The sequence below is a fragment of the Streptomyces sp. NPDC015532 genome, from assembly GCF_043078065.1.
Classification (GTDB): domain Bacteria; phylum Actinomycetota; class Actinomycetes; order Streptomycetales; family Streptomycetaceae; genus Streptomyces.
In genome coordinates this window covers 112,370-167,424 of sequence record NZ_JBIBSY010000010.1, presented here as the reverse complement: position 1 = coordinate 167,424, position 55,055 = coordinate 112,370, and the positions used below count along the sequence as shown (strand labels likewise).

Sequence of the window (55,055 nt, the reverse complement as noted above, 5' to 3'; positions counted from 1 at the left end):
CCTCCCGCCCGGACGTGATCTTCTGCTCGTTCGGCGACATGCTGCGGGTGCCCGGCAGCGGACGCGACTTGTTCAAGGTCAAGAGCGAGGGCGCGGACGTACGCGTCGTGTACTCGCCGCTGGACGCGCTGAAGATCGCGCAGGAGAACCCCGACCGGCAGGTCGTGTTCTTCGGCATCGGCTTCGAGACCACCGCGCCCCCCAACGCGATGACCGTCTATCAGGCCAAGAAGCTGAACATCCCCAACTTCAGCCTGCTGGTCTCGCACGTCAAGGTGCCCCCGGCCATCGACGCGATCATGAACTCGCCCGACTGCCGCGTGCAGGCGTTCCTCGCCGCCGGGCATGTCTGCACGGTGATGGGCATGGCCGAGTATCCCGAACTCGCCGAACGGCACCGGGTGCCGATCGTCGTGACCGGTTTCGAGCCGCTGGACATCCTGGAGGGCATCCGCCGCGCGGTACGCCAGCTGGAGGCCGGCGAGCACACCGTGGAGAACGCCTATCCGCGCGCGGTGCAGCCCGAGGGGAGCCCCGCGGCCCGCGCCATGCTCTCCGACGTCTTCGAGGTGACCGACCGGGCCTGGCGCGGGATCGGCATGATTCCGCGGAGCGGCTGGCGGCTGTCGCCCAAGTACCGCGAGTTCGACGCCGAGCACCGGTTCGCGGTGACCGGCATCGAGACCGAGGAGTCGACCGTCTGCCGCAGCGGCGAGGTGCTCCAGGGACTGATCAAGCCGCACGAGTGCGCCGCGTTCGGCAAGGAGTGCACCCCGCGCAATCCGCTGGGCGCCACGATGGTCTCCAGCGAGGGCGCGTGCGCCGCCTACTACCTCTACCGGCGTCTCGGGACCCCGGACAAGGAGGCGAGTTCCGTTGGCTGACTCGGCATACGCACCGGTCGACTTCTCCTCCTGGACCTGCCCGGCGCCGCTGCGTGACCACGACAGGATCGTGATGGGGCACGGTGGTGGCGGCACACTCTCCGCCGAACTGGTGGAGCACCTGTTCGCGCCCGCCTTCGGCAGTGACGTGCTCGCCGAGCTCGGCGACTCCGCCCATCTCCTGTTGGGCGGGGCCCGGCTCGCCTTCTCCACCGACTCCTTCGTCGTACGGCCGCTGTTCTTCCCCGGCGGCAGCATCGGGGACCTCGCCGTCAACGGCACGGTCAACGACCTGGCCATGGCGGGGGCCGTACCGGCCTACCTCTCCTGCGGGTTCATCCTGGAGGAGGGCGTCGAACTCTCCGTCGTGGGACGCGTGGCCGAGGCGCTGGGCGAGGCCGCGCGGACGGCCGGGGTGGTGGTCGCGACCGGTGACACCAAGGTCGTCGACGCCGGTCACGGCGACGGCATCTTCATCAACACCGCCGGGATCGGGCTGATCCCGGACGGCGTCGACATCCGCCCGCAGCGCGCGGCCCCCGGTGACGTGGTGCTGGTCAGCGGACCGATCGGCGTGCACGGGGTGGCGATCATGAGCGTGCGGGAGGGGCTGGAGTTCGGTGTCGAGATCCAGAGCGACACCGCGTCGCTGGCCGGTCTGGTCGCGGACATGCTGGCCGTCTGCCCCGACCTGCACGTGCTGCGCGATCCGACCCGCGGCGGTCTGGCCACCTCGCTGAACGAGATCGCCGCGGCGGCCCGGGTCGGCATCACGCTCGACGAGCGGTCCCTGCCCGTCCCGGAGACCGTCGCCAACGCCTGCGCCTTCCTCGGTCTGGACCCGCTGTACGTGGCCAACGAGGGCAAGCTGGTGGCGTTCGTGGCGGCCGAGCACGCCGACGCCGTGCTCGCGGCGATGCGGGCCCACCCGCTGGGCAAGGAGTCCGTGGCGATCGGGCACTGCGTCCCCGACCATCCCGGCATGGTGGTCGCGGCCACCGGTCTGGGCGGCACCCGGGTGGTGGACATGCCGCTCGGCGAACAGCTTCCGCGCATCTGCTGACCCACCGCGTCCGCGCCCACGGCTGACGCCTCGTCCGCCGGCAGAGCGCTCCCGAGGCCGGTCCTCGGTGACAGACCCGCGTCACGCGGGCGTCACCGGGGGCCGGCCTCGTGCGTGTCCGGGGTGTGCAAGCGGGTGTGCCATGGGGTGTGCAACCCTCTCGCAACGTCCGGTCTGGTCGGCTGGTCCGCGACAGCCGTGAGACCCGAGGGGGAGAGCAGATGGACGTCGTCCCGCGCGTGGAGCTGACGCCCGCGGCCGCCGAGCTGCTGCGGCGACTGCGCACCCAGCACGGACCGCTGATGTTCCATCAGTCGGGCGGCTGCTGCGACGGCAGCGCGCCTATGTGCTACCCGGAGGGCGAGTTCCGCACCGGCGGTTCCGACGTCCTGCTGGCCGAGCTGGAGATCGAGGGCGTCGACGAGCCGGTGACGTTCTGGATCTCGAAGAGCCAGTACGCGCTATGGAGCCACACGCGCCTGATCGTGGACGTCGTGCCGGGCCGGGGCAGCGGCTTCTCCCTCGAAGCACCCGAAGGAGTGCGTTTTCTGATCCGTTCCCGCGTCGTCGGCGCCTAGCCCCCCGGCCCGGGTCCCTGCCTCTGGTGCAATTCCCCTGAGTCCTGGCACAGTTGACGAGACATCAGGGGGCACCGTGACGCGTCTTGGCGGACGGTTCAGAACGGCGCTGACGGTCTTCACGGCAACCGGAGCGCTGGCCGGTGCGGGCCTGACGGGGGCGGCACCGGCCGACGGCGCGGAGAGCGCGACCCGTATCGCGCCGGGCGTCGTGTACACGGAGCTGGACATCCCGGCGGCCAGGGGAGTGGCCCACGCTCATGTCCTGACCATCGACCTGCGTCATCCCCGAGTGCGCGTCGACCTCCTCCACCCCGGCACCGTGGCGTCCCGGGAGCCCGTGTCCGAACTGGCCGACTCCCGGGGCGCGGTCGCCGGGGTCAACGGCGACTTCTTCGACATCACGGAGACCCAGCATCCGGGCGTCGAGGCGACGGGCGCGACCGTGGGGCCGGAGATCGCGGGCGGCCGTGGGCTCAAGGCCGCGGTCCCCGACGGCCAGCGGTTCGGACCGGCGCTGCCGCCCGGCACGCACACCGAGGACGTGTTCGGTGTGGGCGTCGACCGCCGGGCCCGGCTGGACGACGTGGCCCTCGACGGATCCGTCCGCGGTGCCGACGGCACCTGGCCGCTCGACGGGTTCAACCAGTACGCGCTCCCGGTCGGCTCCGTCGGCGCGTTCACCGCGGACTGGGGCGGCGTCTCGCGGGTCCGCGCGACCTGCGGGACGGACACGGACCGGGCCGCGCCGTGCAGCGCCGACACCTACGAGGTGACGGTCCGCCGCGGTCGGGTCGTGTCCGCGGCCGACGCTCCCGGCAGCGGAGCCATCGCGCCCGGGACGACCGTGCTGGTCGGCCGCGAGGCGGGCGCCCAGGAGCTGCGGAAGCTGTCCGTGGGCGAGCGGGTCGGGGTCCGGCACCGACTGGTGGCGAAGTCCTCCCGGGTGCCGTACCGGTTCGCGGTCGGGGGCTACCCGATGATGACCGGCGGGGTACCGCTGCCCGGTCTGGACGACAGGACCTCCGCCGTACGGACCGCGGTCGGCTTCTCCGACCACGGGCACCGGATGCAGCTCCTGGCCCTGGACGGCGCCCCGGAGTTCCGCGGCGGGCTCACCATCGCCGAAGTGACGGCGGCCATGAAGCGGTTGGGTTCGCGGGACGCCTTCAGCCTCGACGGCGGCGGCTCCACCACGATGGTCGCCAGGCGGGCGGGGACGGACGCCGTCAGTGTCCTCAACCACCCGAGCGGCGGCGCCGAGCGGCCCGTGCCCAACGGTATCGGGGTGTTCACGGGCCCGTGACGCGGCGGCCGGGGCGGCAGGTCAGGGCACCCCGTCACGGCGCCAGGTCACGGGCCCGGATCACGGGCCCGGATCACGGGGTCAGACTGCCCACGATGTCGGCCGTCGCGGTGAGACCGCTGTGGATGGTCGGGGCCATGCTCGTGCTGGCCAGCAGGAACCCGAGCAGGGCGCAGACCAGGGCGTGGGAGATCTTCAGCCCTCCGTTGCGCAGGAAGATCACCGCCAGCACCAGGAGCAGCAGCACCACCGAGATGGAAATGGCCATGGTCAACCTCCTCCGCCACGTCCACTTCGCGGCGTTCGGCCGTAAGTGTGGCGTAGCGGAGGGATCGTCCGGGCGGCTGACGTGTCCCCCGAACGGGTGGTCTTCCGGCGTCGGTCGCGGGCGTCCGGGAACTCTTCGAGACCGCCCAGGTCATCGGTGTTGACGGGGTCGACGACGGCGGCGAGAAGTTCACGCCGGAGCGCCTCGCGTGTCGGGCCGCCGGCCCCCGATGCGGTGGACGCCCGGCCAGAGCCCGTCCCGGGTGCGGGGCGGGCTCTGGCCGGGACGGTGTCAGGGTGCTTGCAGGTCGACCAGGGCGGCCAGGGCCTCGCGGTGCGCGCCCGCCGTGCCGTAGGCGATCGAGTCGGCCTTGGCGCGCTTGAGGTAGAGGTGCGCCGGGTGCTCCCACGTCATGCCGATGCCGCCGTGCAACTGGAGCGCCTCCTCCGCGGCGTGTACGGCGACGGGTGCCGCGTAGGCCTGGGCGACGGCGACGGCCACGTCGCTGTCCGCGCTGCCGGTGGCGAGCGCGTCGGCGGCGTTGCGCGCGGCGGCGCGGGTGCCCACGACCTCCAGCCACACCTGGGCCAGCCGGTGCTTGAGCGCCTGGAATCCGCCGACCGGCCGGTTGAACTGCTTGCGTTCCTTGAGGTAGCGGACCGTCTCCGTCAGCGACCAGTCGGCGAGCCCGAGCTGCTCGGAGGCGAGCAGTCCGGCGCCGGCCCGCAGCGCACGCCGTACGGCCGTGGGCGCGTCCGAGGTGAGCGGCCGTGCGGGCGCGGAGTCGAAGGTGATCCGGGCGAGCGGCCGGGTCTGGTCGAGGCTGACCTGCGGGACGATCGTGACGGCGTCCGCGTCGACGGCGTACAGTCCGCCGTCCTCGGCCGGGACCAGCAGGACGTCGGCGGCGGCCGCGTCCGCGATGCCCGTCAACTCACCGTGCAGGGAGCCGTTCTCCAGCCGCACGGTTCGGTAGGCGCCGCCGGGTCCGACGTTCAGCGGGACGGTGAGGGCGCCCACCGTCCGGCCGGAGGCGAGCGCCGCGAGCAGTCCGGCCGCGACCGGTCCCTCGCAGGCCAGCAGTGCCTCGGTCGCGACCACGGCGCTCGTCAGGTACGGGACGGGGGCGACCGCGCGGCCCAACTCCTCCAGGACCACGGCGGCTTCGCGGTGCGTGGCGCCCTGGCCGCCCTGGTCCTCGGGCACCAGCAGGCCCGCGAGGCCCATGCCCTGCGAGAGGGCCTTCCACAGCTCGGGGTCGTGCGGAGCGCCCGACTCGCCGCGGGTGATGACGTCCGCCGCGGCGCAGCGGTCGGTGAGGAGGTCGCGGACGGCGGCGCGCAGCGCCTCCTCCTCCTCGGTGTAGAGCAGATCGGGCTCGGTGCTCACCTGGCTCATCGGGCGAGGTCCTTCCATGCGACGTCCTTGTCGGTGCGCGGCTCGGACGGCAGGCCGAGGACGCGTTCGGCGACGATGTTCAGCAGGACCTCGCTGGTCCCGCCCTCGATGCTGTTGCCCTTGGAGCGCAGGTAGCGGTATCCGGCGTCCCGGCCGGTGAAATCGACCAGTTCGGGCCGGCGCATCGTCCAGTCCTCGTACAACAGGCCTTCCTCGCCGAGGAGTTCGACCTCCAGGCCGCTGATCTCCTGGTTGAGCCGGGCGAAGCCGAGCTTCATGCCGGCGCCCTCGTGTCCTGGCTGGCCCTGGGCGAGCTGCTGGCGCAGGCGTTCGCCGGAGAGCCGGGCGACCTCGGACTCGACCCACAGCCTCAGCAGCCGCTGGTGCGTGTCGTGGGTGCGCAGTTCGGGCCGCTCGCGCCAGGTCTTCGAGACCGGGCCGATCATGCCGCCCTCGCGCGGGATGCGCATGCCGCCGATGGAGACGCGCTCGTTCATCAGGGTGGTCTGCGCGACCCGCCAGCCGTCGCCGACCTCACCGAGGCGGTGCGCGTCGGGGATGTGGACGTCGGTGAGGAAGACCTCGTTGAACTCGGCCTCGCCGGTGATCTGGCGCAGGGGCCGTACCTCGACGCCCGGGTCGGTCATGTCGCAGACGAAGTAGGTGATGCCCCGGTGCTTGGGCAGATCCGGGTCGGTGCGGGCGATGAGGATGGCCCAGCGGGCGACATGGGCGCTGGAGGTCCACACCTTCTGCCCGTTGATCACCCAGTCCCCGCCGCCCTCCGGCGTGTCACCGTCGGTGCGGACGGCACGGGTGCCGAGTGCGGCGAGGTCGGAGCCCGCGCCGGGCTCGCTGAAGAGCTGGCACCACACCTCCTCGCCGACCCACAGGGGCCGCAGGAAGCGCCGCTTCTGCTCGTCGGTGCCGAAACCGAGGATGGTCGGGGCGGCCATGCCGAGGCCGATGCCGATCCGCCGCGGGTCGTTGTCGGGTGCGCCCGCGGCCGCCAGTTCGGCGTCCACGACGGCCTGGAGGCGGCGCGGGGCACCGAGTCCGCCGAGGCCCTCGGGGTAGTGCACCCAGGCGAGGCCGGCGTCGAAGCGCGCCTTGAGGAAGTCCAGGCGATCGGTTTCGGCGGGCGGGTGCGCGGCCAGCAACTCCTGGGTGCGGCGGCGCAGTTCGGCTGCGTCGGTCATGCGGCGGCTCCGTTCTCCAGTGTGGGCACCACGGCGATCCGTCCGGTGGTGACTCCGTCGGCGACCCGCTGCACGGCTGCGGCGGCCCCGCTCAGCGGCACCCGCTCGCTCACCAGCGGCTTGATCGCGCCCCGTGCGGCCAGTTCGGTGAGCTGCTCGTGGCAGTGCAGGACGAGCTTCGGGTTCTTGGTGTTGTACAGGCCCCAGTGCAGGCCGAGGATCGCGTAGTTCTTGACGAGGGCGTGGTTCAGGGCGGGGCTCGGGATCGAACCGCTCGCGAACCCGACGACCACGATCCGGCCCTCGAAGGCGACGACCTTGGTGGACTGGGTGTAGGCCTCGCCGCCGACGGGGTCGTAGATCACGTCCGCACCGCGTCCGCCGGTCGCTTCCTTGACGGCGCCTATGACGTTCTCGGTGCGCCGGTCGATGACGACGTCGCAGCCCAGCTCGCGGGCCACGGCGGCCTTGTCGGCGCCGCCCACGACACCGATGACCCGCGCGCCCGCCGCCTTTCCGAGCTGCACGGCCGCGCTGCCGACCCCTCCGGCCGCCGCGTGGACGAGCAGCGTCTCGCCGGCCTCCAGGCGGGCCCGGCGGTGCAGGCCGAACCAGCCGGTCTGGTAGCCGATGTGCAGGGCCGCGGCCTCGGCGTCGTCGAGGGCGTCGGGCGCCGGCAGCAGGGCGGCGGCGTCCGCGACCGCGTACTCGGCGAAGCCGCCGTGCGGCAGCGCGGGGTTGGCGATCACCCGGCGGCCGTCCTCGGTCTCGCCACAGATCTCCACTCCCGGCGTGAACGGCAGCGGGGGCCTGACCTGGTACTGGCCGCGGCACATCAGCGCGTCCGGGAAGTTGATGTTCGCGGCGCGCACCTTGAGCAGGACCTGGCCGTCACCGGGCGTCGGCCGATCCACCTCCAGGAGGCGCATCGCCTCTGCGGGCTCGCCGTTCTGGTGCACTTGCCATGCCTGCATGCGGGGCCTCCAGGGGGCTGCGTCGGCTGACCGGGGTCCATCGCATACTAAGCGGTCGCTTGCCGCCCTGGGAACAGCGGGCGCCCCTCGTCTTCATCGACCGCCCGGGCGCCGGCGCCCGCCGCCCTCCCTCACAGCTCCTTGGACCGGGCCTTGGGCCGCGCCCGTACGTGCATCCGTTCCCCCTGCGGGCCGAACAGGCTCAGGAACTCCGCGGGGCCCTCCCCCGCCGACCCGAACCAGTGCGGCACACGGGTGTCGAACTCCGCCGCCTCCCCCGCCTCGAGCACGACGTCGTGCTCGCCGAGGACCACCCGCAGCCGCCCGGAGAGCACGTACAGCCATTCGTAGCCCTCGTGCGTGCGCGGATCGGGCTCCGTCGTCCGCTTCGGTTCGAGCACCTTGTAGGCCTGGAGTCCGCCGGGCTGGCGGGTCAGCGGCCAGTACGTGCGGCCATGGCGCACGATCGGCTCGGCGCGCACCCGGGGATCGCCGACCGGCGGGGCACCGACCAGTTCGTCCAGCGGAACCTGGTGGGCCCGCGCGATGGGCAGCAACAGCTCCAGGCTGGGCTTGCGCAGCCCCGACTCCAGCCGCGAGAGCGTGCTCACCGAGATACCGGTCGCCTCGGACAGCCCGGCCAGGGTCGCCCCGCGTTCCTTCCTGATCCGGCGCAGCCGCGGACCCACCTCGGCGAGCACCTCGTCCGTCGCCGCGTCGCCGGGCACTCCGCGCCCGCCACCGTCGCTCTCGCCCGCACGGGCCGCCTCGCTCATCCCTCTATTGCAGAATCGGCAAACGCGTTTGTCAATCCGGCGCCTACCGGGCGACCTTCTCCATGGAGGTGGTCACCATGACCGGGACAACGACAGGAACACCGGCCGGGACGTACGAAGCGGTCGTCGTGGGCGGCGGAACGGCGGGGCTCTCCGCGGCGCTCGTCCTCGGCCGGGCGCGGCGCCGGACGCTCGTCGTCGACGAGGGCGCGCCGCGCAACGCGCCCGCCGCGCACATGCACGGCTATCTGACCCGCGACGGCATGCCGCCCGCCGCGTTCCTCGCCGAGGGCCGGCGGGAGGTCGAGGGGTACGGCGTGGAGATCGTCCGGGGCCGGGCGGTGGACGTCGTCCGGGACGGCGCCGGCGAGTTCGACGTCACGCTCGGCTCCGGGGACACCGTCCACGCGCGCCGCCTGATCGTCACGACGGGACTGGCCGACGAGATGCCGTCGGTGCCCGGCGTCGCCGAACGCTTCGGGCGCGATGTGCTGCACTGCCCGTACTGCCACGGCTGGGAGGTCCGCGACGAGGCCTTCGGCGTGCTGGCCACGACGCCGATGAGCGTGCACCAGGCGCTCATGGTCGGCCAGTGGTCGAAGGACGTCACGCTGTTCCTGCACACGGTGGCCGAGGACGAGCTCGCGGACGAGGACCTGCGCCGGCTCGCCGCCGCCGGAGTCGCCGTGGTGCCCGGCGAGGTGGCGGAGCTGGTGGTCGCCGGGGACCGGCTCACCGGCGTACGGCTCACGGACGGGACCGCACACGACCGCTCGGTGCTGTTCGTGGCGCCGCGCCCGGTACCGCGGACCGGCCTGCTCGAACGGCTGGGCGCGGAGCTGCGGGAGACGCCGTTCGGCAGCTACCCGGTCGTCGACCCGACCGGGCTCACGAGCGTGCCCGGCGTCTGGGCGGCCGGCAACGCCGCCGGTTTCGCGGAGCAGGTGGTGAACGCGGCGAGCGGCGGATACCGCGCGGCGGCCACGCTCAACGGCGAACTCCTGTTCGCGGACCTCGACGCGGCGATCGCGCGCGGACAGGGCTGACAGGGCTGAAACCCGGCGGCCGGGGGCGCGTGCCGGATCCCGTACGGGTGTGAACCGGGCGCTCGCGTTGCACGATGGCTGCATGCTGCTGAGCAGGCTCGCCCATGTGTCCCAGGAGGTCGCCGCCACCTCGGCGCGGTCCCGGAAGACCGCTCTGCTCGCGGAGCTGTTCCGGGACGCCGAGGCGGACGACGCGCCGATCGTGATCCCGTATCTGGCGGGCCGGCTGCCGCAGGGCCGCCTCGGCGTCGGCTGGAAGGTGCTGAGCAGACGGGTCACCCCCGCCGCCGAACCCACCCTCACCGTGCGGGAGGTGGACGCCCGGCTCACCGCGCTCGGCCAGCTCTCCGGCACCGGTTCGCAGGCTGAACGGGCCCGCCTGGTGGGCGAGTTGATGGAGGCGGCCACAGAGGAGGAACAACGCTTCCTGTTCGGGCTGCTCACCGGCGAGGTGCGCCAGGGCGCGCTGGACGCGCTCGCGGTGGAGGGGCTCGCGGAGGCGACCGGCGCGCCCGCGGGGGACGTACGGCGGGCGGTGATGCTGGCGGGTTCCCTGCGGGCGGTGGCGCGGGCCCTGCTCGCGGACGGTCCCGGAGCCCTGGACGGCTTCCGGCTCACCGTCGGCCGCCCGGTGCTGCCGATGCTGGCGCACTCCGCCTCCTCCGTCTCCGAGGCGGTCGGCAAGCTCGGCGCCTGTGTGGTCGAGGAGAAGCTCGACGGCATCCGGGTGCAGCTGCACCGGGACGGCGGCGACGTCCGCGTCTACACCCGCACCCTCGACGACATCACCGACCGGCTGCCCGAACTCACCGCGGCCGCCCTGGAGTTGCGGGGCGAGCGGTTCATCCTGGACGGCGAGGTGATCGCGCTGGACGACCGGGGGCGGCCGCGTTCCTTCCAGGAGACGGCCGCGCGGGTGGGGTCCCGTGTGGACGTGGCGGCGGCCGCGCGGACCGTGCCCGTCTCCCCCGTCTTCTTCGACGCCCTGTCGGTCGACGGGCGGGACCTGCTGGATCTGCCGTTCACCGACCGGCACGCGGAGCTGGCACGGCTGGTTCCCGAGCCGATGCGGGTCCGGCGGACGCTCGTGCCGGGGCCCGCCGAGACCGCCGAGGCCGAGAGGTTCCTCGCCGACACGCTGGCCCGGGGGCACGAGGGCGTCGTGGTGAAGGCCCTCGACGCCCCCTACAGCGCGGGCCGGCGCGGTGCCGCCTGGCTCAAGGTCAAACCCGTGCACACCCTCGACCTGGTGGTCCTGGCGGCCGAATGGGGTCACGGGCGGCGCACCGGCAAGCTCTCGAACCTGCACCTGGGCGCCCGTACCGGCGACGGCTCGTTCGCCATGCTCGGCAAGACGTTCAAGGGCATGACCGACGCGATGCTCACCTGGCAGACCGACCGGTTCCAGGAGCTGGCCGTCTCGGACGACGGCCACGTGGTGACCGTACGGCCCGAGCTCGTCGTCGAGATCGCGTACGACGGTGTGCAGCGCTCCACCCGCTACCCGGCCGGCGTCACCCTCCGCTTCGCCCGGGTCGTGCGCTACCGCGAGGACAAGCGGGCGGCCGAGGCCGACACCGTGGACACCCTGCTGGCCGCCCACCCGGAGGTGACGCGATGAGCGCGGGACAGCACGGACGCAGGAGTGCGGGACTCCTGTTGTTCCGGCACACGGACCACGGCATGGAGGTCCTGGTCGGCCATATGGGCGGCCCGTACTTCGCGCGGCGCGACGCCGGGGCCTGGACCCTCCCCAAGGGCGAGTACGAGCCCGACGAGACGGCCTGGGACGCCGCCCGCCGCGAGTTCCGGGAGGAGCTCGGGCTGCCGCCGCCCGACGGCGAGGCGATCGCGCTCGGCGAGGTCACCCAGACGAACGGCAAGGTGGTCACGGCCTGGGCGATCGAGGCGGATCTCGACCCGGCGGCCATGGTCCCCGGCACGTTCACGATGGAGTGGCCGCCGAAGTCGGGGCGGCGGCAGGAGTTCCCCGAACTCGACCGGGTGGAGTGGATGAGCCCGGAGCGGGCCCGGACGCTGATGGTGACGGCGCAGACCGTGTTTCTCGACCGGCTGGCTGAGCACTCGCACTGAGAGCCGGCGTTCGGCCAAGAGCGTCGGCTCACCTCGGGACCCGCCCGCGTTGCGCCGCGCCCCACCGCGCGGGAGGGTCGGGGAACAGCCCGCTTTCAGGAGGTCGGCCATGCCCATCGCGACGGTGAACCCGGCGAACGGCGAGACGCTCAAGACGTACGACGCCCTCGGCGCCGAGGAGATCGAGCGCAGGCTCGCTGCCGCCGAGGCCACGTTCCGTACGTATCGCACCACCCCGTTCGCCGAGCGGGCGCGGCTCATGCACCGCGCGGCCGATCTCCTGGACGAGGACCTCCACGACATCGGCCGGGTGATGACCACGGAGATGGGCAAGCCGGTCAAGCAGGCCCGGGCCGAGGCCGCCAAGTGCGCCAAGGCGATGCGCTGGTACGCCGACCACGCCGAGGATCTGCTCGCCGACGAGCTGGCGGCCCCCGCCGACGCCTCGGACTCGGGGGCCTCCCGGGTCCTCGCGCGCTACCGGCCGATCGGCCCCGTGCTCGCGGTGATGCCCTGGAACTTCCCGCTCTGGCAGGTGGTCCGCTTCGCCGCGCCCGCGCTGATGGCGGGCAATGTGGGCCTGCTCAAACACGCCTCGAACGTTCCGCAGACGGCCCTGTACCTGGAGGACCTGTTCCGTCGCGCGGGCTTCCCCGAGGGCTGCTTCCAGACGCTGCTGATCGGGTCGGGGGCCGTCGAGGGCGTCCTGCGCGACCCGCGGGTCAAGGCGGCCACCCTCACCGGCAGCGAACCCGCCGGCCGGGCGGTCGCCTCGGTCGCCGGGGACGAGGTGAAGAAGACGGTGCTGGAGCTGGGCGGCAGCGACCCCTACGTCGTCATGCCGTCCGCCGATGTGGAGCGCGCCGCGAAGATCGCCGTGACGGCGCGTGCGCAGAACAACGGGCAGTCGTGCATCGCCGCCAAGCGGTTCATCGTGCACACCGACGTGTTCGACGCCTTCGCGGAGCGGTTCACGGCGGGTATGCGGGCTCTCACGGTCGGCGACCCGCTGGAGGAGGACACCGACATCGGGCCGCTGTCCACCGAACAGGGCCGTGCCGACCTGGAGGAACTGGTCGACGACGCGGTCGAGAACGGCGCGACGGTGCTGTGCGGCGGCGAACGCCCCGACGGCTTCGACGGCGGCTGGTACTACGCGCCGACCGTGCTCACCGACATCACGCCCGCGATGCGCATCCACCAGGAGGAGACGTTCGGGCCGGTCGCCACGCTGTACCGGGCCGCCGGTCTGGACGAGGCGGTGGCTCTCGCCAACGACACCCCGTTCGGGCTCAGCTCGAACGTATGGACCCGTGACGAGGCCGAGGTGCAGCGGTTCGTGCGCGATCTGGAGGCGGGCGGGGTGTTCGTCAACGGGATGACGGCCTCGCACCCGGCGTTCCCCTTCGGCGGGGAGAAGCGATCCGGCTACGGGCGTGAACTGTCGGGGCACGGAATCCGCGAGTTCTGCAACATCACCACGGTATGGCACGGAGCGTGAGCGTTCCGCAGCTACGATCCCTGGTGTGAACCGCGAAGTGACCCTCCCCCTGATCGTCGACGACCGCGGCACGTTGCAGGTGTCGGCCGCCGACGTCAGCAAGCTGCTGCGCACGGTGGGCGGCCGGTGGCTGCATCTGGTCGAGGCCGGCCAGGACGGCCTCGACGAGGACACGGTGGCCGCGCTCACGATCGAACTGGCCAAGCTGGCCGACCGGATCGACGTGGCCTGCATCGCGCACAGCAGCGGCCCGACCGGCCGCTGAGCGGGCCGGCGACGACGCCGGAACGGAGCGGCGGCCGGCGTTCCCTCGCCGAACGCCGCTCCCCGCCGGAGGCCGGGCTCCCCGCCGATCCCGCCGGAGACCGACGTCCTCCGCCGGCTGCGGGGCCGGGCAGCGCCCCTTGCCGCGGGCCGGTCCGGCCGAAGGTCCCCTTGCCGAAAGCCCCCCCGGGCGGGACCGGCGGGTGCCGCGCCCTCGGCCCGAGGTCCGGCCGGGGCCGGGTTCAGGCGACCCGCTGGTCCAGTTCCCACAGGGCGTGCCAGAACTTCTCCTCGTAGGCCTGGAGCAGCCGCCCGTGGCGCAGGACGTCGTCGAGTGAGATCCGTTCGGCGTCGAGTCCCGCCTGTACGGCGGCCAGAGCCTTGGTCTCCAGGTCGGGCGCGGGCACGGCGAAGAAGTCGAAGAAGCCGCAGACCTCGTCGTCGAAGCCGTAGTGGTGGCGCAGCGCCTCGGTGATGGTCTCGCAATAGCCGCCCCAGGCCGCGATGTTGGCGCCGAGCGCGAGGACCACGTCGGCCGGCTCCCCGTTCAGGGCGAGCCAGGCGACGTAGGCGGGATAGGCCTGGCAGTCGGCGAGGGGTTCGTACTCCGCCGCCCGCGCCTCGCCGGCTCCGACCGCGGCGGCGAACGCGGGGAGCCGGTCCCCGGCCACCACCTCGCCCTCGGCGAGCATCTCGAAGAACGCGGCGCTCGCCGCGTCGGCGGCCGAGGTTCCCGTACCGGCCGCCGAGCGCCGGGCCAGATGAACGAACGCGCGGTGATCCGCGGCGATCACATGGCGCTGTTCGAGGGCGAGGGCCGCGAGCGTGCCGAGCTGGGCGGCGCCCCGGGCGATCAGCGGCAGCAGCCGGTTGGCATGAGGATCCGGGGCGAGTTTCCCGGTGACGCTCTCCAGCAATTCCCTGGCCGTCCGCGTCATCACGCGCTCCTTCGGTCCGGCAGACTCCGACCCCCCGCGACCAGAGTGCACGCTCCCTCTCACATCCCGGCGCTCCGACGCGAATTCCCAGGTCCGGTGGGGTGACGGGTATCCCGGGCAGCCGACCTCGCGCGCGGGTGGACCGGTCGTCGTCATGGCGCGGCAGCCGCTCGCCCCTCGGCCGGCCCTGTTTCTCCACCGCTCGGGACCGGGGCCACGTAGACCGAGACCCGGGTCGGCCTTCCACCGGTGTAGCGCGCTTCGGCGAGGGTCGCGACCACGTCGCGGAGGATGCTCAGCGCGATCCGGAATTCACCCTGGGCGCTCGCGACCTGTTGGGCGTCGGGCCAGAGGATGACCACGCGGGGAGACCTCAGCGCATGGAGCCCGCCCTGGACCGAGTCCGAGAGGGCGTCCCACACCATGCGGAAGGTCCCGAGGGGCGGGTCCAGGGGAAGCGTCTCCCGCACCGCCAGGAAGAACGCCTCCTTGTCGGTCCGCCCGGCGGTGGAGAGGGTGAACACCGGGAAGCCCTGGCGGGAGGCCTCGTCGAATATCCCAGGAATGTCCGCGCCGGAAACCTCGTGGAATCCCCTGTCGATCACCATGCCCAGAACCGTACCGATGCGTCCTCCCGGCTCGGATCGCGCCCGCTGAGCGGTTCGGGGTGAGGTTCACCGGTTCGAGATGGGCGAACGGTGCTCCCCGGCGCGGCCTCAGGACCGACCGCAAACCCACCGCAGGACGAAGGCCCCGGTCCGTGGGGATCGGGGCCCTGGCGTTTCCGGCCAGCCGAGCGAGGCTGCGAGCTCCCCGGCCTCGGCTTCCCGCGGAGAGCTGCACGGTGCCGCGATGGGACACCTCGACCTTGTAGAACTTCTCGCCCTTGGGGACGTCCTCGACGGCGACCTTGAACGTGCAGGCGAGACCCGAGTCGCTGGGCTTGGAGTCGCCGAGACTTCCGGTAGCGACGACGTCGCCTTTCGCCCCGTACACAGTGACGCTGGTGCCTTCGGCGATGTCTTCGTATCCGCTGTCGACGGAGAGGACTTCGTCGGTGAGCGCGAACTCGCCTTCGAGGGGGAAGGTGGCCGACACGCGTCGCGTCGCTGCGGGAGGTGGTGTGGGTGGGCTCGTTGAGGGTCGTCCGGGAGTGCCGTGAGCCGGGCCCATGTCGCCCGTATGGGGCGTCGAGTGAGAAGCCACCTCCCAAACGTCTCCCGAAGGCGAGTTGATCTCTCGTTTCGCACGCCGAAGTGCCCCCTTCCGGATAAGGCAAGGGGGCACTCTCGTGTCGCCGGTCCATGTGTGTCCTACCGGGGTGACGTCCCTACCGGATCGGCATCCCGGAGAGGGTGCGGGCGATCACCAGGCGCTGGATCTCGCTGGTGCCCTCGAAGATCGTGTAGATGGCCGCGTCGCGGTGCATGCGCTCCACCGGGTACTCCCGGGTGTAGCCGTTGCCGCCGAGGATCTGGATCGCCTGGCCCGTGACCTTCTTCGCCGTCTCGCTGGCGAACAGCTTCGACATCGAGCCCTCGGCCGCCGTGAACTGCTTGCCGTTGACCGCCATCCAGGACGCCCGCCAGACCAGCAGCCGCGCCGCGTCGATCGAGGTGCGCATGTCGGCGAGCTGGAAGGCGACGCCCTGGTTGTCGATGATCGGGCGGCCGAACTGCTCACGCGTCTTGGCGTAGTCGAGGGCCACCTCGTACGCGGCCCGCGCGGTGCCCACCGCCATGGCGCCGACGGCCGGACGGGAGGCCTCGAAGGTGGCCATCGCGGCGTTCTTCACGCGCTCGCCGCCGCCCGCCTTGACACGCTCACGGGCGCGGGCGAGGCGCTCGTCGAGCTTCCCCTTGCCGCCGAGCAGGCAGGAGCCGGGGATGCGGACGTTCTCCAGGACGACCTCGGCGGTGTGCGAGGCGCGGATGCCGTGCTTCTTGAACTTCTGGCCCTGGGACAGGCCGGGCGTGTTCGGCGGGACGATGAAGGAAGCGTGGCCCTTGGAGCCGAGCTCCGCGTCGACGACCGCGACGACGACGTGGACGTTGGCGATGCCGCCGTTCGTCGCCCAGGTCTTCGTGCCGTTCAGGACCCACTCGTCCTTGGCCTCGTCGTAGACGGCACGCGTGCGCAACGAGGCGACGTCGGAGCCGGCGTCGGGCTCGGAGGAGCAGAAGGCGGCGACCTTGACATCGTTGGCATCCCCGTACATCTGGGGGATCCAGGTGCCGATCTGCTCCTCGGTGCCGTTGGCGAGGACGCCCACGGCGGCGAGGCCGGTGCCGACGATGGACAGCGCGATGCCCGCGTCGCCCCAGAACAGCTCCTCCATCGCCATGGGTATGCCGAGCCCGGTGGCGTCAAAATACTGCTGGGCGTAGAAGTCCAGGGAATAGATCCCGACCTTGGCCGCTTCCTGGATGACCGGCCAGGGAGTCTCTTCGCGCTCGTCCCATTCGGCGGCCGCGGGGCGGATGACATCGGCGGCGAAGCCGTGCAGCCAGTCCCGGACCTCCTTCTGTTCGTCGTTGAGCTCCATGGTGAACTCGGCCATGTCCCCTCCAGGGCTGCACTAAACTGTTACTTGCGGTAACTGGAGTCTGTTACCGGCTAGTAGGAAAAGTCAACTCCCGAACTCGGCTCGGGATCCCGTTCGATACCCATACGACGATCAGTGTTAGTTTGCGCAGGCGTCACCGAATCACCACGGGTGGGGAGAGCACATGGACACCACACAGCGGACCGATCAGCAGAGGTCCGCCGACCGCCGCCGGCGCGAACTGCTGGAGGCCGCCGACAGAGTGGTGCTCCGCGACGGCCCCGGGGCCTCCATGAACGCCATCGCCGCCGAGGCCGGCATCACGAAGCCCATTCTGTACCGCCACTTCGGCGACAAGGGCGGCCTCTACGCGGCACTCGCCAAGCGGCACACCGACGCGCTCCTCGAAGCGCTGCGGGCGGCACTGGACGCCCCGGCCGCACGACGTGAGCGCGTGGAGGCGACACTCGACACCTACTTGGCCGCCATCGAGGCACGACCGCAGGTCTACCGCTTCCTGATGCATCCGGCGGAGGGCGGCCAGCCGGGCGACGCCGGGTTCGACGTGGGCAAGTACTCGGCGCCCGTCCTGCGCCGCATGGGCGAGGAACTGGCCGAGGTCATCGAGGAGCGGGTGGACCTCGGACCGGGCAGCCAGCAGTTGGCGCGGGTGTGGGGCCACGGCATCGTCGGCATGATGCACGCCGCCGGGGACTGGTGGCTCGGCGAACGGCCGTGCACGCGCGCCGAGTTGGTGCGAAGCCTGGCCGACCTGCTGTGGGGCCGTCTCGCGGCGGCGGGTGACCGCGTCGGCGGGCCTGGTTTCTGACCGGGGCTCACACGGACATCCCGTCAGAAGGCGTGTCCCCCTGCCTGGGGAGATGTCACCCGCCACGGGAGATGTCGCCTGCCACGGGAGATGTCACCCGCCGCGGAAGACGGCAGGCGGCCCCGGTCGAACCTCAGCCGCCCCAGGAAGCCCGGGCCACCTTGCGCAGCAGACGCCGCCGGCGCCACCCGGTGAGCCGGTCCGCGTACACCCCGCCGTCGAGGTGGTCGCACTCGTGCTGGAGGCACCGCGCGAACCAGCCGGTGCCGTGCACGGTGACCGGCTCACCGGTGACCGTGCGCCCCTCCACGACCGCGTGGTCGAAGCGCTCGGTGCCGGCCTCCAGACCGGGCAGCGAGAGGCAGCCCTCCGGTCCGCGCAGGACCACACCGTCCGCCTCGACAAGACGAGGATTCACCACGTGTCCGACATGACGGACATCGTCGTCGTCCGGGCAGTCGTACACGAAGACCCGCAGTCCGACGCCGATCTGGTTCGCGGCCAGGCCGACGCCCTCGGCGGCGTACATCGTCGCGAACATGTCCTCGACGAGCTCCGAGAGTTGAGGGCCGAACAAGGTGACGTCCTCGCAGGCTGTACGCAGGAGGGGGTCACCCAGCAGGATGAGGGGCCGGACGCGCCCGTGGGTGCCCGGGATGGAACCGTGTCGCATGGCGGCAAGGGTACGGTCCTGGCAGGCGCGCGCATGTCGCGCCGGCACCGAGGTGGTGCCGCGATTCGGGCCCGTGAGTGGATCTCGATAGGCTGACCCCCACATGTGCCGGGGGCAGGGGCGCGGCGCGTACGCAAGGAGGATCGAGAAACGATGTCAGGCAACTCGGACCCGCTGTCGCCGCGGGCCAAGCTGGCCGTGACGGCGGGCAAGGCGGCGGCAGCCGTCTCGCGAGCCGCCGGACGCGGCAGCGGATCGGTGATCGGCGGCCGGGTGGCGCTCAAGCTCGACCCCGACCTGCTGGCGAGACTCGCCACACACCTGGACGTGATCCTGGTGTCGGCGACCAACGGCAAGACCACGACGACCCGGCTGATCGCGGAGGCGCTGCGCGCCGCCGGCCCGGTCGTGTCCAACGCGCTCGGTGCCAACATGCCCGCGGGCATCACCTCGGCGCTGGCCGGCGGCTCGGACGCCAAGTTCGCGGTCATCGAGGTCGACGAGAAGTACCTCGCCGGTGTGGCACGTGACACCGACCCGAAGTGCATCGCGCTGCTGAACCTCTCGCGCGACCAGCTCGACCGGGCAGCCGAGACCCGGATGATGGCCGAGCACTGGCGCGAGGGGCTGGCCGGCTCCAAGGCCGTCGTGGTCGCCAACGCCGACGACCCGCTGGTGGTCTGGGCCGCGTCCTCCTCGCCGAACGTCATGTGGGTGGCGGCGGGCCAGATGTGGAAGGAAGACGCCTGGTCCTGCCCGTCGTGCGGTGGCGTCATGCAGCGCCCCGGCGACGACTGGTTCTGCGGCGACTGCGGCTTCCGCCGTCCCACGCCGACCTGGGCGCTGTCCGGGGACCACGTCCTCGACCCGCACGGTTCCGCGTGGCCGATCCACCTCCAGCTCCCGGGCCGCGCCAACAAGGCGAACGCCGCCTCCTCGGCCGCCGTGGCCGCCGTCTTCGGAGTGCCGCCGCAGGTCGCCCTGGAGCGCATGTACCAGGTGCAGGCGGTGGCCGGACGCTACGACGTGGTCCAGTTCATGGAGCGCGATCTGCGTCTGCTGCTCGCCAAGAACCCCGCGGGCTGGCTGGAGACCTTCTCCCTGATCGACCCGCCGCCGACCCCGGTCATCCTGTCGGTGAACGCGCGCGGCGCCGACGGCACGGACACCTCCTGGCTGTGGGACGTCGACTACACCCGCCTGACCGGACACCCGATCTTCGTTCTCGGCGACCGCAAGCTCGACCTCGCCGTCCGCCTCGAAGTCGCCAACCAGCAGTTCCAGGTCTGCGACACCCTCGACCAGGCCGTGCAGATGGCGCCGCCCGGACGCATCGAGGTCATCGCGAACTACACCGCATTCCAGGACTTGAGGCGTCGTGTCGGCAACTGAGCCACGGAGGACGAAGAGAATGACGGACAACAGCCTGCGCCTGGTGTGGATCTACCCAGACCTGCTCAGCACCTACGGCGACCAGGGCAACGCCCTCGTCGTGGAGCGCCGGGCGCGTCAGCGCGGCCTCGACGTGGCCCGTGTCGACGTGCGCAGCGACCAGCCGGTCCCGACCTCCGGTGACATCTACCTCATCGGCGGCGGCGAGGACCGGCCGCAGCGGCTCGCCGCGGAACGGCTGCGCCGCGACGGCGGTCTGGAGCGCGCGGTCGGCAACGGCGCGATCGTGTTCTCCGTCTGCGCCGGCTACCAGATCCTCGGGCACGAGTTCATCAACGACCTCGGCCAGCGCGAGCCGGGCCTCGGCCTGCTCGACGTGGTCTCGGTGCGCGGTGAGGGCGAGCGGTGCGTCGGCGACGTCCTCGCGGACATCGACCCGCGGCTCGGTCTGCCCCAGCTCACCGGCTTCGAGAACCACCAGGGCGTCACCCACCTCGGACCCACCGCCCGCCCGTTCGCGAACGTGCGGCTCGGCAAGGGCAACGGCACGGGTGACGGCACCGAGGGCGCGTACAACGACACCGTGTTCGGCACGTACATGCACGGTCCCGTCCTCGCCCGCAACCCGCAGATCGCGGACCTGCTGCTGAAGCTGGCCCTCGACGTCAACGCGCTGCCGCCGACCGACGACCGCTGGTACGAGGCGCTGCGCTCCGAGCGCATCGCGTCCGCCCAGCAGCCCGCGTAGCGCCTGCCCGCTCCGGCGGGCCGGAGGAACCGTTTCTCAAGGAGGAACGGTTCCTCTTTGCGTTTCCCGGGAAGAACCGTTTCCGCTTCACGAAACGGGCCCGTCCGGCCCCGCCCGGAGCCCGTCTGAAACCGCATCCGCACAGGTGAGCGGGTGCGTCCAGCAGGCGGACGCACGGTACGGCGCGGGCCCCTCCCGCCGGTAGGGTGGCGGGCATCCTTGCCGGACAACGTGGTCCGGTCCCCGGACCACGTTGAGAAGGTATTTCGGGCTATGCGCATTGGTGTCCTCACGTCCGGCGGCGACTGCCCCGGCCTGAACGCCGTCATCCGGTCGGTCGTACACCGCGCCGTCGTCGACCACGGCGACGAGGTCATCGGCTTCCGGGACGGCTGGAAGGGTCTTCTGGAGTGCGACTACCTCAAGCTCGACCTCGACGCGGTGAGCGGCATCCTGGCCCGCGGCGGCACCATGCTCGGCTCCTCCCGGGTCCAGCCCGCGCATCTGCGTGACGGTGTGGAGCGGGCCAAGGGGCACGTCGCGGACCTCGGACTCGACGCGATCATCCCGATCGGCGGCGAGGGCACGCTGAAGGCGGCCCGCCTGCTGTCGGACGGCGGCCTGCCGATCGTCGGCGTGCCGAAGACCATCGACAACGACATCGCGGTCACGGACGTCACCTTCGGCTTCGACACGGCCGTCGGTGTCGCGACCGAGGCCCTGGACCGGCTGAAGACCACCGCCGAGTCCCACCAGCGCGTCCTGATCGTGGAGGTCATGGGCCGCCACACCGGCTGGATCGCGCTGCACTCCGGCATGGCCGCCGGCGCCCACGCCATCGTCGTGCCGGAGCGGCCCTTCGACATCGAGGAGCTGGCCGCGCGGGTCGGCGAACGGTTCGAGGCGGGCAAGCGGTTCGCCATCGTCGTCGCCGCCGAGGGCGCGAAGCCCCGCGAGGGCAGCTCCATGCGGTACGACGAGGGCGGCAAGGACATCTACGGCCACGAGCGCTTCGCGGGCATCGCCCGGCAGCTCTCCATCGAGCTGGAGGAACGGCTCGGCAAGGAGGCCCGCCCGGTCATCCTCGGCCACGTGCAGCGGGGCGGCACCCCGACGGCGTACGACCGCGTGCTCGCGACCCGGTTCGGGTGGCACGCCGTGGAGGCCGTGCACCGGGGCGAGTTCGGGATGATGACCGCGCTGCGCGGGACCGACATCGTGATGGTGTCGCTCGCGGAGGCCGTCGAGACCCTGAAGACGGTGCCGGACGAGCGCTACGCCGAGGCGGAGTGCGTGCTCTGAGACGGACGCGGCAGAACCGCCCCCGGTCGCAGCCGCGGCCGGGGGCGGTTCTACTCTGGTGCGGACAGACAGCGCACAACCTCCCCCAGTGCCTTAAAAGGGCCGGGGAGGCACCCCCAGAAACAGGAGCCGGCGGATGGATCACAGCGGGCACGGCATGACCATGGATCTGCCGCCGTTCACGCTGGGGCGGGGGCTCGCGTGGTCCACCGACCCGTTCTTCCTCGTCGCGTGCCTGCTCGGGCTCGGGCTGTACGGCTGGGGAGTCGTCCGGCTCGCCCGGCGCGGCGACGCCTGGTCGTGGGGCCGTACGGCCTCCTTCGTGGCCGGCGTGCTCACGGTGATGCTCGTCCTGTGCACCAGACTGAACGACTACGGCATGGTCATGTTCAGCGTGCACATGGTCCAGCACATGGTGATCAGCATGCTGTCCCCGATCCTGATCCTGCTCGGGGCACCGGTCACGCTGGCGCTGCGCGCGCTGCCGGTGGCCGCCAAGCGGGGCAGCAAGGGTCCGCGTGAACTGCTGATGATGTTCCTGCACAGCCGGTACATGCGGGTCGTCACGCACCCGGCGTTCACCATCCCGATGTTCATCGCGAGCCTGTACGCGCTGTACTTCTCCCCCATTTTCGACTTCCTGATGGGCTCCACCACGGGCCACGTGGTGATGATGTGCCACTTCCTCGCGGTCGGCCTCTTCTTCTTCTGGCCGATCATGGGCGTGGACCCGGGCCCGCACCGCCCGGGCTATCTGATGCGGATGCTGGAGCTGTTCGCGGGGATGCCGTTCCACGCGTTCTTCGGCATCGCGCTGATGATGGCCTCGGGGCCGATGGTCGAGTCGTACAAGAACCCGCCGGCCTCCCTCGGCATCGACGCGCTCGCCGACCAGACCGCCGCCGGCGGGATCGCCTGGGCGTTCAGCGAGATCCCCTCCGTCCTCGTCCTGCTCGCCCTGCTCTTCCAGTGGTACAACTCCGAGCAGCGGCAGGCCAAGCGCCTGGACCGCGCCGCCGACCGGGACGGCGACAAGGAACTCGAGGCCTACAACGCCTATCTGGCCTCCCTCAACGCGCGCAGCCGCTGACTTCCGGCTCCGCCCAGGGCCTCGGGAGTCCGCACGGCCCTGGCGAAGCACGTCCCTCCGGGTGAAAATGGCCCCAAAGGCCACGGCCCGCGTCGCGGACCCGCCTGGAGGAGGGTGTTGCGATGCCCGGTTCGACGAAGACGATGGGGGTGCTCACCGTGGGCGGGCTCGTCGTCGTGACGGCCTACACGGTGGCACTGGGCAGCAACGGCTGGCTGTGGTTCGGCTGGGTCGTGCTCGGTCTGATCACCCTGGGGATGGTGGTCTCCCGCAGCGCCTGACCGCGAGCCCGGCGCACCGGCCGGGCCTCTCCCCCGGTCCGCCGGGCCCGGCATCTTTGGCGGGTCCGACCACCGGGCCCTTCACCAGGTCCGGCCATCGGGTCCCTTCGCCAGGTCCGGCCATCGGGCCCCTTCGCCAGGTCCGGCCGCCGGGTCAGGCCGTCACTACCGGGGACGCCGGGCGGCCGAGTGCACGCCGGGCTGGTATTTGGGGAGCCTGGCGGTGATCTTCATTCCCGCTCCCACCGCGGTCTCGATGACCAGCCCGTGATCGTCGCCGTACACCTGGCGCAGCCGTTCGTCGACGTTGGAGAGGCCGATCCCCCCGGAGGGGCTGGCCTCGCCGGACAGGATGCGGCGCAGCCGGTCGGGGTCCATGCCCACGCCGTTGTCCTCGATGACCACGAGCGCCTCCGCGCCGGCGTCCTGCGCCGTGATGCTGATGTGGCTCTTGTCGGTCTTGCCCTCCAGACCGTGTTTGACGGCGTTCTCCACCAGGGGCTGGAGGCAGAGGAAGGGCAGCGCGACCGGCAGCACCTCGGGCGCGATCTGGAGAGTGACGGACAGCCGCTCGCCGAAGCGGGCCCGGACGAGCGCCAGGTAGTGGTCGATGGCGTGCAGCTCGTCGGCGAGCGTGGTGAAGTCGCCGTGCCTGCGGAACGAGTAGCGGGTGAAGTCGGCGAACTCCAGAAGGAGCTCGCGGGCGCGCTCCGGGTCGGTGCGGACGAACGAGGCGATCACGGCGAGCGAGTTGAAGATGAAATGCGGTGATATCTGCGCGCGAAGCGCCTTGATCTCCGCCTCGATCAGCCGGGTCCGGGACCGGTCGAGGTCGGCCAGCTCCAGTTGGACGGAGACCCAGCGCGCGACCTCGCCCGCGGCGCGTACGAGGACCGCGGACTCGCGGGGCGCGCAGGCCACGAGCGCTCCGTGCACCCGTTCGTCGACGGTGAGCGGCGCGACGACGGCCCAGCGCAGCGGGCAGTCGGGCTCGTCGCAGGTCAGCCTGAAGGCCTCGCCCCGGCCGGTCTCCAGCGGGCCGCCGAGACGTTCCATGACCTCGGTGCGGTGGTGGGCGCCGACGCCGTCCCAGGCGAGGACCGTCTCCTGGTCGGTGAGGCACAGGGCGTCCGTGCCGAGCAGGGTGCGCAGCCGCCGGGCTGAGCGGCGGGCCGTCTCCTCGGTGAGTCCGGCGCGGAGCGGGGGCGCGGCGAGCGAGGCGGTGTGCAGGGTCTGGAAGGTGGCGTGCTCGACCGGGGTGCCCAGTCCTCCGAGGTTCTCCGGCCGCGCGGTACGCCTGCCGAGCCAGAATCCGGCCGCCAGCAGGGGGAGCACGGCCACACACAGCCCGGCGATGAACCCGCTCACCGGCTCAGCACCCCCGCCCCGAAGCCGCACGCCGACGTCCGGCCCGGCCCGGACCCGGACCCGGACCCGGACGATCGGCGCGCGACCCGCCGGCACGACGACCACGACCACCGCGCGGACAACCACCACGACCAGCGCCCGGACGATCGGCGCGACCAGCGCCGGGACGACCGGCTCACCCCCCGTTCCAGCGGCCGGCGGGATCGCGGCCACCCGGCCCGGGGCCTCTCACCCCGCAGCCAACCGCCACGCGGCCCCCTGGCCCGCGATCCGTCGCCCGGGTCCCTCATGGCCCGGCCTCCTTCGTGCCCGCCGTCGCGCCCGCCGCAGCGCCCGCTGTCCCGGCGGCCGCCGCGCGGACGTGGCCGTCCGTGAGCTCCTCCGGCAGGTGGAAACGGGCGAGGATCGCGGCCGTCCCGGCCGGTACGCGGGCGGGGGTGGCCAGCGAGACCAGCACCATGGTCACGAAGCCGAGCGGCACCGACCAGAGCGCGGGCCAGGCGAGCAGCGCGCGCAGGGAGCCCGTCGTGCCCGGGGAGCCGGCCATGGTGGCACCGACGGCCACGAGGGCCGCGCCGCCGCCGCCGATCATCCCGGCCGCCGCCCCGGGCGGGGTGAGCCGCCGCCACCAGATGCCGAGGACCAGCAGCGGGCAGAAGGAGGACGCGGACACGGCGAACGCCAGCCCCACCGCGTCGGCGACGGGCAGCCCGCCCACCAGCACGCTCGCGGCGAGCGGTACGGCCATCGCCAGGACGGTGCCGAGCCGGAAGTGCCGGACACCGCGGGAGGGCAGGACGTCCTGGGTGAGCACGCCGGCGACCGCCATGGTGAGCCCGGACGCCGTCGAGAGGAACGCGGCGAAGGCACCGCCCGCGACGAGCGCCCCGAGCAGGTCCGCGCCGACCCCGCCGATCATCCTGTCGGGCAGGAGCAGGACGGCGGCGTCCGCGTCGCCGGTGAGGCTGAGTTCGGGGGCGTACAGCCGGCCCAGCGCTCCGTAGACGGGCGGCAGGAGATAGAAGGCGCCGATCAGGCCGAGTACGGCGACCGTGGTGCGGCGGGCGGCAACGCCGTGCGGGCTGGTGTAGAAGCGGACGACGACGTGCGGGAGGCCCATCGTGCCGAGGAAGGTGGCCAGGATCAGTCCGTACGTGGCGTAGAGCGGGCGTTCCTCGCGGCCGGCGGCCGGGGAGGCCGACAGGGCGTCGTCGCTGCCGCGTTCGGCCGCCGGGACCGGAGTGCCCCGGTCGAAGGTCAGCCGGGTGCCGCTGTCGATGCGGTGGGTGCCCCGCGGGAGCCGGACGCGCGCGCCCTCGTACCGGCGGCCGTCGACGGTGCCCGTGGCGGTGACGGCCAGTGGCCGGGACAGCTTCAGGTCGAGGGTGGAATCGATCTGGACGAGGCGCTGTTCGCGGAAGGCCGGCGGCTCCTCGAAGGCGTCGCGGGGGGCGCCGTGGGACTGCCAGGCGAGGATCAGGAAGAGCGCGGGGACGAGCAGGGCGGTGAGCTTGAGCCAGTACTGGAAGGCCTGGACGAAGGTGATGCTGCGCATGCCGCCCGCGGCGACCGTGGCCACCACGACGACGGCGACCAGTACCCCGCCGAACCAGTCGGGTGCGTCGGTCAGCACCGCCAGCGTCAGCCCCGCTCCCTGGAGTTGGGGCAGGAGATAGAGCCAGCCGACGCCGACGACGAAGGCCCCGGCGAGCCGTCTGACGGCCTGGGACCCGAGCCGGGCCTCCGCGAAGTCGGGCAGGGTGTAGGCGCCGGAGCGGCGCAGGGGTGCCGCGACGAAGAGGAGCAGCACGAGATAGCCGGCGGTGTAACCGACCGGGTACCAGAGCATGTCGGGTCCCTGGACGAGCACCAGGCCGGCGATGCCCAGGAAGGAGGCGGCGGAGAGGTATTCGCCGCTGATCGCGGCCGCGTTGAGCCGGGGGCCCACGGTGCGCGAGGCGACGTAGAAGTCGGAGGTGGTCCGGGAGATGCGCAGCCCGAACGCGCCGACCAGGACGGTCGCGAGGACGACGAGGGCGACGGCGGGAACGGAGTAGTTCTCGTTCACGGTTCAGCGGTCCTCGACCAGGCGCACGAGGTCCCTCTCGTTGCGTTCCGCGCGCCGTACGTACCAGCGGGCGAGCAGCACGAGCGGCGGGTAGAGGCAGAAGCCGAGGACGGCCCATTCCAGGGTGGCTCCTTCCGGCATCGCGGCGAAGACCAGCGGCAGCGGCCCGACGAGGAGGACCAGAACGGCGAACACCACCATCGCCGCGCGGAGTTGACTGCGCATCAGAGATCGTACGTAGGTGTGGCCGAGTGTGGTCTGTTCGTCGATCTCGGTCCTCGGCCGGTAGTAGCCGGAGGTCTGCCGGGTGCGCCGGGGCGCTCCGGTGACCACGACACGGCGTTCGGTGGGGTCCTGCGGCACGCGGTGCTCCTCAGCTCGTGGTCCGGCGCAGCAGCAGATCGCGCAGTTGGCGGGCGTGCCGTCGGCTGACCTGGAGTTCGACGGAGTCGACGAGGACGCTCACCGTGCCCGCGTCCAGGCGGAGTTCGCCGATGTGGCGCAGGGCGACGAGGTGGCGCCGGTGGATGCGGACGAAGCCGCGGGAGCGCCAGCGTTCTTCGAGGGTGGACAGCGGGATGCGGACCAGGTGGCTGCCCTGCGCGGTGTGCAGCCGGGCGTAGTCGCCGTGGGCCTCGACGTGGGTGATGTCCTCGACGGCCACGAAGCGGGTCACGCCGCCGAGTTCGACGGATATGTGGTCGGGGTCGGGCTCGTGGACGGGGATGAGGGGTGCGGTGTCCCGCAGTTGGGCGGCCCGCCGGACCGCCTCGGCGAGCCGCTCGCGGCGCACGGGCTTCAGGACGTAGTCGACGGCCTTGAGTTCGAAGGCCTGCACGGCGAATCCCTCGTGGGCGGTGACGAACACGACAAGCGGCGGCTGGGCGAACCCGCCGAGCAGCCGGGCCAGGTCGAGCCCGTCCAGGCCGGGCATGTGGATGTCGAGGAAGACGACGTCGATCGCCTCGGGGCCGCCGGGGCCCGACTGGAGGGCCCGGTTGATGCGGCGCAGCGCCTCGGTCGCGTCGCTCGCGCCCTCGGCGCTGCCGACCCGGGGATCGGCGTTGAGCAGATACAGCAGCTCTTCGAGGGAGGGTTGTTCGTCGTCGACGGCGAGCGCGCGCAGCATGAGAGTGGAGTGTAGGAGCGATTCGCGCGGCTGGACATGTGCCGGACACGGCCGTCGCCGCCGGCCGGGCAGTGGTCGCCGCTGGATAAAGTGCGCCCATGAACAGCAAGCCCCCGATGTTCGACGAGCTCGACCGCAAGATCGTCACAGCCCTGATGGCCAATGCCCGGACGAGCTTCGCGGAGATCGGCGCGGCGATCGGACTGTCGGCGACGGCGGTCAAGCGCCGCGTCGACCGGCTGCGCGAGACCGGCGTGATCACCGGGTTCACGGCCACGGTGAAACCCGCGGCGCTCGGCTGGCGTACGGAGGCGTACGTGGAGGTGTACTGCGAGGGCGCGGCCCCGCCCAGGCGGCTCGCGGAGGTGATGCGCAACCATCCGGAGATCACCGCGGCGATGACGGTGACCGGGGGCGCGGACGCGCTGCTGCATGTACGGGCCGTCGATGTGGAGCACTTCGAGGAGGTCCTGGAGCGGATCCGGGTGGAGCCGTTCATCCGGAAGACGATCAGCTACATGGTGCTGTCCCATCTGCTGCCCGAGGCCCCGGAGGCCGGGGCGACGCACGCGGCCCCGGACGACGCAGGAAACGTGCGCTGAACCTGCCGATCACGCAGCAATCCTGCGTATACGCGCAGCTCTCGTCGCTTGTCGTGCCCGGCTCTCGCTTCTTACCGTGGAGGCATCCCACCAGCCGACACCGCAGGAAGCGGAGGAACCTCTCTGTGTCCGAAAGCCGTGTGCCGCGCCCCCGGCGCTTTCTCGTCTGCGAACCCAGACACTTCGCCGTTCAGTACGCGATCAACCCCTGGATGCGTCCCGACACCCCCGTGGACGTCGATCTCGCGCGAGATCAGTGGCAGGCGCTGATCAGCGCCTATCGCGCACACGGCCACACCGTCGACTCCGTCGAGCCGGTCCCCGGGCTTCCTGACATGGTCTTCGCCGCGAACTGCGCGCTCGTCCTGGGGGGCCGTGTCTTCGGCTCGTCCTTCCACGCACCCGAGCGCCGCCCCGAGTCCACCGCGTACGAGACCTGGTTCAAGACGGCCGGTTTCGACGTCTACCGCCCGGAGTCGGTGTGCGAGGGCGAGGGCGATCTCGTCCCGACGAGCCGCTGCATCCTCGCCGGAACGGGTTTTCGCACCACGCCCGAGGCCCATCGCGAGGTCCAGGAGTTCTTCGGCGTCCCGGTCATCAGCCTGCGCCTGGTGGACCCGCACTTCTACCACCTGGACACCGCGCTCTTCGTCCTCGACGAGGACAACATCGCGTACTACCCGGAGGCCTTCTCGCCCGGCAGCCGCGAGGTGCTGGGCCGGCTGTTCCCCGACGCGGTGCTCGCCACCCGTGAGGACGCCCTCGCCTTCGGCCTCAACTCCGTCTCGGACGGCCGACACGTGTTCATCGCGCCCCGCGCCGAGGCCCTCGCCGACCGCCTGGTCCACCATGGCTACGTCCCCGTCCCCGTCGACCTGTCGGAGTTCCACAAGGCCGGCGGCGGCATCAAGTGCTGCACACAGGAGATCCGTTCATGACCGCTCCCGCCCGCGCGACCGAGCCCGCCGGCGCAGGTACACGCAGCTCCGAGGAACTGATCCGAGCCGAGGGCCCCGTCCTGGCGCACAACTACCACCCGCTGCCCGTGGTCGTCGCGCACGCCGAGGGCACCTGGGTCGAGGACGTGGAGGGGCGGCGCTATCTCGACATGCTGGCGGGCTACTCCGCGCTCAACTTCGGCCACCGCAACCCGGTGCTGATCGAGGCGGCGCACCGCCAGCTCGACCGGCTCACCCTGACCTCACGTGCCTTCCACAACGACCAGCTGGCCGGATTCGCCGAGTCCCTGGCCGCGTTGACGGGCCTGGACATGGTCCTGCCGATGAACACGGGCGCCGAGGCGGTGGAGAGCGCCATCAAGGTGGCCCGTAAATGGGCGTACGAGGTCAAGGGCGTCGAGCCGGACCGGGCCACCATCGTGGTGGCGGCCGACAACTTCCACGGCCGTACGACCACGATCGTCAGCTTCTCCACCGACGAGGGTGCCCGCGCGGGCTTCGGGCCCTTCACGCCCGGCTTCCGGGTCGTGCCGTACAACGACCTGGCCGCGCTGGAAGCGGCGATCGACGAGACGACGGCCGCGGTGCTGCTCGAACCCGTCCAGGGCGAGGCGGGCGTGATCATCCCGGACGACGGCTATCTCGCCGGCGTCCGCGAGCTCACCCGCCGCACCGGCTGCCTCTTCGTCGCGGACGAGATCCAGTCCGGGCTCGGCCGCACCGGCACCACCCTGGCGGTGGAGCACGAGTCGGTCGTCCCCGACCTGCTGCTGCTGGGCAAGGCACTGGGCGGCGGCATCGTGCCGGTCTCCGCGGTCGTCGGCCGCCGGGACGTGCTGAGTGTGCTGCGTCCGGGTGAACACGGCTCGACGTTCGGCGGCAATCCGCTGGCCGCGGCGGTCGGCTCGGCGGTCGTCGGGCTGCTGGAGACCGGTGAGTACCAGCGCAGGGCGGCCGAGCTGGGCGTCCTCCTGCGGGACGGGCTGACGGCCCTGGTGGGCCGGGGCGTCGAGGGCTTCCGGTCACGGGGGCTGTGGGCGGGCGTCGACATCGATCCCTCCATCGGCACGGGCCGCGAGATCAGCCAGGGCCTGATGAACGAGGGGATTCTGGTCAAGGACACCCACGGCTCCACCATCCGGCTGGCGCCGCCGCTGACCATCACGGCGGCGGAACTCCGGTCGGCTCTGGGGTCTCTTGAGAAAGTCCTGACGCAAGGGGTCTGATACCGGCCAAGAGGCCACAGAGAGTGACACCACGCTGGTTACGCCCGGCGACGGCCGCGCCTACACTGATCGCTCCCGGGGAAAACGAGGAGTGCCCCAGTGTTCTATTACGTGCTCAAGTACGTGCTTCTGGGTCCGTTGTTGCGACTGGTCTTCCGGCCCCGGATCGAGGGCCTTGAGCACGTACCGTCGTCGGGCCGGGCCATCGTGGCCGGCAACCACCTGTCCTTCGCCGACCACTTCCTGATGCCGGCGATCCTGAAGCGCCGGATCACCTTCCTGGCGAAGGCCGAGTACTTCACCGGACCCGGCGTCAAGGGGCGGCTGACGGCGGCGTTCTTCCGCAGCATCGGACAGATTCCGGTGGACCGGTCGGGCAAGGAAGCGGGGCAGGCCGCCATCCGCGAGGGCCTTGGCGTGCTGAACAAGGACGAGCTGCTCGGGATCTACCCCGAGGGCACCCGCTCGCACGACGGACGCCTCTACAAGGGCAAGGTGGGGGTCGCGGTGATGGCCCTGCGGGCTCAGGCCCCGGTCGTGCCCTGCGCGATGATCGGCACCTTCGAGGCCCAGCCCCCGGGCAGGAAACTCCCGCGGATCCATCCCGTGGTCATCCGCTTCGGCAAGCCGCTCGACTTCTCGCGCTATGCCGGGCTGGAGGGCGAGAAGGCCGTCCTGCGCGCCATCACCGACGAGATCATGTACGCCATCCTGGCGCTCTCCGAGCAGGAGTACGTCGACCGGTACGCGGCCGAAGTCAAGGCCGAGGAAGCGGCGGAGCGGGCCGAGGCGGGCCGCAAGTTCCCCCGCATGCCGATGAGTTGAGCTGCCCGGGAACCCACACGTACGTCCTGTACGTTTCTCGCGCATGAGACGTGCTGTGGTGATCGGAGCGACAGGACAGATCGGACGCGCGGCCGTGACGGCGCTCGCCCGGGACGGCTGGGAGGTGACGGCCGCCTCGCGCGGGGGGCGTCGCGACGACGGCTGGCCGGCCGAGGTGCGCACGGCGGCGCTCGACCGGGACGACGACACCGCGCTGGCCGCGGTGATCGGCGACGGCTGCGACGTGCTCGTGGACATCGTCGCGTACGGAGCGGACCACGCGCGGCAGTTGACGGGGCTCGCCGGCCGGGTGGGCTCGGCCGTCGTCATCTCCAGCGTGTCGGTGTACGAGGACGACAAGGGGCGCGGTTTCGACACACAGGCGGAGCCGGACGGTTTCCCCGCGTATCCGGTGCCGATCCCGGAGAGCCAGGGGACCGTGCGGCCCGGTGAGGCCACGTACAGCACGCGCAAGGCGGCCCTGGAGCGTGAACTCCTCGCCGCGGGCGACCGGTTGCCGACGACGCTGTTGCGGGCGGGAGCCGTCCACGGCCCGTACGGCCGCACGCCCCGCGAGCTGTACGTCGTCAAGCGCAATCTGGACGGACGCCGCAGGCGGATCCTCGCGTACGGCGGCGCGAGCCGCTTCCATCCGGTCAGCGTCCACACCCTCGCCGAGCTGATCCGGCTGGCCGCGGCGCGGCCGGGCTCACGCGTGCTGAACGCCTGCGACCCCGACGCGCCGACCGTGGCGGAGATCGCGCGGGCCGTCGACGCGGTGATGGGCGTCCGGACGGAGGACGTTCTCGTCGACGGGCCTCCCCCGGCCCCGGGGGTCGGCGACACCCCCTGGTCGGTCCCCCTGCCCGTGGTCTGCGACATGAGCGCCGCCGAGAGGGAGCTGGGCCACCGCCCGGTGACCCGGTACGCCGACAGGCTCCCGGAGACGATCGCCTCGATCGAGCGGCACCTCGCCGGGCGGGACTGGCGTGCGGCGTATCCCGCGATGGCCAGGAACTACGGGGACCTCTTCGACTACGCGGCGGAGGACGCCTGGCTCGCCTCCTGAGGCGGCGCCGTCACGGGGTACGCCGGAGGGGACGGCCGGTCGGACCGGCCGCCCCCTCGTACGGCGAGGACTACGGCTGCGGAGTGGCGTGCGGCGCGCACGTCACGTCGGCGGCGTCCGTCTTGCCGGTGAGCAGGTAGGAGTCCACCCGCCCGTTGATGCACGGGTTGACCAGTCCGGTCACACCGTGCGAGCCCGCGCCCTGCTCGGTGATCAGGCGGGAGCCCTTGAACCGCTTGTGCAGCTCGACGGCGCCGACGTACGGCGTGGCGGCGTCATTGGTGGACTGCACGATGAGGACGGCGGGCAGGCCCTTGCCGGTCTTCACCTCCACCGGGGACTGCTGCTTGACCGGCCAGGTGGCGCACGGCAGGTTCATCCACGCGTTCGCCCAGGTCATGAACGGATACTGCGCGTGGAGCCGCGTGTTGTCCCGGTCCCACTTCTTCCAGCTGGTGGGCCACTGCGCGTCGGTGCACTCGACGGCCGTGTACACGGCGTTGCCGTTCTCCGAGGAGATGTTGCCCGCCGTGTCCGTGAGGTCGGGGGACGCGGCGTCGACGAGCGCCTGGGTGTCACCGGCCACGTACTTGCTGAACACCGAGGCGGTCGGCACCCACGAGGAGTCGTAGTACGGGGCGCTCTGGAAGAAGGAGATCAGCTCGGCGGGGCCGACGACTCCGCCCAGCGGGCTCTTCTTCGCGGTGGCGCGCAGCTTCAGCCACTGGTCCTGCACCTTGGCGCGGGTGTCACCGAGGTGGAAGGCGGCGTCGTTCTTGGCGACCCAGTCCTCCCAGTCCTTCCAGCGGCCCTCGAAGGCGATGTCCTGCTCCAGGTTGGCCTGGTACCAGATGTTGTCGCGCGACGGGTTGACGACGCTGTCGACGATCATGCGGCGCACATGGCCCGGGAAGAGCGTGCCGTAGACGGCTCCGAGGTAGGTGCCGTAGGAGACGCCCAGGTAGTTGAGCTTCTTCTCGCCGAGCGCGGCGCGGATGACGTCGAGGTCGCGTGCCGTGTTGAGCGTGGTCATCTGCGCCAGCACGGCCTTGCCGCTGCGCTCGGCGCAGCCGTCGGCGTACTCCGCGGCCAGCTTGCGCTGGGCGCGCTTGTCGGCCTCGGAGTCCGGGACCGGGTCCGCCTTGGGCGCCTTGACGAACTCCTGCGGGTCGATGCAGGAGATGGGCGCCGAGTGGCCGACTCCGCGCGGGTCGAAGCCCACGAAGTCGTACGCCTTGGCGGTGTTCGCCCACAGCGGGGCCTTGGTGGTGACACGGCGCGGGAAGCGCATGCCGGAGCCGCCGGGGCCGCCCGGGTTGTAGACGAGCGCGCCCTGGCGCTCCGCCGTGGTGCCGGTGTTCCCGATGCGGTCCACGGCCAGCTTGAGCTGCTTGCCGTAGGGGTGCGCGTAGTCCAGCGGCACGCTCACCCAGCCGCACTGGATCGGCTTCTCGAAGCCCCAGTCGGCCGGGCAGTCCTGCCAGTCGATCCCGGCTTTGGCGGCCCGCTCGGCGGCGACGGCCGCTCCGCGCTGCTCGCGGCTCTGCCCGTAACCGTGGCCGTGCCGCGAGTCGGCGGTGGCCGACGGGGCCGCGACGGCGCCGGCTATCAGGGTCGCGGTGACGAGCACTCCGGCCGAGCCGAGCGCTGCCACCCGTTTCGTCGGTCTCTTGGACCTCAAGTGTGACCTCCCCGTACATGATGGCGATTGGTACGGGGATCCTTTCGGCTGTGAGGTGCCTGAGGACAGACGTGACCGGTGTTCTTTACCAATCCGATAGCCGGTACGGAGTGTTCCGGTGAGCGGTGAACCTGATGTGAACGAGCTTTCCTGGCAACATAGTTGACGTCATGTGAGTTCGCGCAGCGCTTCGTCCAGCACCCGTCGCAGCAGCAGCGCGTCCGGGGCGAGCGCCGTCACGAGCACGGCGGGTCCGGCGAGCGGGGTGAGCGCGGCGTGCTCCCCGAGCGGTCGGGCGGCCGGCGCGTCCCGCTCGAACTCCGGTCGTACGACGACGAGTTGCCCGAGTGCCCGATGTCCGGCGAGGACAGCGGGCCCGTCCCAGCCGCCGGGGGCGCCGGGACCGCAGGCCACCTCCTGGTCGAGCAGGGTCCGTCCGTCGCGTCGCACGGTGAGACGGCTGGTGAGCCGCCCGGGTTCCTCACCGACGCGCCCGAGCACCTGTTCCTCCCGGAAGACGAGCCGGGCGCCGGGTTCGAGGTCGACGCGCGAGGAGACGGAGAGGTCGCTGCCGCCGGCGGAGATCAACTGCTCGGGCAGCCACCACAGTTCACCGTCGTCGGCCACGTTCAGGCGCAGGTCGTAGCGGGCCTCCCCCTTGGCCTGTCCGGGCAGCGCGATGGTGGCGGCGGCCGAGCCGACCCGCAGGCGCGCGCCCTGACCGACTCGGGCCTCGACGGCGAGGTGATCGCCGCCGAGCGGTCCGCTCATCGCTCCGACCAGCATCACGCGCGCCTCGGGACCGCCGCTCCGGACCCGGCGCAGGGCGAGCGGCCCCTCCCCGTCCAGCACCGGCAGCGAGGTTCCGCCCCGGCCGTCGTCCCTGGCCTCGATCCGCGCCGTGGCGCGCACTCCCGCCGTCGTCATGCCGTCCACGCCGCGAGTCGTTCCCGCACCCAGCCGGCGACCTCCGTGACCCCGGCCTCGGTCCGCAACGACTGGAAGACCACGGGCAGTTCGGCCCGCTGCGCCTTGGCGTCGGTGGCCATCCGCCCCAGGTCGGAGCCCACGTACGGCGCCAGGTCGGTCTTGTTCACGACGAGCAGGTCGGCCGTCGCGACACCGGGACCGCCCTTGCGCGGGATGTCGTCCCCGCCCGCGACGTCGATCACGAAGATCTGCGCGTCGACGAGTCCCCTGGAGAAGGTCGCGGTGAGGTTGTCGCCGCCGGACTCCACGAGGATGAGATCCAGCGGGCCGATCTCGTCCTCCAGGTCCTCCACCGCTTCGAGGTTGGCGGAGATGTCGTCCCGGATCGCGGTGTGCGGGCAGGCGCCCGTCTCGACGGCGGTGATCCTCTCGGGGGGCAGGACCGCCTCCCGCAGCAGGAACTCCGCGTCCTCGCGGGTGTAGATGTCGTTGGTGACGACGGCGAGGGACAGTTCGTCGCGCAGGGCACGGCAGAGCGCGGCGACGGTGGCGGTCTTCCCCGAGCCGACGGGGCCACCGAGCCCGATGCGCAGGGCACGGCGCCTTCCGTCGGGGCGTCGGGCGTCGGCACTGACCGCGGACGGCCCGTGGTGGGAGTGGTCGAGATGCACGGTACGGCTCCAGCTTCGTTCGTCGCGTTGGTGGTGGGGTGGGGTGGGGGTGGGGGTGGCAAACGGAGTCGGTGACGCTCCCCCGGAGGCCAGGTGCCCCGACCGGTCGACGGGCACCGACACCTGCGGGGCGCGATACCCCGAGGACGCGGCCCCGTCCGCCTTCGGACCACCGCCGGGCCTCTCGCTTCCTACTCCTGGCTCTTGGCTCCTGGCACTGGCTCTGGCTACCTGCTTCTTGCTCCTTGCTCCTTGCTCCTTGCTCCTTGCTCCTTGGGGATGGAATCCCCCGAACGGCCGCGAAGCGAAGCTGCCGGGGAGCCGGGAGGCCGGAGCCGGCGGCGGGACGGTCGGCGGACTCCGAGGGGTCCGAGAGCCCGCGTCCGCTAGGAGGCGAAGAGCCGCACCGGCCAGGCCGCGTGCGCCTCCGCGCCGATCTCCAGCAGCGGTGCCGACGCCGCGGGAAGCGCCTCGACGCCGTCGTCGAGGACCCGCCGCGCCGCACTCGCCGCCGCGTGGGCGACGACGTCCAGTTCCGGTGCGAGCCGGGCCAGGGCGGCCGTCGCGTCGAACGGGTCGAGGCTCAGCAGCCGCACCGTCGCCGACGCGGGCCCGCTGACGCACTCGTACGCGGAGCAGTACGCGGCGTCCTCGGGCCCGAGACCCGCGGCCCGCGCGGTCACGCCCAGCACGACCGGCTGATGCGCCCCCTTGGGGAACTCCCGCGCCAGCGCGTCGAGTTCGGCCGAGGGCCAGGTCGCCCTGGCCGCCCGCATGAGCTGCCGCCCCAGCCGCCGCGCGGCGACCCGCAGGGCGAGCGAGGGCGTGCGGGCGTCGGCGGCCGCGTCCAGGGCCACCGGATCGACCCCGAGTGCGGCCGCCGCGGCCAGTGCGGCCGAGACGAGTCCGTTCGTGTGCAGCCGGCCCCGGCAGAAGTCCTCCAGGTCCGCGGCTCCGGTGATCCGTCCCGCCCTGACCGCGGCCTCGGCCCCGCCGGAGTGCGCGTGCCCTCCGGCGGGGAAGCGGCCGTCTGCCAGGACGAGGAGCGCTGCCCGGGACATCAGAAGAGGAAGTAACGCTGGGCCATGGGCAGTTCGGCGGCGGGAGTCGCCTCGACGAGCTCCCCGTCGATGTGCACGGCGAAGCTGTCGGGGTCGATCCGCACCTCGGGCCGTGCGTCGTTCTCCCGCATGTCGGCCTTGGTCACCGCCCGCGTCGACTCGATGGCGACGAACCGCTTGCCGAGCGAGAGCCTCTCGGGCAGCCCGTCCTCGATGGCCAGCGGCGCCACGAAGTTGAAGGAGTTCGCGGCCGGGGCCCGCCCGATCGCCCCGAACATCGGCCGGGGCAGGACGGGTTGGGGTGTCGGGATGGAGGCGTTGGCGTCGCCCATCTGCGCGTACGCGATCATTCCGCCCTTGATGACGAGATGCGGCTTGACCCCGAAGAACGCGGGCTCCCACAGGACCAGGTCGGCGAGCTTCCCGGTCTCCACCGAGCCGATCTCGCGGGCGAGTCCCTGTGCGAGCGCCGGGTTGATCGTGTATTTGGCGACATAGCGACGTACACGGTGGTTGTCGGCGCGGCCGTCGCCCGGCAGGGCGCCCCGGCGCCGTTTCATCACATGGGCCGTCTGCCAGGTCCGCATGATCACCTCGCCGACGCGGCCCATGGCCTGGGAGTCGGAGGAGATGATCGAGATGGCGCCGAGGTCGTGGAGTATGTCCTCGGCCCCGATAGTCGACGGCCGGATGCGGGACTCGGCGAAGGCCAGGTCCTCGGGCACCGCCGGGTTCAGGTGATGGCAGACCATCAGCATGTCGAGGTGTTCCTCGGCGGTGTTGACGGTGTAGGGCCGGGTCGGGTTGGTCGAGCTGGGCAGGACGTACGGCTCGGAGACCACGGTCATGATGTCCGGCGCGTGCCCGCCGCCCGCACCCTCCGTGTGGTACGCGTGGATACCGCGCCCGGCGATGGCGGCGAGGGTGTCGGCGACGAACCCGGACTCGTTCAGGGTGTCGGTGTGGATGGCGACCTGGATGCCCGTGCGGTCGGCGACGGTGAGGGCCGCGTCGATCGCGGCGGGCGTCGAGCCCCAGTCCTCGTGGATCTTCAGGCCGAGGGCGCCGCCCCGGATCTGCGAGAGCATCGCCTCGTGCGAGACGGTGTTGCCCTTTCCGAGCAGACCGAAGTTGAGGGGGTATCCCTCCATCGCCTCCAGCATCCGGGCGAGATGCCAGGGTCCGGGGGTGACGGTGGTCGCCTTGGAGCCCTCGGCGGGGCCGGTACCGCCGCCGACGAGCGTCGTGATGCCGGAGGCGAGGGCCTCGTCGGCGATCTGCGGACAGATCAGGTGCACGTGCGCGTCGATGGCGCCCGCGGTCAGGATCCGCCCGTTTCCCGCGATGATCTCGGTCTCGGGGCCGATCACCAGGTCGGGATGGACGCCGTCCATGGTGTCCGGGTTGCCGGCCTTGCCGATGCCGGAGATCCGGCCGTCGCGCATGCCGACGTCGGCCTTCACGATCCCCCAGTGGTCGATGATCACGACCCCGGTGATGACCGTGTCCGGGGTGCCGTCTGCGCGCGTAGCGCGCGATTGGCCCATGGACTCACGGATGACCTTGCCACCGCCGAACACCGCCTCGTCACCGGCGAGACCCGGTCCGCCGGAACGGTCCTCCTCGATCTCGACCAGCAGGTCCGTGTCGGCGAGGCGGATGCGGTCACCGGTGGTCGGACCGAACAGATCGGCGTACGCGGCACGCGAGATCTCAGGCATCGAGGGCACCTCCGGTCTCCCCGCGCAGTCCGGGCACCACGCGGGCGCCGGCGAGCGGGACGAGTTCGACCTCGACGGGGATCCCGGGCTCGAAGCGCACGGCGGTGCCGGCGGCGACGTTGAGCCGCTTGCCGCGCGCGGCGGCGCGGTCGAAGTCCAGACCGGGATTGGCCTCGGCGAAGTGGTAGTGGGAGCCGACCTGGACGGGGCGGTCGGCGGCGTTGAGGACGGTCAGCCGGGTGGCCTCACGGCCCTCGTTGAACACGACGGGTTCGTCGGCGAAGAGGAACTCTCCGGGAATCACGGCGCTTCCCCTCCGTCAGACGATCGGGTCGTGGACGGTGACCAGCTTGGTGCCGTCCGGGAAGGTCGCCTCGACCTGGACGTCGTGGATCATCTCGGGGATGCCCGTCATGACGTCGTCCCGGGTCAGGATCTTGCGTCCGGACGACATCAGCTCGGCGACGGTACGGCCGTCACGAGCGCCTTCGAGGATGTGCGAGGTGATCAGGGCGACGGCCTCGGGGTGGTTCAGTCTCAGTCCGCGGGCCCGGCGCTTCTCGGCCACATCGGCCGCCACATGGATCAGCAGCCTCTCCTGCTCGTGCGGGGTCAATTGCACGGCGTCCCACCTCACATCCTCGCTCCGGACCGTGCGGGCCCGGTGGCCGCGGCCACCGAAACCCCTGGTGGCGTGGATGGGCACGCTAGTTGGCCGGAGTTTCGAGGACGTTAACCAGCCGGTGATCCTTTCCGGGCCGCGCCGGGGGAACGCCTCGGGTCCGTGATGCCGCCCCGCTTGCCCCGTTCGGCCCGGCCGGGCCGCGGCGGCACCCCGGAACGCCGTGAGGCCGTCGGGGACAGGACCGTATACGGCGTACCGGGTGACTCCCGGGGTCTCCCCGCGGACCGGTGGTGACACGGCCGCGGTCACGCCTGCGGCCGGAGCCCCGACAGGTATCCACCGTCGCTACCCCCCGCACGCACCCGGGCGGGCAGAGGGTGCCCGCCCGGGTACCAGGGCCTGTCCGACCATTCCCGTCCGCCCGGCCTAGGAGGCGCTGGGACCCCGGTGCTCCGCCGCGATGCCGAACCGCTGGCGCTCGCGGGGCGCGGACGCCACCTCCCGGACGCTGGACAGGGAACTGACCACCTGGCCGTCCGCGGGCTCCGGGAGTTCTTCGAGGCGCTCCAGGTCGGCGGCGGAGACCAGGGCGACGAGCGGCTTGCCGTGCCGCGTCACGACGACGCGCTCACCGCCGTACACGACGCGGTTGATCAGTTCGGCGAGCTCAGCCCTGGCTTGCGTCACCGGAATCTCGTAGGCCATGACGTCCAGCTTAGACCGGGCCTCCCGCAGACCACGGGGCTCGGGATCCCCCGTCCGACGGGGTACGGCCCTGCCTCACCGGCCTCCGTCCATGGGCAGGGCCGATTCCGCTGTCAGCATGGCCCCCTTCCCCGGAGACGTACGTCCTGTACATTTTTTACAGACGTCGATCTGAGGAGGCGTGCCATGCACAGCCCGTCCGCCCGCCATGTCCTGCCGGAGTTCACCGAACGCACGACCTGGGGGCACCGGACCCTGGATCCGTACGCGAAGCTGCTCAGCGAGCGGATCGTGTTCCTCGGGACACCGATCGACGACACGTCGGCGAACGACGTGATGGCGCAGTTCATGTACCTCGAACACCAGGCGCCCGAGCAGGACATCTCGCTGTACATCAACTCCCCTGGCGGCTCCTTCAGCGCGATGACCGCGATCTACGACACGATGCGGTTCGTCACCTGCGACGTCGAGACGGTCTGCCTCGGCCAGGCGGCGTCGGCCGCGGCGGTGCTGCTGGCCTGCGGGGCTCCGGGCAAGCGGCTCGCGCTGCCGGGGGCCCGCGTCCTCCTTCACCAGCCGTCGGTGACGGAGCCGATCCAGGGGCGGACGAGCGATCTGGCCATTCACGCCGACGAGTTGGTGCGCACCCGCGAGACGCTGGAGGAGATGCTCGTACGGCACACGGGGCAGAACCCGGAGCGGGTCGCCGCGGACATCGAGCGCGACAAGATCCTCGACGCGCCGGCGGCACGGGCCTACGGGCTGATCGACCGGATCGTGCCGAGCCGCAGGGCCTCGCGCGAGACGCCCGGCGCGAGGTGAGCGGCCGATGATCCCGGACCTCCCCCCGCTGCCCGCGCTGACCCGCGCCGAGGCCGAGCTGATCGACCGCTATCTCGACGTAGTCGACCTGGTCGGCCGTATCAACCCGTCCCGCCCCGGAGACACCTATCGCGGCCTGAAGGCGGCTCAGGCGCTGGTCGGCAAGGCGGCGGCCCTGCGGGACGCCCTCGCGCTGATGCACCAGCGGGGCGAGAGCGAGGTGCACGCCCCGACGCTGGCTCAGGCCCTGCGGGTGCTCGACGGGGAGCGGCGGGCGGACCGGGTCACCGTGCCGCCCGAGTCCGGCAGTTGACGGACCCGCACCCGAGGCCGGTACGCGCCGCGGTTCCCCGACGTCCAGACCAGGACTCAAACGGACCGGATGGTGTACCCCCCGATGGCGTATTCATCGGTCCTTTCTACGACCCCTCCGAGTTGCGCAACACGCGGAATCGAGACGCCGGATGAGACCCGTCGTCCCAGGTGCGGGCCTCATCGGTGTCTCCAACACGTGCTCGAACAGAGGGGTGTTCACTCGAACAGCCGAGTGGTGAGTAAGCCCACAAAACGCCGTTTCCACTCGGATTTTCCGACTCTGATGAGTGAAGATCCCTACCGACGACAAGCCCCCGCCACAGCGGCGGGGCGGTCCGGGCGGACGCCGAGTCCTGCCGCCTCCCGGATGCCCGGTCGACAGGAGTGCATCGGCAGGAGTGGAGGACCCAGCTAGACGGGCCGCCGGAACAGTTCCGGGCGGTCCTTGGGGTGAAGCCGCAGCAGCGGCCGGGCAACTTCGCCAGCCCGAATCCGACAGGTCATCCTTCACAGGCGGCTGACGAAGGGTTGCGCATGACTGCGCTGAATCGTGTCCCGTCGCTGTGGACCCGGGCCGGTACGGCCTCGGCCCTCACCCTTGCCGCGGTGGGCGGCAGCCTGGTGGTCCCCGGTGTCGCACCCGCCGCCGAGGCGGCCACCATCGCGACGAAGGCACTCCGGGTCGCGGCGTCGAAGCACGGCTCCCCCTACCAGTGGGGCGCCACCGGACCGCACCGCTTCGACTGCTCCGGGCTCACGCTCTACTCGTACAAGAAGGCGGGCAAGAAGCTGCCTCGTACGGCCGCGGCCCAGTACAACAAGACGCACCACGTCTCGGCCTCGCACCGCAAGGCCGGTGACCTCGTGTTCTTCCACTCCGGCCGAAACGTGTACCACGTCGGTATCTACGCCGGGAAGGGGAAGATCTGGCACTCGCCGAAGACCGGGGAAGTGGTGAAGCTCCAGAAGATCTGGACGCGAAGCGTCTGGTACGGCAGGGTCGGCTGACCTTTCGCCCGGGGCGGCGGCGCATGCCGCCGCCCCGGAGCGGGCCCTCCAGCGGCCGCCCGACGCCCTCTCAGCTCCTCGGTGGCTCCAGCGCCATGACGGCCCCCGGAACGGTGAGAGTGCCGCTCTCGGCCCCGTCACGGCGCGCGCGGCCACCGTCCGGCCCGGTCGACCAGGAACACGAGCGCCGGGAACCACGGCGGTCCCGCCGTCCGCGGGTGTCGAGCCGCTGCTCGTCGAGGAGCCGGCGCCGGTGACCGCTCCCGGCCGCCTCCTCGCGGCCGGTACGGCGCGGCTGCCGCTCACCGGGCCCGCCGGGCAGCCGCTGATCAGCAGGGCCGGTGCCCGAGACGGCGGCGGCTACCGCGGCGACGCCGGTGAGCACACGACGCCTGGAGCCGGGAGACCTGCGCCGCACGATCTCGGTCCCCCTAAGGCCTGTCTGGCAATTCGCGTCGTCGCCCGAAGGGCCGGGCAGGCGCGACTTTGCGGACACGGCCTAGGGCTCTTCGGGCCACCCCGCCGGCACCGGCTGGACAGGGACCGTCCACGGGAGTTCGATGGAGACCGTCTTGCCGCCCTCCCGGGTCGGCACGACAGTGAGCCTGCCACCGCATTCGGCGGCCAGCCAGCGGATGATCACCATCCCGCGGCCGTTGTCCTGCTGGACAGCCGCGGGGAGGCGCTTCGGAAAGCGCGGATGACTGTCCGTGACCCCGATACGGAGGCGCTCCTCCCGGTCGAGACGCACGCCGACCGTGAAGGTGGGTGACTGTCCGAACGTGTGCTGGACGGCGTTGGTGGCCAGTTCGGACACGATCAGGCGGACGGTCTCGGCGACTTCGCAGTCGCCCGGCAGGCCCCATTCGGACAGCACTTCGGCGACGAATTTCCGGGCCACGGAAACCGAGACCGGTTCGCTCGGCAGGGTGACGGATGCTTCCTGATGGTCTGCCATGGCGACGTTCGTCCCTTTCCCACGGGACCGGAGCCCGACACCGAGCGGATGGTTCGAGTACGGTCCCGGACTGGTGCTTGCGCCAGACTGCCATTACCGGGCCGGTCGCGGGTGCGATCCACCGAGTAATGCATATATCTGTCGCTCGATGCGGTGAACTCTGCGTCGGCAGAGCATATTCGGGCGACTTGGAAGGAGTAAGGAGAACAGGCATGCAGCACGGTCCCGCGGTGCGCCGCCGCAAGCTCGGTGCCGAACTGCGCGCGCTCCGCGCGGGTACGGGCCTCACGAGCGGTGAGGCGGCCCGCCTGCTCGGCTGGCACCAGTCGAAGGTGAGCCGCATCGAAACCGGCACCAGCGGGGTGAAACCGGCCGATGTGGAACGCCTGTTACGCGCGTACGGCGTCGATGATCCCGAACTGCGCGAGCTCCTCGTCGTGCTGGCCGGATCCGAGGGCAACGGACGCCACCACTGGTGGCACGCGTACCGCGGTGTGCTTCCGCCCGCCTACCGCGACTTCATCAGCCTGGAGTCGGGCGCCAGCGCCATGCGCACCCTGGAGACCTCTGTCGTACCCGGACTGCTGCAGACGCCCGAGTACGCCCGCGCGGTGACGCGGGCCGCGGTGGACGGTCTGGAGGACAGCAAGCTCGACACCCTGGTCGAGGTGCGCCTGGCCCGTCAGGACGTCCTGCGTTCGAACCCGCCGCTGGAGCTGTCCGCCGTCCTGGACGAGGCGGTGTTGCGGCGGGAGGTCGGCGGCCCCGATGTCATGGCGCGCCAACTGCGGCGGCTGCGGGAGGCCGCGGCCCTGCCCCAAGTACGGCTCCAGGTACTCCCGTTCGCCGCCGGGGCACACATCGGAGTGACCGGGCCTTTCGTTATTTTCTCATTTCCGAACACAACCGATCTGGATGTGGTTGTTCTCGACCACTTGACGAGTAGCCTCTATCTCGAACGGAAAGAAGACCTCCAGGCCTACACCGAGGCCTTCAACACCCTTCAGTTCCACGCCCTTTCGCCCGAGGACTCGTTGGACTACATCGCCGTGATAGGTGACGGCGCGTAAGGAGGCACGTCATGTCTGCAATGCCTCGGTACGTACCTTCCAGCACTTCACTGCACCCTGTGCGATGGCTGCGCAGCAGCCGCAGTACCGGGATGAACAACTGCGTCGAAACAGCGCGCCCGAGCACCGGACCCTGGTCCGGAATGGTCGCGGTGCGCGATTCCAAGAACACGGCGGGACCCGCCCTGCTGTTCACCCCGGACGTCTGGGAGGGGTTCATCACCGGGCTGGACTGACTCCGTACGGTTCACCGCTCCGACAGATCACCGGCCGGCCGCCCCTGCGGATCACCGGCCGATCGCTTCACCGCTTCACCGCTTCACCGGTTCGTCGCTCCACCGGTTCGTCGCTCCACCGGTTCATCGGTTCCGGCTGATCACGTCCACCGCGTGCTCGATCTGCTCCTCGGTGAGGTCCGCGCGGGCCGTCAGCCGCAGCCGCGAAACGCCGTCGGGCACCGACGGGGGACGGAAACAGCCGACGGCGAGGCCCGCCTCGCGGCAGTCGGCCGCCCATCGCACCGCCCGTTCGGGGGACGGTGCCCGCACGGAGACGACCGCGGCGTCCGGTCGTACCGCGGAGAGCCCCTCCGCCGTCAGCCGCGTGTGCAGTGCCCTGGCCACCTCGCGCGCCCGCGCCGCCCGCTCCGGTTCGCGGCGCAGCAGCCGCAGGGCCGCCAGCGCCGCGCCCGCCGCCGCCGGCGCCAGACCTGTGTCGAAGATGAAGGTGCGCGCCGCGTTGATCAGATGGTCGATGACGGCCGCCGGACCGAGGACCGCGCCGCCCTGGCTCCCGAGCGACTTGGAGAGCGTCACGGTCACGACGACGTCCGGGTCCCCCGCGAGCCCCGCGGCGTGCGGAGCGCCCCTGCCTCCGTGGCCCAGGACACCGAGTCCGTGCGCGTCGTCGACGATGAGTCCGGCACCGTACTCGCGGCAGGCCAGGGCGAGTTCGGCCAGCGGGGCCGCGTCGCCGTCCACCGAGAAGACCGTGTCGGAGACCGTGACCGCGGGTCCGTCGTGGGTGCCGAGCGCCTTGCGTACGGCGTCGGGGTCCCCATGGGAGACCACCTGGGTGGTGCCACGGGCGAGCCGGCAGCCGTCGATCAGCGAGGCGTGGTTGCCGGCGTCCGAGACGACCAGCGAGCCGTGCGGCGCGAGCGCGGTGACGGCGGCGAGGTTGGCCGCGTAGCCCGAGGACAGGACGAGCGCGGACTCGAAGCCGCAGAAGTCGGCCAGTTCGCGTTCCAGCTCGCCGTGGAGTTCGGTGGTGCCGGTGACGAGCCGGGAGCCCGTCGCGCCGCCGCCCCACGTGCGCGCGGCACGGGCGGCGCCCTCGGTGACCTCCGGATGGCGGGCGAGCCCGAGGTAGTCGTTGCTCGCGAGGTCGAGGAGCGGTGAGTCCGCCGGACGCGGGCGCAGCGTACGGACGAGTCCGGCTCTGCGGCGTGCCTCGGCCTGCTCGTCGATCCAGCCGAACGCCATGTGTCCTCCGGGTCTCGGCGCCTGTGCGGTGGCGGTGATTTGTAGGCAGTGCACAGACCCTAGCGGGCGCTCCGCGGGCCCATGATGTGGCAATACCCACACGTCGAACCATCTCTGTTGTGCAAACTCTCCTTGGCCGGGAGCGGTCGCATAGGCCAGGATCGGACCTCATGGACCTGCTGAACACGCTGGTGGACAAGGGGCTTCGGCGCGAGCTGCCGACCCGCGACGAGGCGCTGGCCGTACTGGCCACCTCCGACGACGACGTACTCGATGTGGTGGCCGCGGCCGGCAAGGTGCGCCGTCACTGGTTCGGGCGACGGGTGAAACTGAACTATCTCGTCAACCTGAAGTCGGGCCTGTGTCCGGAGGACTGCTCGTACTGCTCGCAGCGTCTCGGTTCCACGGCCGGCATCCTCAAGTACAGCTGGCTCAAGCCCGAGGAGGCCTCCCGGGCCGCGGCGGCCGGGCTGGCCGGTGGCGCCAAACGGGTCTGCCTGGTGGCCAGCGGGCGCGGCCCGACGGACCGTGACGTGGACCGGGTCTCCGACACGATCAAGGCGATCAAGGACCAGAACGAGGGCGTCGAGGTGTGCGCCTGCCTCGGCCTGCTCTCCGACGGTCAGGCCGAGCGGCTGCGCGCGGCGGGCGCCGACGCCTACAACCACAACCTGAACACGTCCGAGGGAACGTACGGGGAGATCACGACCACCCACACGTACGCCGATCGGGTGGAAACCGTCCAGAAGGCGCACGCGGCTGGGCTGTCCGCCTGCTCGGGCCTGATCGCGGGCATGGGCGAGTCGGACGAGGACCTCGTGGACGTCGTGTACGCGCTGCGCGAGCTCGACCCCGACTCCGTTCCGGTGAATTTCCTGATCCCCTTCGAGGGAACCCCGCTCGCCAAGGAGTGGAACCTCACCCCGCAGCGCTGTCTGCGGATCCTCGCCATGGTCCGCTTCGTGTGCCCGGACGTCGAGGTCCGGATCGCCGGCGGCCGAGAGGTGCATCTGCGCACGCTCCAGCCGCTCGCCCTGCACCTCGCCAACTCGATCTTCCTCGGTGACTACCTCACCAGCGAGGGCCAGGCGGGCAAGACCGACCTGGAGATGATCGCGGACGCCGGCTTCGAGGTGGAGAACGCGGGCGAGGTGACGCTGCCCGAGCACCGTGCGCCGTCGGACGGCGGCTGCGGCTCGCACGCGGAGGCCGGGTGCGGATCCGGTGCCGCCGCCGGATGCGGATCGCACGCCGAGGCGGGCTGCGGGTCCCACGAGGGCGGTGGCGTCTGCGGCTCCGCGCCCGCGGCTCCGGCCGAAGCGCCCGCCGACGCCCGTACGGACCTGGTCTCCGTGCGTCGCCGCGGTGCCGGAACGGATCTCGCGCCCAATGCCTGAGCTGTCCGCGCGGGAACTGCTCGACCTCGACCGGCGGCATGTCTGGCATCCGTACGGGCCGATGCCCGGCCGCCAGGAGCCGCTGGTCGTGGAGTCCGCGAGCGGGGTCCGGCTGCGGCTGGCCGGCGGCACGGACGAACTGATCGACGGCATGTCGTCCTGGTGGTCGGCCATCCACGGCTACAACCACCCGGTCCTGAACGACGCGGTACGCGGCCAGCTGGAGCGGATGAGCCATGTGATGTTCGGCGGGCTCACCCACGAGCCCGCCGTCCGGCTGGCGAAGCGGCTGGTCGACATCTCGCCGGAGGGTCTGGAGCACGTCTTCCTCGCCGACTCCGGCTCGGTCTCGGTCGAGGTCGCCGTCAAGATGTGCCTCCAGCACTGGCGCTCGCTCGGCCGTCCGGGCAAGCAGCGGTTGCTGACCTGGCGGGGCGGCTATCACGGGGACACCTGGCAGCCCATGTCGGTGTGCGACCCCGAGGGCGGGATGCACGAGCTGTGGCAGGGCGTGCTCCAGCGCCAGGTCTTCGCCGACGTGCCGCCGGCCGGGTACGAGGAGTCGTACGCGGACCATCTGCGCGAGCTGATCGGGCGGCACGCCGACGAGCTCGCGGCCGTCATCGTGGAGCCGGTGGTGCAGGGCGCGGGCGGGATGCGCTTCCACTCCCCCGCGTATCTGCGGGTGCTGCGCGAGGCCTGCGACGAAAACGACGTCCTGCTGGTGTTCGACGAGATCGCGACGGGTTTCGGCCGTACGGGTGAGCTGTTCGCGGCGGACCACGCGGGTGTGACGCCGGACGTGATGTGTGTCGGCAAGGCACTGACCGGCGGTTATCTGACGATGGCGGCGACGCTGTGCACCTCGCGGGTGGCCGAAGGCATCTCGCGCGGTGAGGTCCCGGTGCTCGCGCACGGCCCGACCTTCATGGGCAATCCGCTCGCCGCCGCGGTGGCGTGCGCCTCGGTCGACCTGCTGCTCGGCCAGGACTGGCGGACCGAGGTGAAGCGGATCGAGGCCGGTCTGCGGGAGGGCCTCGCGGAGGCCGCGTCGCTGCCGGGCGTCCGGGACGTGCGCGTGCTCGGCGCGATCGGAGTCGTCCAGCTCGACCACGAGGTGGACATGCAGGCGGCGACGGCGGCCGCGGTCCGCGAGGGCGTGTGGCTGCGGCCGTTCCGCGACCTCGTCTACACGATGCCGCCGTACGTCACCGGCGACACGGACCTGGCACGGATCGCCCGCGCGGTGTGCGCGGCGGCGCGGGAGGGCTGAGATGACGGTACTGGTGATCACGGGTACGGGCACGGAGGTGGGCAAGACGGTCGTCACCGCCGCCGTCGCCGCCACGGCTCTCGCGGCCGGGCGGTCCGTGGCCGTCCTGAAGCCCGCGCAGACGGGTGTACGACCGGACGAACGCGGCGACGCGGACGAGGTGGCCCGGCTCGCCGGTGCCGTCACGACCCTCGAACTGGGCCGCTATCCCGACCCGTTGGCCCCCGCGACGGCCGCCCGGCGCGCCGGACTGTCGGCCGTGTCCCCGCAGTCGGCGGCGGAGGCCGCGGCCAAGCTCGCCACCGAGCACGATCTGGTGCTGGTCGAGGGCGCGGGCGGTCTGCTCGTCCGGCTGGACCACGAGGACGGGACGCTCGCGGACGTGGCCCGGCTGCTGGACGCACCCGTGCTGGTCGTCGCTTCCGCGGGGCTGGGCACGCTCAACACGACGGAACTGACGGCCCGTGAACTCCGCCTGCGGGAACTGGAGTTCGCGGGGGTGGTGATCGGGAGCTGGCCGGACTCACCCGATCTGGCGATGCGGTGCAATCTCGCGGACCTCCCGGCCGTGTCCGGGGCGCCCCTTCTGGGCGCGGTCCCGGCGGGCGCGGGTGGCCTCGCGCCCGCGGACTTCCGTGCCGGAGCGCCGAGTTGGCTGGATCACCGGCTGGGCGGACGCTGGAACGCCGGGGTCTTCACGGCGGCGCACACACCAGCCTGAGCCGGCCACCGCACGTCCCTGTCCCGGGCGGCAGGTGGCACGTGGAGGCGCCAAGTGCCGGGTGCCGGGCCGCGTGCCGGGCCGCGTGCCGGGTGGCAGGTGATCTGCCACCCGGCACCCGCTAACCCTCCACCCCTGCCACCCCCTCCACCCGTCACCCCGTCACCCCGTCACCCCGTCACCCCGTCACCCCGTCATCTGTACGGCACCGTCCGCGACACGCCGCCCACGGCCCGCGTCCGGCAGCGGTCACCGGTGATCCCGCGACCGCCGCGGGATCGGCCCTGACCGGATCCCGCGCGGGTGAACCCGCCTCGCGCGGGACGCGCGGCGCGTGCGGCGGACGTCCCGGGGGGACAATCCCGGTGAACCCTGTCTCCCGGGAGGTCCGCAATGCCGTTCAAACCGCTCCGGTCGGCCGGCCCCGGCAAGGTCTCCGCGGACGCCGTGCACCATCCGGCGTTCGCCCGCTTCTACGCCCGTTTCAGCACCGGCGCCGAGACCCGGATGGGGATCGGCCGGGTGCGCGAACGGCTGCTCGTCGGACTGTCCGGTCGGGTGATCGAGATCGGCGCGGGCAACGGCCTGAACTTCGCCCACTATCCGGGCACCGTGTCGGAGGTCGTCGCCATCGAACCCGAGCGGCTGCTGCGGCAGCTGGCGGTCGAGGCGGCGCTGCGCTGCGAGGTGCCCGTCGATGTGGCGCCGGGTGCCGCGGAGGCCCTGCCGGTCAAGAGCGAGGCGTACGACGCCGCCGTGCTCTCGCTGGTGCTGTGCAGCGTGCGGGACGTGCCGAGGGCGCTCGCCGAGGTGCGGCGGGTGCTGCGCCCGGGCGGCACGGTGCGGTTCTTCGAGCACGGCCGGGGCGGCGGACGGGTCATGGGGTCCGTCCAGCGGGGTCTGGACGCCACGGTGTGGCCGCGGCTGTGCGGCGGCTGTCACGTGGCCCGGGACCCGATCGCCGCCCTGCGTGAGGCGGGGTTCGAACTGGGCCCGTACCGGCGGCTGTTGATGCCCGAGAAGGGACCACGCCTGCCCACGTCGTACTGCGTCCTGGGCACGGCCCGTCGCCCGCTCGACTGACGAGCGCGCCCCGGCGCCCCGGACCTGTCGTCGGGGACACGCGGCGGGACGCGGGGCAGTGCACCCCGGCGCCACCCGACCTGGACGACAGACCCTCGCGCCGCTGGTGTCACAGACTCCAGCGGCGCAGTTCGTGGGCGATGTCGTGCACGCTGGCCTCGCCGTTCTTCACCAGACGGGCCAGTTCACGCACTTGTTCGGGCGAGGTCACGACCTTCAGGCCGCTGGCGACGAGATAGGCGTAGGCGACGGCCGAGGCGAACATCGCGTTGGAGCGTTCGAGCGCCGGGACGTGCAGCAGGAGTTGGAGGAGAGCGGCGGCGCGGGCGTGCGGGCTGTCGTAGACGGGAATGCCGAGGATCTCCGCCTCGTGCCGGCTGACCGCGGCGACGAGGGATCCCCAATCGGTGACCTGGGGGTCTCCGGGTGTCTTCTGTTCGGCGATCATGAGAAGCCAGGCAAGATCGACTCTGAGGCTGCTCAAGGGATCAACGACGACCTTCGCTGGTGCCTTCGCGGTCCGCGCCGAACTCCTCGACGAAGACGGACTCGTACTGCTTCATGAAATCGGCGGCGGCTTCCACGAAGGTGTGGCCCACCTCCCCGGTGTCCTGCCGGACCAGTTCCTCGATATAGCGGTTCACGCTCATCCCCCGTTCCAGGGCACGCTCCCGGGCGGCTCTCGCGGTGCCTTCGTCCACCCGGACGTTCAGCTGAGTCTTCGCCATCCTTCGAAGCTAGCGCGAAATCGCTAGCACGGGCAAGAGGGCCTGGTCCAGGGTAGGGAGCCAAGGTGCGGGCCCTGACGGAAACCGGGGTGGAGGGCCGCGGTGGAGATTGCCCCTTACATCGATATCAGGGGCACACCTTGGGACGGAGACCATGCGGCACCTAGGGGGGATACCGAGTGTGCCCCCGATCACACTACGCTCGGGCCGGACGAGGAGTCCGGACCATCCATCACAGAGGAGGCGGTCTTGTCCACAGCTGCTGCGGAGCAGATTCCGGGCCGCGCGGAGGGGGACGGGATCGCCGCCCGCGCCCGCGGCCTGACCAAGGCGTACGGTTCCGGCGAGACCACCGTACTGGCCCTCGACTCGGTCGACGTGGACATCGCGCGCGGCCGGTTCACGGCCGTCATGGGCCCCTCGGGCTCCGGGAAGTCCACGCTCATGCACTGCCTGGCGGGCCTGGACACCGTCTCGGCCGGACAGGTGTGGCTGGGCGACACCGAGATCACCGGGCTGAAGGACCGCGAGCTGACCCGGCTGCGACGGGACCGGATCGGCTTCATGTTCCAGTCGTTCAACCTGATCCCCACCCTGAACGCGGCCGAGAACATCACGCTGCCCATGGACATCGCGGGTCAGAAGCCCGACCAGAAGTGGCTCGACCAGGTCATCGACACCCTCGGGCTGCGCGACCGGCTCAAGCACCGGCCCGCCCAGCTCTCCGGAGGACAGCAGCAGCGCGTCGCCTGTGCGCGGGCGCTCGCCTCCCGACCCGAGCTGATCTTCGCCGACGAGCCGACCGGCAACCTGGACTCGCGGGCCGGCCTCGAAGTCCTGGGATTCCTGCGTGAGGCCGTGGACGACCTGGGCCAGACCGTCGTCATGGTCACGCACGACCCCGGTGCCGCCGCCCACTCCGACCTGGTGCTCTTCCTCGCGGACGGGCGGATCGTGGACGAGATGGAGCGGCCCACGGCGGACGCCGTACTGGAGCGGATGAAGCGTTTCGACACGGTTCGGGTGACCTTCGACGGCGAGCGCGGCGGACCCGGTGAAGCCGCGTCCGAGGGCGCCGCGGGTCTTGCGGCAGGCGTCCACGGCGCGGGGGACACGGCTCCCGCCGCAGCCGACACGGCCCACGGCAGCCCCGGCGGCAGCGCTCCCGGCGGTGCCTCCGGTGACGTAACCCCCGACAAGGACTGAGGCGGTCGTGCTCAAGGCGACACTGCGAAGCTTTCTCGCGCACAAAGGTCGACTGCTGCTGTCGGCCCTGGCCATCGTGCTGTCCGTGGCCTTCGTCGCGGGCAGTCTCATCTTCTCGGACACGGTGACCCGTACGTTCGACCGACTCTTCGCCTCCACCTCGGCCGATGTGACCGTGCAGCCGAAGAACGACCTGACGTCCCAACTGCCCACCGGCGCCGCCGAGACCGTTCCCGCCTCCCTCGCGGACCGGCTCGCCGGGGTCGAAGGAGTCGCCGCCACCCATGTGGACGCGTCGGTGGAGAACGCCCCGGTCGTCGACAGCGCGAACAAGTCGGTCGGACCGACGACCGGCGCCCCCACCATCGTCACCAACTGGGAGATCACCGAACGCAGTCCGGTGAAGCTGACCTCCGGACACGCACCGCACGGCAGCCATGAGGCACTGCTCGACGCGGACACCGCCGACAAGAAGCACCTCGGCATCGGCGACACCCTCACGGTGCAGGCACAGCCCGGCTCCTTCAAGGTGGACATCGTCGGGATCGCCACCTTCACCACCACCAACCCCGGTGCCGCGCTGATCTTCCTCGACACCCCGACCGCGCAGTCGAAGCTGCTCGGCCGCTCCGACGCCGCCACGAGCATCTCCGTCGACGCCGCGCCGGGTGTCGGCGACGCGACGCTCAAGCAGCGCGTCTCCGCCGAACTCGGCGGCGGACCCTACGACGTGAAGACCGCCGAGGAGCAGGCGAAGTCCTCCGCGGAGGCGCTCGGCGGATTCCTCGACGTCATCAAGTACGTGATGCTCGGCTTCGCCGGGATCGCGGTGCTCGTCGGCATATTCCTCATCGTCAACACCTTCTCGATGCTGATCGCCCAGCGCACCCGGGAACTCGGGCTGCTGCGGGCTCTGGGAGCCGACCGGCGTCAGGTCCGCCGGTCGGTGCTCACCGAGGCGCTGCTCCTCGGCCTGGTCGGTTCGACCCTCGGCCTCGCGGCCGGGATCGGGCTGGCGATCGGGCTGATCAAGCTGATGACCGCCTTCGGCATGAACCTCAAGTCCACGGAGATGGTGATCGGTTGGCCGACCCCCGTGGCGGCGTACGTGGTCGGGGTCGGCGTCACGTACGTCGCGGCCTATCTGCCGGCCAGGCGTGCGGCGGGCGTCTCCCCCATGGCGGCCCTCTCGGACGCCGAAATCGCGGGCGTGGGAAGGCCGTTGCGGGTACGGGCCGTGGTGGGCGGGGTCGTCGGCGCGGCCGGGGCCGCGGCCCTCGCGGGATGCGCGGCCTCGAACACGACCTCGTCCGCGGCCTCACTGCTGGGACTCGGTGTCGTCCTGACACTGATCGCCACGGTGATCGCCGGGCCGCTGCTCGTCCGCCCGGTGATCCGCGTCCTCGGCGGCGCGTTCCCGGCGATCTTCGGCCCGGTGGGCCGGATGAGCCAGCGCAACGCGCTGCGCAATCCTCGGCGTACCGGTGCCACCGCCGCCGCCCTGATGGTCGGTCTCGCCCTGGTCGGCGGAATGTCCGTGGCCAGCGCGTCCATGAGCAAGTCCTTCGACCAGCAGATCGACAAAACCCTCGGCGCCGACTTCGTGCTCCAGAACGCGAATTTCGTCCCGTTCTCGCACGAGGTCACGGACAAGGTGCGCGCCACCGACGGGGTCGGACTCGTCGTCAGGCAGCGGTTCACCCCGGTCGCGGTCAAGCTGCCCGACGGCAAGCGGGTGGAGACGACCGCCGCGGCCTACGATCCGCGGCTCGACGACGTCGCCCACATCACGTACGCGCGGGGTGACACGGCGGCGGCGCTCGGCGAGGGCCGCATGGCCATGGACGTGCAGTTCGCGAAGGACCACGACGTGCGGGTCGGCAGCACGATCCCCGTCGAGTTCCCCGCCGGCCGCACCACCGAACTGACGGTGGGCGCGCTCACCGACCAGGGAGGCGGAGGGTTCGGGACGCAGGGCGGACTCGTCTTCGGCTTCGGCACGATCGAGAAGTACGTGCCCGGCGGGCAGGACTCGGCGCTGTACGTGAACGCGGCCCCGGGCACCGCCCCGGACCGGCTGCGCCCCCGGCTGGAGAAGACCCTGGAGCCGTATCCCCAGGTCCAGGTCCGCGACCAGGCCGACTACAAGAAGCTCGTCCACGACCAGATCGCCGTCCTGCTGTACCTCGTGTACGCGCTGCTCGGGCTCGCGATCGTCATCGCCGTGCTCGGTGTGGTCAACACCCTCGCCCTGTCCGTCGTGGAGCGCACCCGTGAGATCGGGCTGCTGCGCGCCATCGGACTCGGCCGGCGCCAGCTGCGCCGGATGATCCGTCTGGAGTCCGTGGTGATCGCCGTGTTCGGCGCGATCCTCGGGCTGGCGCTGGGGATCATCTGGGGCGTCTGCGTGCAGCAGGTGCTCGCGCTCCAGGGCATGGAGGCGCTCGCCATCCCCTGGACGACGATCGTCGCGGTCGTGATCGGCTCGGCCGTCGTCGGAATCGTCGCGGCGCTGCTTCCGGCTCTGCGCGCGTCGCGCATGAATGTGCTCGCCGCCATCGCGCACGAGTGACCACGCCCTCTCCCCGGTCCACCAGGACCGGGGCACGACCACCGACCCGCCCCGCTTCCCGGTCCCCCAGGACCGGGGACCAACACCGACTCGCCCTCTCCCCGGTCCACCAGGGCCGATGACCGACCACCCGCTCGCACAGGTCCAGCAGGGTCCGGGGGCGGGCGACCCGCTCACACCGTTTCCCGGTCCGCCAAGGTCCGGGAAGCGGACCATCCACTCACACTGCCTCCCGTCCACCGGGGCCGACGACCGACCCTCCGCTCGCACGGGTCCACCAAGGTCCTGGAGGCGGACCACCCGCTCGCACCGGTTCCCGGTCCACCAAGGTCCCGGAAGCGGACCACCCGCTCGTACCGGTTCCCGGGCCGTCTGATGCCGGGACCGGCCCATGCTCGCCCGGTCCGCACGGCCCGGGCGAGTCCCTCCGAGGAAGGGACGGCTCATGTCGCGCCCGTTCCGTTTCGGTGTCAGCCTCATCGCCCCGGCGACCGCCACCGGGTGGGCCGCCAAGTGCCGTCGCGCCGAGGAACTCGGCTACGACGTGATCACCGTGGCGGACCATCTGGGCATGCCCGCCCCCTTCCCCTCGCTGGTCGCCGCGGCGGCGGTGACCCAACGGCCCCGGC

The 55,055-nt window shown here is 71.7% G+C and carries 58 protein-coding genes and 1 riboswitch (2 of these 59 running past the window's edge); of the genes, 32 read left to right on the top strand and 26 right to left on the bottom strand.

Translation table 11 applies throughout. The features are described from left to right. From hypD to ACF07B_RS27445, 4 genes are all read left to right on the top strand, one after another. A protein-coding gene (gene hypD / locus ACF07B_RS27460; RefSeq protein WP_369479821.1) for a hydrogenase formation protein HypD crosses the window boundary here: on the top strand, positions 1–884 show its 3' portion. The gene continues 235 nt to the left of window position 1, outside the view; 884 of the gene's 1,119 nt are visible here — the last part of the coding sequence; its start codon lies beyond the left edge, outside the window; its stop codon occupies positions 882–884. A 73-nt stretch (positions 885–957) separates the two neighbouring features. Next, entirely contained in the window at positions 958–1,947 is a 990-nt protein-coding gene (hypE, locus tag ACF07B_RS27455; protein WP_351866087.1) for a hydrogenase expression/formation protein HypE, read from the top strand. Positions 1,948–2,168: 221 nt separating this feature from the next. Continuing rightward, a complete protein-coding gene (locus tag ACF07B_RS27450; RefSeq protein WP_362401003.1) occupies positions 2,169–2,525 on the top strand; it encodes a DUF779 domain-containing protein in 357 nt (118 codons plus the stop codon). A gap of 76 nt (positions 2,526–2,601) precedes the next feature. Then, positions 2,602–3,831, top strand: coding sequence for a phosphodiester glycosidase family protein (locus ACF07B_RS27445; protein ID WP_392180879.1), 1,230 nt, complete (start codon positions 2,602–2,604; stop codon positions 3,829–3,831). A 73-nt stretch (positions 3,832–3,904) separates the two neighbouring features. Here ACF07B_RS27445 and ACF07B_RS27440 read toward each other — a convergent pair whose 3' ends face one another. From ACF07B_RS27440 to ACF07B_RS27420, 5 genes are all read right to left on the bottom strand, one after another. Beyond that, positions 3,905–4,099 carry a hypothetical protein gene (locus ACF07B_RS27440; protein WP_261704269.1) on the bottom strand — a complete coding sequence of 65 codons (195 nt, stop codon included), beginning with the start codon at positions 4,097–4,099 and terminating at the stop codon, positions 3,905–3,907. Positions 4,100–4,390: 291 nt separating this feature from the next. Continuing rightward, positions 4,391–5,497 carry an acyl-CoA dehydrogenase family protein gene (locus ACF07B_RS27435; RefSeq protein WP_392180878.1) on the bottom strand — a complete coding sequence of 369 codons (1,107 nt, stop codon included), beginning with the start codon at positions 5,495–5,497 and terminating at the stop codon, positions 4,391–4,393. Next, on the bottom strand, positions 5,494–6,696 hold the full coding sequence (locus ACF07B_RS27430) for an acyl-CoA dehydrogenase family protein (protein ID WP_392180877.1): 1,203 nt from the start codon (positions 6,694–6,696) through the stop codon (positions 5,494–5,496). Before ACF07B_RS27430 ends, ACF07B_RS27435 begins: the two co-directional genes overlap by 4 nt. After that, entirely contained in the window at positions 6,693–7,670 is a 978-nt protein-coding gene (locus tag ACF07B_RS27425; protein WP_369479825.1) for an NADPH:quinone oxidoreductase family protein, read from the bottom strand. The genes ACF07B_RS27430 and ACF07B_RS27425 overlap by 4 nt, the downstream gene beginning before the upstream one ends. 131 nt (positions 7,671–7,801) lie before the next feature. Beyond that, the gene (locus ACF07B_RS27420; RefSeq protein ID WP_392180876.1) at positions 7,802–8,446 is read right to left on the bottom strand and encodes a helix-turn-helix domain-containing protein; all 645 of its coding nucleotides are present in this window, start codon (positions 8,444–8,446) and stop codon (positions 7,802–7,804) included. A gap of 62 nt (positions 8,447–8,508) precedes the next feature. On the opposite strand from ACF07B_RS27420, the gene ACF07B_RS27415 reads away from it, so the two are divergent. From ACF07B_RS27415 to ACF07B_RS27395, 5 genes are all read left to right on the top strand, one after another. Next, positions 8,509–9,492 carry an NAD(P)/FAD-dependent oxidoreductase gene (locus tag ACF07B_RS27415; protein ID WP_392180875.1) on the top strand — a complete coding sequence of 328 codons (984 nt, stop codon included), beginning with the start codon at positions 8,509–8,511 and terminating at the stop codon, positions 9,490–9,492. 82 nt (positions 9,493–9,574) lie between these two features. Further along, entirely contained in the window at positions 9,575–11,113 is a 1,539-nt protein-coding gene (locus ACF07B_RS27410) for an ATP-dependent DNA ligase (protein WP_392180874.1), read from the top strand. Then, positions 11,110–11,586, top strand: a complete 477-nt coding sequence (locus ACF07B_RS27405) for an NUDIX domain-containing protein (protein ID WP_384233717.1) — start codon at positions 11,110–11,112, stop codon at positions 11,584–11,586. The genes ACF07B_RS27410 and ACF07B_RS27405 overlap by 4 nt, the downstream gene beginning before the upstream one ends. 109 nt (positions 11,587–11,695) lie before the next feature. After that, positions 11,696–13,087, top strand: coding sequence for an NADP-dependent succinic semialdehyde dehydrogenase (locus ACF07B_RS27400; RefSeq protein ID WP_392180873.1), 1,392 nt, complete (start codon positions 11,696–11,698; stop codon positions 13,085–13,087). A 25-nt stretch (positions 13,088–13,112) separates the two neighbouring features. Beyond that, positions 13,113–13,352, top strand: a complete 240-nt coding sequence (locus ACF07B_RS27395; protein WP_355977072.1) for a DUF6213 family protein — start codon at positions 13,113–13,115, stop codon at positions 13,350–13,352. A gap of 241 nt (positions 13,353–13,593) precedes the next feature. Here ACF07B_RS27395 and ACF07B_RS27390 read toward each other — a convergent pair whose 3' ends face one another. The 3 genes from ACF07B_RS27390 to ACF07B_RS27380 all read right to left on the bottom strand — a co-directional run bounded on the left by ACF07B_RS27390 (position 13,594) and on the right by ACF07B_RS27380 (position 16,849). Beyond that, positions 13,594–14,289, bottom strand: coding sequence for a transcriptional regulator (locus tag ACF07B_RS27390; protein WP_392180872.1), 696 nt, complete (start codon positions 14,287–14,289; stop codon positions 13,594–13,596). A 152-nt stretch (positions 14,290–14,441) separates the two neighbouring features. Continuing rightward, positions 14,442–14,897 carry a barstar family protein gene (locus ACF07B_RS27385; protein ID WP_392180871.1) on the bottom strand — a complete coding sequence of 152 codons (456 nt, stop codon included), beginning with the start codon at positions 14,895–14,897 and terminating at the stop codon, positions 14,442–14,444. Between the two features lie 722 nt (positions 14,898–15,619). Then, entirely contained in the window at positions 15,620–16,849 is a 1,230-nt protein-coding gene (locus tag ACF07B_RS27380) for an acyl-CoA dehydrogenase family protein (protein ID WP_392180870.1), read from the bottom strand. A gap of 169 nt (positions 16,850–17,018) precedes the next feature. On the opposite strand from ACF07B_RS27380, the gene ACF07B_RS27375 reads away from it, so the two are divergent. After that, positions 17,019–17,663, top strand: a complete 645-nt coding sequence (locus ACF07B_RS27375) for a TetR family transcriptional regulator (protein ID WP_362400968.1) — start codon at positions 17,019–17,021, stop codon at positions 17,661–17,663. Positions 17,664–17,796: 133 nt separating this feature from the next. Here ACF07B_RS27375 and def read toward each other — a convergent pair whose 3' ends face one another. Continuing rightward, positions 17,797–18,336: a peptide deformylase gene (gene def, locus ACF07B_RS27370; RefSeq protein WP_392180869.1), complete on the bottom strand. Its 540-nt coding sequence runs from the start codon at positions 18,334–18,336 to the stop codon at positions 17,797–17,799. Between the two features lie 153 nt (positions 18,337–18,489). Here def and ACF07B_RS27365 point away from each other — a divergent pair, with 153 nt between their 5' ends. The 5 genes from ACF07B_RS27365 (at position 18,490) to ACF07B_RS27345 (ending at position 23,149) form a co-directional block, all read left to right on the top strand. After that, entirely contained in the window at positions 18,490–19,728 is a 1,239-nt protein-coding gene (locus ACF07B_RS27365) for a MurT ligase domain-containing protein (protein ID WP_328665558.1), read from the top strand. A gap of 19 nt (positions 19,729–19,747) precedes the next feature. Then, entirely contained in the window at positions 19,748–20,476 is a 729-nt protein-coding gene (locus ACF07B_RS27360) for a glutamine amidotransferase (RefSeq protein WP_355773674.1), read from the top strand. Between the two features lie 273 nt (positions 20,477–20,749). After that, a complete protein-coding gene (locus ACF07B_RS27355) occupies positions 20,750–21,778 on the top strand; it encodes a 6-phosphofructokinase (protein ID WP_392180868.1) in 1,029 nt (342 codons plus the stop codon). Positions 21,779–21,914: 136 nt separating this feature from the next. Next, complete coding sequence (locus ACF07B_RS27350) at positions 21,915–22,868, top strand: cytochrome c oxidase assembly protein (protein WP_392180867.1); 954 nt, start codon at positions 21,915–21,917, stop codon at positions 22,866–22,868. Positions 22,869–22,990: 122 nt separating this feature from the next. Continuing rightward, a complete protein-coding gene (locus ACF07B_RS27345) occupies positions 22,991–23,149 on the top strand; it encodes a hypothetical protein (protein ID WP_326789151.1) in 159 nt (52 codons plus the stop codon). A gap of 165 nt (positions 23,150–23,314) precedes the next feature. On the opposite strand, the gene ACF07B_RS27340 is transcribed toward ACF07B_RS27345, so the two are convergent. From ACF07B_RS27340 to ACF07B_RS27325, 4 genes are all read right to left on the bottom strand, one after another. After that, a complete protein-coding gene (locus ACF07B_RS27340) occupies positions 23,315–24,517 on the bottom strand; it encodes a histidine kinase (protein WP_362400953.1) in 1,203 nt (400 codons plus the stop codon). Between the two features lie 286 nt (positions 24,518–24,803). After that, a complete protein-coding gene (locus tag ACF07B_RS27335; protein WP_392180866.1) occupies positions 24,804–26,585 on the bottom strand; it encodes a cation acetate symporter in 1,782 nt (593 codons plus the stop codon). Between the two features lie 3 nt (positions 26,586–26,588). After that, positions 26,589–26,948 (bottom strand): hypothetical protein, encoded by a 360-nt coding sequence (locus ACF07B_RS27330; protein WP_392180865.1) that lies wholly within the window; start codon positions 26,946–26,948, stop codon positions 26,589–26,591. A 10-nt stretch (positions 26,949–26,958) separates the two neighbouring features. After that, positions 26,959–27,714: a LytTR family transcriptional regulator DNA-binding domain-containing protein gene (locus ACF07B_RS27325; RefSeq protein ID WP_362400944.1), complete on the bottom strand. Its 756-nt coding sequence runs from the start codon at positions 27,712–27,714 to the stop codon at positions 26,959–26,961. A gap of 98 nt (positions 27,715–27,812) precedes the next feature. Here ACF07B_RS27325 and ACF07B_RS27320 point away from each other — a divergent pair, with 98 nt between their 5' ends. From ACF07B_RS27320 to ACF07B_RS27300, 5 genes are all read left to right on the top strand, one after another. Further along, the gene (locus ACF07B_RS27320) at positions 27,813–28,316 is read left to right on the top strand and encodes an Lrp/AsnC family transcriptional regulator (RefSeq protein ID WP_369479840.1); all 504 of its coding nucleotides are present in this window, start codon (positions 27,813–27,815) and stop codon (positions 28,314–28,316) included. A gap of 125 nt (positions 28,317–28,441) precedes the next feature. After that, positions 28,442–29,254 (top strand): dimethylargininase, encoded by an 813-nt coding sequence (gene ddaH, locus ACF07B_RS27315; RefSeq protein WP_392180864.1) that lies wholly within the window; start codon positions 28,442–28,444, stop codon positions 29,252–29,254. After that, entirely contained in the window at positions 29,251–30,501 is a 1,251-nt protein-coding gene (gene rocD / locus ACF07B_RS27310) for an ornithine--oxo-acid transaminase (RefSeq protein ID WP_369479842.1), read from the top strand. Before ddaH ends, rocD begins: the two co-directional genes overlap by 4 nt. Before the next feature lie 99 nt (positions 30,502–30,600). Further along, entirely contained in the window at positions 30,601–31,326 is a 726-nt protein-coding gene (locus ACF07B_RS27305) for a lysophospholipid acyltransferase family protein (protein ID WP_392180863.1), read from the top strand. A gap of 55 nt (positions 31,327–31,381) precedes the next feature. Beyond that, entirely contained in the window at positions 31,382–32,395 is a 1,014-nt protein-coding gene (locus tag ACF07B_RS27300) for an NAD-dependent epimerase/dehydratase family protein (RefSeq protein WP_392180993.1), read from the top strand. Between the two features lie 70 nt (positions 32,396–32,465). On the opposite strand, the gene ACF07B_RS27295 is transcribed toward ACF07B_RS27300, so the two are convergent. The 8 genes from ACF07B_RS27295 to ACF07B_RS27260 all read right to left on the bottom strand — a co-directional run bounded on the left by ACF07B_RS27295 (position 32,466) and on the right by ACF07B_RS27260 (position 39,789). Then, positions 32,466–34,076 carry an alpha/beta hydrolase gene (locus ACF07B_RS27295; protein WP_392180862.1) on the bottom strand — a complete coding sequence of 537 codons (1,611 nt, stop codon included), beginning with the start codon at positions 34,074–34,076 and terminating at the stop codon, positions 32,466–32,468. A 168-nt stretch (positions 34,077–34,244) separates the two neighbouring features. Further along, entirely contained in the window at positions 34,245–35,003 is a 759-nt protein-coding gene (locus ACF07B_RS27290) for an urease accessory protein UreD (protein ID WP_392180992.1), read from the bottom strand. After that, entirely contained in the window at positions 35,000–35,677 is a 678-nt protein-coding gene (gene ureG / locus ACF07B_RS27285; protein WP_392180861.1) for an urease accessory protein UreG, read from the bottom strand. Before ureG ends, ACF07B_RS27290 begins: the two co-directional genes overlap by 4 nt. Positions 35,678–36,063: 386 nt before the next feature. Then, positions 36,064–36,738 (bottom strand): urease accessory protein UreF, encoded by a 675-nt coding sequence (locus ACF07B_RS27280; RefSeq protein WP_369479847.1) that lies wholly within the window; start codon positions 36,736–36,738, stop codon positions 36,064–36,066. Beyond that, positions 36,738–38,459 (bottom strand): urease subunit alpha, encoded by a 1,722-nt coding sequence (locus ACF07B_RS27275; RefSeq protein ID WP_392180860.1) that lies wholly within the window; start codon positions 38,457–38,459, stop codon positions 36,738–36,740. Before ACF07B_RS27275 ends, ACF07B_RS27280 begins: the two co-directional genes overlap by 1 nt. After that, positions 38,452–38,763, bottom strand: a complete 312-nt coding sequence (locus ACF07B_RS27270) for an urease subunit beta (protein ID WP_326789137.1) — start codon at positions 38,761–38,763, stop codon at positions 38,452–38,454. The genes ACF07B_RS27275 and ACF07B_RS27270 overlap by 8 nt, the downstream gene beginning before the upstream one ends. Before the next feature lie 15 nt (positions 38,764–38,778). Further along, entirely contained in the window at positions 38,779–39,081 is a 303-nt protein-coding gene (locus ACF07B_RS27265; RefSeq protein ID WP_103550668.1) for an urease subunit gamma, read from the bottom strand. A gap of 429 nt (positions 39,082–39,510) precedes the next feature. Then, entirely contained in the window at positions 39,511–39,789 is a 279-nt protein-coding gene (locus ACF07B_RS27260; RefSeq protein ID WP_351865784.1) for a type II toxin-antitoxin system Phd/YefM family antitoxin, read from the bottom strand. 186 nt (positions 39,790–39,975) lie between these two features. On the opposite strand from ACF07B_RS27260, the gene ACF07B_RS27255 reads away from it, so the two are divergent. The 3 genes from ACF07B_RS27255 (at position 39,976) to ACF07B_RS27245 (ending at position 41,934) form a co-directional block, all read left to right on the top strand. Then, complete coding sequence (locus ACF07B_RS27255) at positions 39,976–40,611, top strand: ATP-dependent Clp protease proteolytic subunit (protein WP_392180859.1); 636 nt, start codon at positions 39,976–39,978, stop codon at positions 40,609–40,611. 7 nt (positions 40,612–40,618) lie between these two features. After that, positions 40,619–40,924 carry a hypothetical protein gene (locus ACF07B_RS27250; protein ID WP_369479850.1) on the top strand — a complete coding sequence of 102 codons (306 nt, stop codon included), beginning with the start codon at positions 40,619–40,621 and terminating at the stop codon, positions 40,922–40,924. A 336-nt stretch (positions 40,925–41,260) separates the two neighbouring features. Beyond that, a riboswitch (cyclic di-AMP (ydaO/yuaA leader) is annotated at positions 41,261–41,457 on the top strand. A 3-nt stretch (positions 41,458–41,460) separates the two neighbouring features. Next, positions 41,461–41,934, top strand: coding sequence for a C40 family peptidase (locus tag ACF07B_RS27245; protein WP_362400906.1), 474 nt, complete (start codon positions 41,461–41,463; stop codon positions 41,932–41,934). Between the two features lie 70 nt (positions 41,935–42,004). Here the strand turns inward: ACF07B_RS27245 and ACF07B_RS27240 are convergent, their stop codons facing one another. Together ACF07B_RS27240 and ACF07B_RS27235 are read right to left on the bottom strand one after the other, a co-directional pair. Continuing rightward, entirely contained in the window at positions 42,005–42,352 is a 348-nt protein-coding gene (locus tag ACF07B_RS27240) for a hypothetical protein (RefSeq protein ID WP_392180858.1), read from the bottom strand. An 81-nt stretch (positions 42,353–42,433) separates the two neighbouring features. Continuing rightward, positions 42,434–42,892 carry an ATP-binding protein gene (locus tag ACF07B_RS27235; RefSeq protein WP_326789129.1) on the bottom strand — a complete coding sequence of 153 codons (459 nt, stop codon included), beginning with the start codon at positions 42,890–42,892 and terminating at the stop codon, positions 42,434–42,436. 212 nt (positions 42,893–43,104) lie between these two features. On the opposite strand from ACF07B_RS27235, the gene ACF07B_RS27230 reads away from it, so the two are divergent. Further along, positions 43,105–43,962 carry a helix-turn-helix domain-containing protein gene (locus ACF07B_RS27230; RefSeq protein WP_369479853.1) on the top strand — a complete coding sequence of 286 codons (858 nt, stop codon included), beginning with the start codon at positions 43,105–43,107 and terminating at the stop codon, positions 43,960–43,962. Positions 43,963–43,973: 11 nt separating this feature from the next. Then, positions 43,974–44,198: a DUF397 domain-containing protein gene (locus tag ACF07B_RS27225; RefSeq protein ID WP_362400900.1), complete on the top strand. Its 225-nt coding sequence runs from the start codon at positions 43,974–43,976 to the stop codon at positions 44,196–44,198. Positions 44,199–44,321: 123 nt separating this feature from the next. Here ACF07B_RS27225 and ACF07B_RS27220 read toward each other — a convergent pair whose 3' ends face one another. Further along, positions 44,322–45,446 carry an 8-amino-7-oxononanoate synthase gene (locus ACF07B_RS27220; protein WP_362400897.1) on the bottom strand — a complete coding sequence of 375 codons (1,125 nt, stop codon included), beginning with the start codon at positions 45,444–45,446 and terminating at the stop codon, positions 44,322–44,324. Between the two features lie 170 nt (positions 45,447–45,616). On the opposite strand from ACF07B_RS27220, the gene bioB reads away from it, so the two are divergent. The 4 genes from bioB (at position 45,617) to ACF07B_RS27200 (ending at position 49,920) form a co-directional block, all read left to right on the top strand. After that, a complete protein-coding gene (gene bioB, locus ACF07B_RS27215) occupies positions 45,617–46,843 on the top strand; it encodes a biotin synthase BioB (protein WP_384240003.1) in 1,227 nt (408 codons plus the stop codon). Continuing rightward, entirely contained in the window at positions 46,836–48,116 is a 1,281-nt protein-coding gene (locus ACF07B_RS27210) for an adenosylmethionine--8-amino-7-oxononanoate transaminase (protein ID WP_392180857.1), read from the top strand. The genes bioB and ACF07B_RS27210 overlap by 8 nt, the downstream gene beginning before the upstream one ends. A 1-nt stretch (position 48,117) precedes the next feature. Then, positions 48,118–48,837 (top strand): dethiobiotin synthase, encoded by a 720-nt coding sequence (gene bioD / locus ACF07B_RS27205; protein WP_384240005.1) that lies wholly within the window; start codon positions 48,118–48,120, stop codon positions 48,835–48,837. 393 nt (positions 48,838–49,230) lie between these two features. After that, the gene (locus ACF07B_RS27200; protein WP_392180856.1) at positions 49,231–49,920 is read left to right on the top strand and encodes a class I SAM-dependent methyltransferase; all 690 of its coding nucleotides are present in this window, start codon (positions 49,231–49,233) and stop codon (positions 49,918–49,920) included. 109 nt (positions 49,921–50,029) lie between these two features. On the opposite strand, the gene ACF07B_RS27195 is transcribed toward ACF07B_RS27200, so the two are convergent. Both ACF07B_RS27195 and ACF07B_RS27190 read right to left on the bottom strand, forming a co-directional pair. Then, complete coding sequence (locus ACF07B_RS27195; protein WP_384240466.1) at positions 50,030–50,404, bottom strand: fic family toxin-antitoxin system, toxin component; 375 nt, start codon at positions 50,402–50,404, stop codon at positions 50,030–50,032. Between the two features lie 4 nt (positions 50,405–50,408). After that, the gene (locus ACF07B_RS27190) at positions 50,409–50,648 is read right to left on the bottom strand and encodes a toxin-antitoxin system HicB family antitoxin (protein WP_326789120.1); all 240 of its coding nucleotides are present in this window, start codon (positions 50,646–50,648) and stop codon (positions 50,409–50,411) included. 249 nt (positions 50,649–50,897) lie between these two features. On the opposite strand from ACF07B_RS27190, the gene ACF07B_RS27185 reads away from it, so the two are divergent. The 3 genes from ACF07B_RS27185 to ACF07B_RS27175 form a co-directional block, all read left to right on the top strand. Continuing rightward, on the top strand, positions 50,898–51,854 hold the full coding sequence (locus tag ACF07B_RS27185; RefSeq protein ID WP_392180855.1) for an ABC transporter ATP-binding protein: 957 nt from the start codon (positions 50,898–50,900) through the stop codon (positions 51,852–51,854). A 7-nt stretch (positions 51,855–51,861) separates the two neighbouring features. Further along, on the top strand, positions 51,862–54,426 hold the full coding sequence (locus ACF07B_RS27180) for an ABC transporter permease (protein WP_392180854.1): 2,565 nt from the start codon (positions 51,862–51,864) through the stop codon (positions 54,424–54,426). 445 nt (positions 54,427–54,871) lie between these two features. Continuing rightward, on the top strand, positions 54,872–55,055 hold the 5' end (the start) of the coding sequence (locus ACF07B_RS27175; protein WP_392180853.1) for an LLM class F420-dependent oxidoreductase. It continues 734 nt past the right edge of the window; 184 of the gene's 918 nt are visible here — the first part of the coding sequence; the start codon lies at positions 54,872–54,874; the stop codon falls past the right edge of the window.

Excerpts from the sequence above, each read along its gene's own strand:
- hypE (WP_351866087.1), top strand. The coding sequence starts at position 958 with ATGGGGCACGGTGGTGGCGGCACACTCTCCGCCGAACTGGTGGAGCAC.
- ACF07B_RS27450 (WP_362401003.1), top strand. The coding sequence starts at position 2,169 with ATGGACGTCGTCCCGCGCGTGGAGCTGACGCCCGCGGCCGCCGAGCTG.
- ACF07B_RS27440 (WP_261704269.1), bottom strand. The coding sequence starts at position 4,099 with ATGGCCATTTCCATCTCGGTGGTGCTGCTGCTCCTGGTGCTGGCGGTG.
- ACF07B_RS27435 (WP_392180878.1), bottom strand. The coding sequence starts at position 5,497 with ATGAGCCAGGTGAGCACCGAGCCCGATCTGCTCTACACCGAGGAGGAG.
- ACF07B_RS27430 (WP_392180877.1), bottom strand. The coding sequence starts at position 6,696 with ATGACCGACGCAGCCGAACTGCGCCGCCGCACCCAGGAGTTGCTGGCC.
- ACF07B_RS27425 (WP_369479825.1), bottom strand. The coding sequence starts at position 7,670 with ATGCAGGCATGGCAAGTGCACCAGAACGGCGAGCCCGCAGAGGCGATG.
- ACF07B_RS27420 (WP_392180876.1), bottom strand. The coding sequence starts at position 8,446 with ATGAGCGAGGCGGCCCGTGCGGGCGAGAGCGACGGTGGCGGGCGCGGA.
- ACF07B_RS27415 (WP_392180875.1), top strand. The coding sequence starts at position 8,509 with ATGGAGGTGGTCACCATGACCGGGACAACGACAGGAACACCGGCCGGG.
- ACF07B_RS27410 (WP_392180874.1), top strand. The coding sequence starts at position 9,575 with ATGCTGCTGAGCAGGCTCGCCCATGTGTCCCAGGAGGTCGCCGCCACC.
- ACF07B_RS27405 (WP_384233717.1), top strand. The coding sequence starts at position 11,110 with ATGAGCGCGGGACAGCACGGACGCAGGAGTGCGGGACTCCTGTTGTTC.
- ACF07B_RS27400 (WP_392180873.1), top strand. The coding sequence starts at position 11,696 with ATGCCCATCGCGACGGTGAACCCGGCGAACGGCGAGACGCTCAAGACG.
- ACF07B_RS27390 (WP_392180872.1), bottom strand. The coding sequence starts at position 14,289 with ATGACGCGGACGGCCAGGGAATTGCTGGAGAGCGTCACCGGGAAACTC.
- ACF07B_RS27385 (WP_392180871.1), bottom strand. The coding sequence starts at position 14,897 with ATGGTGATCGACAGGGGATTCCACGAGGTTTCCGGCGCGGACATTCCT.
- ACF07B_RS27380 (WP_392180870.1), bottom strand. The coding sequence starts at position 16,849 with ATGGCCGAGTTCACCATGGAGCTCAACGACGAACAGAAGGAGGTCCGG.
- ACF07B_RS27375 (WP_362400968.1), top strand. The coding sequence starts at position 17,019 with ATGGACACCACACAGCGGACCGATCAGCAGAGGTCCGCCGACCGCCGC.
- def (WP_392180869.1), bottom strand. The coding sequence starts at position 18,336 with ATGCGACACGGTTCCATCCCGGGCACCCACGGGCGCGTCCGGCCCCTC.
- ACF07B_RS27365 (WP_328665558.1), top strand. The coding sequence starts at position 18,490 with ATGTCAGGCAACTCGGACCCGCTGTCGCCGCGGGCCAAGCTGGCCGTG.
- ACF07B_RS27360 (WP_355773674.1), top strand. The coding sequence starts at position 19,748 with ATGACGGACAACAGCCTGCGCCTGGTGTGGATCTACCCAGACCTGCTC.
- ACF07B_RS27355 (WP_392180868.1), top strand. The coding sequence starts at position 20,750 with ATGCGCATTGGTGTCCTCACGTCCGGCGGCGACTGCCCCGGCCTGAAC.
- ACF07B_RS27350 (WP_392180867.1), top strand. The coding sequence starts at position 21,915 with ATGGATCACAGCGGGCACGGCATGACCATGGATCTGCCGCCGTTCACG.
- ACF07B_RS27345 (WP_326789151.1), top strand. The coding sequence starts at position 22,991 with ATGCCCGGTTCGACGAAGACGATGGGGGTGCTCACCGTGGGCGGGCTC.
- ACF07B_RS27325 (WP_362400944.1), bottom strand. The coding sequence starts at position 27,714 with ATGCTGCGCGCGCTCGCCGTCGACGACGAACAACCCTCCCTCGAAGAG.
- ACF07B_RS27320 (WP_369479840.1), top strand. The coding sequence starts at position 27,813 with ATGAACAGCAAGCCCCCGATGTTCGACGAGCTCGACCGCAAGATCGTC.
- rocD (WP_369479842.1), top strand. The coding sequence starts at position 29,251 with ATGACCGCTCCCGCCCGCGCGACCGAGCCCGCCGGCGCAGGTACACGC.
- ACF07B_RS27290 (WP_392180992.1), bottom strand. The coding sequence starts at position 35,003 with ATGACGACGGCGGGAGTGCGCGCCACGGCGCGGATCGAGGCCAGGGAC.
- ACF07B_RS27280 (WP_369479847.1), bottom strand. The coding sequence starts at position 36,738 with ATGTCCCGGGCAGCGCTCCTCGTCCTGGCAGACGGCCGCTTCCCCGCC.
- ACF07B_RS27275 (WP_392180860.1), bottom strand. The coding sequence starts at position 38,459 with ATGCCTGAGATCTCGCGTGCCGCGTACGCCGATCTGTTCGGTCCGACC.
- ACF07B_RS27260 (WP_351865784.1), bottom strand. The coding sequence starts at position 39,789 with ATGGCCTACGAGATTCCGGTGACGCAAGCCAGGGCTGAGCTCGCCGAA.
- ACF07B_RS27255 (WP_392180859.1), top strand. The coding sequence starts at position 39,976 with ATGCACAGCCCGTCCGCCCGCCATGTCCTGCCGGAGTTCACCGAACGC.
- ACF07B_RS27250 (WP_369479850.1), top strand. The coding sequence starts at position 40,619 with ATGATCCCGGACCTCCCCCCGCTGCCCGCGCTGACCCGCGCCGAGGCC.
- ACF07B_RS27245 (WP_362400906.1), top strand. The coding sequence starts at position 41,461 with ATGACTGCGCTGAATCGTGTCCCGTCGCTGTGGACCCGGGCCGGTACG.
- ACF07B_RS27235 (WP_326789129.1), bottom strand. The coding sequence starts at position 42,892 with ATGGCAGACCATCAGGAAGCATCCGTCACCCTGCCGAGCGAACCGGTC.
- ACF07B_RS27230 (WP_369479853.1), top strand. The coding sequence starts at position 43,105 with ATGCAGCACGGTCCCGCGGTGCGCCGCCGCAAGCTCGGTGCCGAACTG.
- ACF07B_RS27225 (WP_362400900.1), top strand. The coding sequence starts at position 43,974 with ATGTCTGCAATGCCTCGGTACGTACCTTCCAGCACTTCACTGCACCCT.
- ACF07B_RS27220 (WP_362400897.1), bottom strand. The coding sequence starts at position 45,446 with ATGGCGTTCGGCTGGATCGACGAGCAGGCCGAGGCACGCCGCAGAGCC.
- bioB (WP_384240003.1), top strand. The coding sequence starts at position 45,617 with ATGGACCTGCTGAACACGCTGGTGGACAAGGGGCTTCGGCGCGAGCTG.
- ACF07B_RS27210 (WP_392180857.1), top strand. The coding sequence starts at position 46,836 with ATGCCTGAGCTGTCCGCGCGGGAACTGCTCGACCTCGACCGGCGGCAT.
- bioD (WP_384240005.1), top strand. The coding sequence starts at position 48,118 with ATGACGGTACTGGTGATCACGGGTACGGGCACGGAGGTGGGCAAGACG.
- ACF07B_RS27200 (WP_392180856.1), top strand. The coding sequence starts at position 49,231 with ATGCCGTTCAAACCGCTCCGGTCGGCCGGCCCCGGCAAGGTCTCCGCG.
- ACF07B_RS27190 (WP_326789120.1), bottom strand. The coding sequence starts at position 50,648 with ATGGCGAAGACTCAGCTGAACGTCCGGGTGGACGAAGGCACCGCGAGA.